Consider the following 56,382-nt stretch of genomic DNA (forward strand, 5'->3'; position numbering starts at 1 on the left):
GGGGATCCGCTGGAACGCGGATCCCCGGATACGCCTCGCGAGGACGCCGCTGGTTAGGACGCCGCTCCCCGCGCGGCGTCCCGCAGTCGGCTCCAGCGCGGGGCCGGGTCCCGAGGAGCGGGTCGCGCACGGCGACGCGGATCCGCTGGAACGCGGATCCCCGGATACGCCTCGCGATGACGCCGCTCCCCGCGCGGCGTCCCGCAGTCGGCTCCAGCGCGGGGCCGGGTCCCGAGGAGCGGGATGCGCACGGCGACGGGGATCCGCTGGAACGCGGATCCCCGGATACGCCTCGCGAGGACGCCGCTGGTTAGGACGTCGCTCCCCGCGCGGCGTCCCGCAGTCGGCCCGAGCGCGCGGCCGGGTCTCGAGGAGCGGGATGCGTACGGCGACGGGGATCCGCTGGAACGCGGATCCCCGGATACGCCTCGCGAGGACGCCGCTCCCCGCGCGGCGTCCCGCAGTCGGCTCCAGCGCGTGGCCGGGTCCCGAGGAGCGGGATGCGCACGGCGACGGGGATCCGCTGGAACGCGGATCCCCGGATACGCCTCGCGAGGACGCCGCTGGTTAGGACGCCGCTCCCCGCGCGGCGTCCCGCAGTCGGCTCCAGCGCGTGGCCGGGTCTCGAGGAGCGGGTCGCGCACGGCGACGGGGATCCGCTGGAACGCGGATCCCCGGATACGCCTCGCGAGGACGCCGCTCCCCGCGCGGCGTCCCGCAGTCGGCTCGAGCGCGCGGCCGGGTCCCGAGGAGAGGGACGCGCACGGCGACGCGGATCCGCTGGAACGCGGATCCCCGGACACGCCTCGCGACGGCGCCGCTGCCCTCGCGGCGTCCCGCAGTCGGCCCGAGCGCGCGGCCGGGTCCCGAGGAGAGGGACGCGCACGGCGACGCGGATCCGCTGGAACGCGGATCTCTGGATACGCCTCGCGAGGACGCCGCCGCCTTCGGAACGGAGTGCGGTCAGCCGCTGAAGGCGGTGAGGGCGTCGTCGAGGATGCCGAGGCCGCGGGCGACCTCGGCGGGGGTGATGACGGCCGGCGGGACCACGTGGATCCGGTTGTCGGCGGTGAAGGGCAGGAGACCGCGGGACAGCAGGTCGGCCTTGAGGCGGGCGACGGAGGCCGCCGGCAGCGGGGTGCGCGCGGCCCGGTCGGTGACCAGCTCCAGCGCCCAGAACACTCCGGAGCCCCGGACCTCGCCGATCAGGTCGTGCTTCGCCTCGAGCGCCGCCAGGCCGGGGGCCAGGTGCTCCGAGCCGATGGTGCGCGCGTTGTCGACGATTCCCTCCTCCTCCATCGCCTCGAGCGTCGCGACGACGCTGGAAGCGGCGAGCGGGTGGCCCGAGTAGGTGAGTCCGCCGGGGAAGACGCGCTCGTCGAAGTGGTGGGCGATCGGATCCGAGATGACGACGCCGCCGATCGGGACGTAGCCGGAGTTGACGCCCTTCGCGAAGGTGATCAGATCGGGGCGCACGTCGAAGGCGTCGAAGGCGAACCACTCCCCCGTGCGGCCGAAGCCCGCCATGACCTCGTCGAGGATCAGCTGGATGCCGTACCGGTCGGCGATCTCGCGCACACCCGCGAGGTAGCCGGGCGGCGGGGTGAGCACGCCGGCGGTGCCGGGGATGGTCTCGAGGAGGAACGCGGCGATCGACTCCGGCCCCTCCGCCTGCACGACGCGCTCGAGGTGGTGGAGGGCGCGCTCGCACTCCTGCTCGAGGCTCTCGGCCCAGAACTCGCTGCGGTACAGGTAGGGCCCGAAGGCGTGCACGTGCCCGCGGGAGTACTCGTTGGGGATGCGGCGCCAGTCGCCGGTCGAGACGATCGCCGCTCCCGTGTTGCCGTGGTACGAGCGGTACAGCGAGACGACCTTGTCGCGGCCGGTGAACAGCCGCGCCATGCGGATCGCGTTCTCGTTCGCATCCGCGCCGCCGTTGGTGAAGAAGACCTTCTCCATGCCCTCGGGCGCCCGCTCGGTGATCAGGCGGGCCGCCTCGGCGCGGGTCTCGTTCGCGTAGGCGGGGCCGACGGTGGTGAGGACGCCCGCCTGCTCCTGGATCGCGGCGACGACCTTCGGGTGCTGGTAGCCGATGGTGACGTTCACGAGCTGGCTCGAGAAGTCGAGGTAGCGGGTGCCGTCGACGTCCCAGACCTCGGCGCCGAGACCGCCCGCGATGGGCAGCGGGTTCAGCGCGCCCTGCGCCGACCAGGAGTGGAACACGCGGGACCGGTCGGCGGCGGTGACCGAGGCGTTGTCGCGGACGGTGGGGGCGGTCGAGGACGTCATGCTCCCCATCGTGCCGCGCGCGCCTCGGAAGCGGGCGTGCGGATCCGTCGATCCGCGGACCCTACGATGGACGGAACGTCGAAGGGAGCCGCGCATGCCCGCGACCGTCCGCGATCTGCTGGCCGAACCGGCCTTCCGCCTCCGCGTGCTCGCCGGGGTCCACGACGAGGCCGACCTCGACGCCCCTCTGGTGTGGGCGCACTCCTCGGACCTCGTCGATCCGACGCCCTGGCTCGAGTCGGGCCAGCTGCTGCTGACCGACGGCGTCCACTTCACCGGGCACGACAGCGCCGAGTTCTCGGAGGAGTACGTCGCCCGGCTGCGCGGCCGCGGCATCCGCGCGCTCGGCTTCGCCACCCGCATCGTGCACGACGAGGTGCCCGCCGCTCTCGTCACGGCGTGCGAGCGCCAGGGCCTGCCGCTGCTGGAGGTGGCGGACCTGACTCCGTTCATGGGGATCATCCGCTTCGTCGCCGACGTGATCTCGCGGGAGCAGCGCGAGCGGCTGGAGTGGTCACTCGAGGCGCAGCGGCGGGTCGCCCGCGCGGCGCTGCGGCCGGACGGGCTCGCGGCGATCCTCACCGAGCTGGAGCGGCAGCTGGACTGCTGGGTCGCCCTCTACGACGCGGCCGGGCAGAGGGTGCACCTGCCCACCCGGCTCGACGTGCCGGCGGAGGAGGCGGTCGCCGCGGCCGCGAGGCACGCCCTGACCCGCGGCAGCCGAGCGGGACTCCGACTCGACGACGGCGGCGGAGTGACGCTGCAGACGATCGGGCGCCGCGACCACCTGCGCGGGGTGCTCGCCGTGGGCACCGGCACGCCCCTGGACCCGGCGGGCAGCGACCTCGTCGCGAGCGTCATCGCCCTGGCGAGCATCGCGCTGGAGCAGCGGCGCGCGTTGGACTCCTCCCGCCGGCAGCTGCGCTCCGGACTGCTCGAGCTGCTGGCCGCGGGAGCCTTCGACGTCGCCGAGAGCACCGCACGGCGCCTGGGGAGCCCGCTGCCCGCCGAGCCCGTGCGGGTGGTCGTGCTGAGCGCGCCCGTGCACGGCGACTCGCTCCTCGACGAGCTGGAGGTCGTGGCGGAGGAGGACGGCGCATGCCTGTTCTTCGCCGAGAGGGACGGCTCGCTCGTCGCCGTGGCCGCCGCCGACGGACTCGAGCCGCTGACCGCCGTGCTGGAGCGGCACGGCGCGAGCGCCGGCGCCTCCGCCCCGATCGGCTGGTCGGACCTGGACCGGGGCCTCGAGGAGGCGCGGCGCGCCGCCGAGCGGACAGGAGACGGGCCGGTGGTCCGGTTCGAGGACGTCGCCGCCGAGGGGATGATCGGGCTCCTCGCCGCCGCCGGAGCCGCACCGCTCGCCCGCCGGATGCTCGCACCGCTGCTGACCCCGGAGGGAGCCGTGCTGCTCGAGAGCGCCCGCGTCTGGCTCCGCCGCAACGGCGCCTGGGAGCCCGCCGCCCGCGACCTCGGCGTGCACCGTCACACCCTCCGCAACCGCATCACCGCCGTCGAGCGCGCCCTCGGCCTCGACCTCGACGACGTCTCCGCCCGCACCGAGCTCTGGACGGCGCTGCGGCTGCACTCATAGCCGATCTCCTCCTGGCGTCGTCGATCGGCCGCGGTCGGCCGGGGAGGGTGGTCGCGCTGGGAAGAGCGGGTCGCGTACCGCGCACGACGATCCGCTCCCACGCGGATCGACGGTTGCGCGGTGCTCAAGAGCCTCTCTCCTCCTGCGTCGTCGATCGGCCGCGGTCGGCCGGGGAGGGTGGTCGCGTTCCGCAGAGCGGGTTGCGTACCGCGCACGACGATCCGCTCCCACGCGGATCGCCGGTTGCGCTCAGCCGTGCTGGTGAGCCTCTCCGGTCGACCCAGCGCCTCCCGCCGGCGCGGAGCGCAACCGGTGATCCGCGTCTCAGCGGATCGACGTGCGCGGAACGCAGGACGCTCTGCGAGACGCAACCACCCTCCCAGGCCGACTGCGGGCGATCGACGACGAAGGAGGAGAGAGCCTATGAATGCTGCGGGAACCCGAGGTTGATGCCGCCGTGGGAGGGGTCGAGCCAGCGGCTGGTGATGGCCTTCTGCTGGGTGAAGAAGCGGACGCCTTCTGCTCCGTGGGCCTTGGTGTCGCCGAAGAGGGACGCCTTCCATCCGCCGAAGGAGAACGTGGCGACGGGAACGGGGATGGGGACGTTGATGCCGATCATGCCGACCTCGACCTCGTTCTGGAAGCGGCGGGCCGCTCCTCCGTCGTTGGTGAAGATCGCGGTGCCGTTGCCGAACGCGCCGTTGTTGATCAGGGCGACGCCCTCCTCGTAGGAGGCGACGCGGACGATGGAGAGCACCGGTCCGAAGATCTCCTCCGTGTACGCGCGGGAGGTCGTGGGGACCTTGTCGAGCAGGGTCGGGCCGAGCCAGAACCCGTTCGCGTCGCCGTCCACCTCGATCCCGCGCCCGTCGATGACGACCTCCGCGCCGTCCTCCTCCGCGATCGCGATGTAGGAGGCGACCTTGTCGCGGTGCGCCTCGGTGATCAGCGGGCCCATGTCGCAGCCGCGGCGTCCGTCGCCGATGCGCAGGGTCGCGGCCCGCTCCTGGATCCTGGTGATGAGCTCGTCGGCGACGGGCTCCACCGCGACGACGACCGAGATCGCCATGCACCGCTCGCCCGCCGAGCCGAAGCCGGCGTTGATGGCGGAGTCGGCGACGAGGTCGAGGTCCGCGTCGGGGAGCACCAGCATGTGGTTCTTCGCCCCACCGAGGGCCTGGACGCGCTTGCCGTGGCGGGTGCCCGTCTCGTAGACGTACTGCGCGATCGGGGTGGAGCCGACGAACGAGATCGAGCGGACGTCGGGGTGCTCGAGCAGCCCGTCGACGGCCTGCTTGTCGCCGTTGACCACCGTGTAGACGCCGTCGGGGAGGCCGGCCTCCTTCCAGAGGGCGCCGAGCCAGATCGCCGGGGACGGGTCCTTCTCGGAGGGCTTCACCACGACGGTGTTGCCGGCGGCGATGGCGATGGGGAAGAACCACATCGGCACCATCGCGGGGAAGTTGAAGGGGGAGATGATCCCGACCACACCCAGCGGCTGCTTGGTCGAGTAGACGTCGACGCCGGTGGAGACCTGCTCGGAGTACTCGCCCTTGAGGTGGTGCGCGAGCCCGGTTGCGAACTCCACGACCTCCTGGCCGCGGGTGATCTCGCCGAGCGCGTCCGAGACGACCTTGCCGTGCTCCGACGTGATCAGCTCGGCGAGCTCCTGCTTCTTCGCCTCGAGGAGCTCGCGGAAGCGGAAGACGATCTGCTGCCGCTTCGCGAGCGACGTGTCGCGCCAGGCGGGGAAGGCGGCCTTCGCGGAGGCGACGGCGGCGTCCACCTCGGCGGAGTCGGCGAGCGCGACCTCCTTGGTCGCGACTCCCAGCGCCGGGTCGTAGACGGGAGCGGTGCGGCCGGACGAGGAGTCGGAGGGAGCCCCGTCGATCCAGTGGCCGACGACGGACAGGGCGGTGGCGGGCTCGGCGATGCTCATGGCGACGACTGTAGGGGCGTGACCACGGCCGCGGGGGTGCCGATCCGTCCAGCGGTGGAGGGGTGGTCTGGACGGATCGGCGCGCTCAGTCGATGGGACGGGAGGCGTCGGCGTCAGGCGAGGGGGTGGCCGCGTCGGGGCTCGAGGCGGCGGGGTCGGCCGCGCTCGGGCCCGCAGCGCCGGGATCCGCAGCGCCGAGGTCGGCGGCGCCGGCGTCGGCACCATCCTGCTCGGCTGTGCCGGTCTCCTCAGCGTGCACTTCGGCAGCGGACGCTGCAGCCGCTGCCTCCGCCGCACCCGCCGGGTCGAACCGCGCCAGCGCGGCCGTGATGTTGTCGTGCCCGCCGCGCTCGTTCGCCCAGGCGACCAGCGCCTCCGCGAGCGTGACCGGATCCGCGCCCACCCGCTCCTGCGCCTCGCGCAGCACGCGCGCGAGGTCCTCGGCGGCGGACGCGTAGTTCCACAGCCCGTCGGAGCAGACCAGAACCCAGCCCGGCTCGGTCAGCTCCTCGGAGGCGACCCGTGGCTCCTCGTCGTGCGCGTCGGCGCCGAGCCAGCGGGTGATGGCGTGAGCGTCGGGCGCCGTCTCGGCCTGCTCCCGCGGCACTCCCGAGGCGATCTGCTCCTGCGCCCACGAATCGTCGACCGTGAGCTGCCGCGGCTCGCCCGCGTCCGGCATCCAGTAGCTGCGGCTGTCGCCCACGTTGCCCGTGACGAGCAGCGCGCCGTCCAGCACCGCCGCGGTGAAGGTGCACGAGGGCGGATTCGACCGCTTCTCGGGCACGGCCGCGTCGATCGCTCCGGAGGCGCGCGCGGTGGCCATCTGCAGCAGCGCGCGCCAGCGGTCCGCTCCCGCGCTCTCCCCGCCGACCTCGGCCTGCAGCGCGCTGAGTGCCGCACGGGCCGCGGCGAGCGACGCCTTGTCGGAGTCGGGGGTCGAGGAGACCCCGTCGCAGACCACCAGCAGCGCCGTCCTCAGAGAGCCGTCGGCGCCAATGACCGCCCCGAGCGCCATCGCGTCCTCGTTGGCCGGGTGCCGGAGCCCGCGGTCGCAGACGCCGCCGACCAGCGGGTGCGGCGCTTCGGCCCAGTGCTCGCGCTCGGTCGGAGCGGGGCGTCCGCACTGCTCGCAGTAGCCGTCCTCGGCGACCGCTCCCCCGCAGTAGACGCAGGCGGCGGATCCTCCGACGGCGACGGGCGGAGCGGAGGGGGTGGCCGCGACGATCAGCGGCGTCCCGCAGGCCTCGCAGAACGCGTCGCCCGTCGTGACCGGCTCGCCGCAGTTCGGGCAGGGAGTCGACAGCGCGCCGCTCATGTCAGCGTCCAGCGTCGGACCTCGTTGGCCCGGTCGACGAGGCGCAGGCGCTCGTCGCGCTCGCGAGTGGAGGCGGCGAGCGCGCGGTAGGAGGCCTCGAGGCCGTCGCGGATGGCGGCCTCGTTCGCCTCGACTCCGCCGAGGGTCGCTCCCTCGGCCGGGCCGTCGCGCCGCACCAGCTCGAGGGCGGAGGCGAGGACCTGGGTCGTGAGCTCGAGGCGGGTCCGCTGGTCGATCGACACGGAGTCGACGCTCGCGAGGGCGGCCGAGAGCGCGGGCAGCCCGCGGCCCGACTCCGCCAGCAGCTCCGCCCGGCGGCGGCGCGCGTCGGAGTAGGAGGAGCGCGTGGGCGCGACGATGTCGAGCGCGTCGAGCGCCCCGTCGAGGTCGGAGCGCAGCTGCCGCACCCGGGCGAGACCGAAGGCGGCGGGTGCCGTGTAGTTCGCGTCGGCGCGGGCGCAGATCACGTAGAGGGACTCGGCGACCTCGGGCTCACCGCTCGCCTCGCACGCCGCGGCGAGCGCGAGCTTCGGGGCGAGCTCGCCGGGGACCTGCCCGTAGACGGTGTTGAAGGAGGCGCGGGCCCCGATGTCGTCGCCGCGCGCGAGCTGGGCGAGGCCGCTCATCCAGACCGCCCGCCACTCCCACGGGTCCTCCGTGAGGATCTCGCCCGTCGCGCGGGCCGCCTCCTCCCAGCGCTGCGCCTCGATCGCCGCCCGGGCGCGGGCGAGCCGCACCTCGACCGTCACGGTGGGCGCGAGCGCGAGAGCGCGCAGGCGCACGATCGGGTCGGCGACGTTCACGCCCGCGAGCCACGACCGGGCGGGATCGGACTCGTCGCGGCGGAGCGCCGGCAGCGCGTCCCACGGCGGGACGCGGTCGACCACGTCGGCCACGGGCGCCTCGAACAGGGCCGACTCCGTCGAGTGCAGCGCGGGGTGTCCGGGACCGCGGTCGGTCGCGACGACCTCGCGCAGCACTCCGAGCAGCTGGCCGCGCATCTCGTCCACCGTGGCGAAGCGGTCCTGCGGGTCGGGAGCGCATGCCTTCGCGATCAGGCGGTAGAAGGAGTCGTAGCGCTGGAACAGCGGCGTCTCCGACACGGGCGGCAGCGAGGCGACGAAGGTCGTCTGGTTGCCGCGGAAGTCGAGCACCAGCGAGGCCAGCGTTCGGCCGATCGTGTAGACGTCGGAGGCGACCGAGGGACCGAGGTCGGCGACCTCCGGAGCCTGGTAGCCGACGGTGCCGTAGATGGCGGAGTCCTCGTCGTCGATCCGGCGCACTCCGCCGAGGTCGATCAGCTTGACCTGGTCGCCCACCTGGATCATGTTGTCCGGCTTGAAGTCGCAGTAGAGCAGGCCGTGGTCGTGCAGGTAGGCGAAGGCGGGCATGACCTCGAGCACGAAGGCGAGCGCCTGGTCCACCGGCAGCGGATCCGCGGCGCCGCCGTTGGCGTCCAGCCGCTCCTTCAGGATCTGCTTGAGGCTCGGCCCGCCGACGTACTCCATCACGATGTAGCCGGCGCCGTCGTGCAGGACGAAGTTGTAGATCTCGACGATCAGCGGGTGCTCGACCTCGGCCAGGAACCGGCGCTCGGTGACGGCCGCGGCGTACGCGTCGGGGTCGCCGGAGTTGAGCAGGCCCTTGAGCACCACCCAGCGCCCCGAGACGTTCCGGTCGCGCGCGAGGTAGATCCAGCCGAGGCCGCCGTAGGCCAGGCAGCCGACGACCTCGTACTGGCCGCCGACGACATCGCCCTTCACCAGCTGCGGAGTGAACGAGAACGGCGTGCGGCAGTTGGGGCAGAACCCCTCGGTGCGGCCGGGCCGACCGTCGCGCCCGCGGCCGACGGCGGTGCCGCAGTGCGAGCAGAAGCGCTTGCGCTCGGGGAGGACCGCCTCGGTCATCAGGGCGGCCATCGGGTCGGCGGCCGGGCGGGACGGGACGGTGGTGAGCCCGGCGCCGAGCCTCGGGCCGCGCAGTCGGGTCGAGGTGGTGCCGACGCGGCGGGTGACCTTCGAGCCGGTCTGCGCCGTGCGGGCGGAGCCGAGGGCGGCGGTGGCGAGGCGGGCGGAGGAGGTGCGCGTGCTGCGCGCGGTGGCCGACTCCTCCGCGGGCCCGGGTGCCGTGGCGCCGGGGGTGCCCTCGACGAAGCCGGTGCCGAAGGCGGCGGAGGCGGTGGCCGGCGGGGAGGCCGGCGCGGCGCGGCGCGCGGTCGGCGCGGAGGCGGCGGCGCCCTCCTCGGGCGGCAGGCCGCAGACGTTGCAGTAGCCGTCCTCGATCGTCCCGGTGCAGCCGGGCGTCGCGGTGCAGGGGGCGCCGTTCATGGGGTGGCCTTCCGGTGGTGCGCGGGGTCGGGGTGCGGGAGGTCGCGGGTGACGACGTCGTACTGCTCGACCAGGTGGCGGGCGAGCGGGACGGAGCAGGGCACCGCGCCGAGGGCGGCGCGCACCTCCTCCTCGGCCGCGACGCCGACGGCGGTGGCAGCGCGGCCGTTGCCCTCGGCCCGCTCCCGCAGCGCCCGAAGGCGGAAGCCCAGGGCGGCCCGTTCACGCAGCGGCGAGGTGTAGGCGGCCTCGACCGCGTCGAACGCGCGGCCGACGGCGGTGAGCCGGGCGAGGTGCGCGTCGAGCGCCTCGCGGTCGGACGGAGGATCGCCCAGCCGGGAGACGTCGGGCACGGCCAGCCGCGGCGGGTCGGCGATCTCGCGGCGGCAACGGGCCACGAGCTCGCGCAGCGGCGCCTCGCGTCGCTCGGCCGCCTCCGCCAGCTCGCGCGCCCGACGGCGGTCGCGCTCGAGTCCGCGCCGCTCGGACGCGGCGATGATCAGGTCGCGCTCGAGCCGGGCGGAGTCGCTCTCGAGCTGGCCGAGCGGCCCCGACACGTCGGCTCCCCGGCCCGCCCGCTCGGCGAGCGCGTCGAGGCGGGACCGCAGCACGGCGACCCGCTCCGCCCGCTCGCGGTCGACCGTGCCGCCGCCGTCACGGGTGAGGTCGCGGCAGCGCTCGATCTCGGCGCGCACCCCCACGATCCGCCCGGCGACGTCGGTGCCGCTGGGGTCGAGCTCGAGCCGGGAGCGCAGCTGGCCGACGACCGCGTCGCAGAGGCGCACCGCCTCCACCAGCGAGACCGCGCCGCTCCCGGAGGCGTCGAGACGGCCCCAGATCAGCTGCGACATCCGCTCGCGCGCCACGACGTCGACGCGGCCGGAGTCCCAGACCGCCTCGAGCTCGGCGAGGCGCCTGGTGACGGACTCGCGGAGCGACTGGGCGAGCACCACGTCGGCTGTGTAGTTCTCGGCCTGCGGCGACGCCAGCGCGGCGGCGTCCAGCCGCGAGAGCTCGCGCGTGGTCCGCTGGAGCCAGCGAGTGAGAGCGGCGAGGTACTCGAAGAGCTCGCGCTGCGGCGCGGCCTCCCCCAGCCGGCCCGGAGCGACGGGGGTCCCCTCCGCGAGACCGGTGCTCATCGGCCGTACACCGGGGCCGGCGGCGAGGCCTCGCCGAGGACCCCGAGCCAGCGCTCGTAGATGCTCTGCCAGCGGCCGTCGCTGCGGATGCTCTCGAGCGAGGCGTTGACGAAGCGCACGAAGTCGGGGTCGTCGGCGGGCAGGCCGAGGCCGTAGGGCTCCGAGCTCAGGGCGTCGCCGACGACCTTCGCGTACGGGTCCTGCGCCACGAAGCCCGCGAGGATCGTGTCGTCGCCCGCGATGGCGTCCACCTCTCCTGCCTGGAAGAGGGCGAGGCACTGCGAGTGCGTGGCGGCCTCGACGGCCTCGACCTCCGGGTAGTCGTTCTGCAGGCGGCTGAGCGTCGTGGTGCCGCTGGGCGCGCAGACCCTCTCGCCGTCGAGGTCGCCGATGCCCGTGATCGGGACGCCGTCGGGGTCGTCGGAGACGAGCACCTTGAGGCCGGCGTCGTAGTACTCGGACGAGAAGGCGATCGAGCTCCAGCGATCGCAGGTCATCGTGAGGGTGCGGGCCACCATGTCGACCTGCGGGGCGCCGTCGCCGCCGGTCAGCGCGGGGAGGCGCTGAGCGGAGGTGATCACGACGTAGTCGATGGAGTCGCTGCCGAGGATCGCCCGGGCGACCTCGCGGGCGATGTCGACGTCGAAGCCCTCGATCGCCCCCGTGATCGGGTTGCGGGCGCTCATCAGGAGGGTGTCGGCCGAGACGCCGACGCGCAGGGTCCCGCGCCCGCGGATCTCCGCGAGCCTGGTGCTGTCGGTCACGCCGGTCGGCGCGTAGGAGGTGACCGCCGAGGGCGAGCAGTCCGCCGCGGCAGGAGCGGCGGGAGCGGACGCGCTCGCCGTCGGAGTCGGGGTCGCCGCGGCGAGGGGCGTGCCGAGGTCGTCCGCCCCCGTCGTGCAGCCGGTGAGGGCGAGAGCCGCGGCGGTGGCCAGGGCGAGGGCGGCGGCGCGCAGGCGGTTCATCGGTACTCCTCCAGTCGCTGGGCGATGCCGCGCCAGGCGAACACGGCTCCGGCGAGACCCGCCGCCAGCAGGATCCACGAGACGAGGGTCGCGAACTCCGCGCCTCGATCGAGCGTGGTGGCGGCGGCCAGTGCCTTCTCCTGCACCACGTCGCGGGCGTCGTCGGAGAAGGTGGTGAAGAGGTCGTTCGGCGTGCCGTTCCCGGTGATCGTGGCGACGCGGACGGCCTGGTCCCAGTTCCCGGCGTCGTCCGCCTCCCGGATCTCCTCGTGGAACGACTGCCACTGCCCGAACTCGTCGACGAGCCGTGTCCTCGCCAGCTCGTCCTGCAGGTCGCCCGACAGCTTCTCCCGGGCGGAGTCGACGGCCTGGGTGTAGCGCTCCTCGAGGGCGGCGCCGGAGCCGCGCTTGATCAGCGTGAAGCTCTCGAGCGACTTGGCGTCGCTCGCGGCGATGAGCGCGTTCGACACGGTGAGCGCCTCGCGGTAGGACTCGACCCGCGCCGTCCCCGCGTCCGCCGCGACCGATCCGTAGGCGAGCGCCCCGCCGACGCCGACGACCAGCAGGAGGGCGGTCCCCGTGGCGAGCGGGCGGTTGAGGTAGCGGTGCGTGCGGCGGGCGAGCCAGAGCTGCGCCGCCAGGAGGAGGACCAGCATCACGAGCGAGCCGATCATGAGCAGGACGCTCCAGCGGACGGCGTCGTAGGCGGCCGCGACCCGGTCGGCGCCGGAGTCGACGAGCCCGTCGAGGTCCTCGAGGATGCCGCCGTCTCCCGAGAGGGCCGTCGACGCCTGGTCGAGGTACGCCGAGGCGACGGGGAAGCCCTGCCGGTTGTTGGCTCGCGCCTGCTCGATCAGCCCGCTGTAGGTCGTGATGCTGCTGGCGACCCGGGCGAGGGCCCGGGTGTCCGCCGAGTCGGCGGCCGAGAGTCCGGCGATCGCGGAGGCGGCGCCGGTGAGGCTCGAGACGTACGACGCCCGCAGCTCGGTCGGCTCCAGTCCGCCGACGAGGAAGGTGTTGGCCGCGATCGCGTTGGCGTCCACCAGCAGCGTGCGGACGTTCTGCACGCCGAGGAGCTGCGCCGACTGCTCCCGGGCCGTCGTCGCGGCGCGCGCCTGCATCGCTCCTGCCTGCTGCGCGAACACGCCGAACAGCACGGCCGCCAGCGCCGTCAGGGCGAGCAGGAGGCGCAGGGTGGCCGGAGTGGTCGCGGTCGCGCGGGCCAGCAGCGACGGCTTCCGCTGCGCCGGCCGGTTGGCGACCTGGACGAGGGGCGGCTCGGGGATCCTCTGCGCGGGCGGCGCGGCGGGTGCGGTGCTCAACGGCTCTCCTCCTCGGGGTCGTCGGTGACGGGGACGGCCGTGCCGCTCGGGGCGGCGTCCGCCTGCCCGATTTCCTCCTCAGAGCCCGCGACCGAGCCCTCGTCGTCCTCGCCGTCCCCGTCCGGGCTGCTCGAGGCTTCGGGACTCTCCACCACGTCCTCGGGGAGCAGGATGCGCAGCTCGTCGAGCGTCGGCTCCTCCACGTCGCGGAGCCGCCAGGCGTGCCGGGCGATCGCCGCGTCGAGGACGTTGCGGACCCAGCGCCCGTTGCCGAACGCCTCCGTGCGCTGCTGCGCCGAGGCGAGGCCCGCGAACGCGGCGAGCGCCTCCTCGGTCGGCTCGAAGTCCGCGGAGGCGGCGAGGCGGCCGAAGATCGCCGAGAGCTCGTCGTCGGAGTAGTCGGCGAAGTCGATCGTGGTCGAGAAGCGGCTGGCGAGTCCCGGGTTCGTGTCGAGGAAGCCCTGCATCGGCCCGGAGTAGCCGGCGACGATCACGACGAGGTCGCCGCGGTGGTCCTCCATGTCCTTCACGAGGGTGGTGACCGCCTCCGCGCCGTACTGGTCGAGCGCGAGCGCGTAGGCCTCGTCGATGAAGAGGACGCCGCCGCGCGCGGAGGCGATCACCTCCGCGGTCTTCGTCGCGGTCTGCCCGAGGTAGCCGGCCACCAGCTCCGATCGGTCGACCTCGACGAGCACGCCCTTCGAGAGGATGCCGAGCGAGCGGTAGATCCGCGAGACCAGCCGCGCCACCGTCGTCTTGCCCGTGCCGGGGTTCCCCGTGAAGACGAGGTGGCGGGTGAGCGTGGGCGTGCTGAGTCCGGCGGCCTGGCGCAGGGTGTCGATCCGGAGCAGCTGCGTCTGCCGCTTGATCTCGCTCTTCACCCGGTCGAGGCCGATCAGCGCGTCGAGCTCGGCGAGCAGGTCGTCGATGGACTCCGGCGGGTCGAGCGGCTCCGGCTCGGAGGCGGGCTCCGCGGCGGGAGCGGCGGCGGGCGCCGGCTCGTCCTGCGGACCGTCGTGCTCGGTCCGGCGGAGGCGCTCGAGGATCTCGTCGACCCCGGGCACGCCGGCGGGCAGACCGGTCGGCAGGTCGGCGCTCGCGGCACCGTCCGGCGTCCGGCCGGTCGTGTGCGGTACTCCTCCGCTCGTCGTCGGAGCGGCGCCCCGGGCGCCCGGGACGGCGGAGAGCTGGGCCGCGGCGGTCGCGGAGGCGGAGGCGATGCCGCCGATGCCCGGGTCGCCGAGAGCGCTGGCCGCCGAGACGACCTCGGTCAGGGCGCGGGCGTAGGCGGAGGAGTGGTGAGAGCCCGCGCCGACCAGGGCGGCCAGCTGATCGGTCGGCCCCGACCGCCAGCGCCGGCCGCTCGAGGCGGCGGTGAAGAACGCCTCCAGACCGCCCGTCGCGCCGGTCGCGGCGAGCCAGTCCTGCCCGGCGCCGCGGATCGACTCGGCGACGGCGGCGGCCAGCCGCGCACCCTCGTCGCGGACGGCCGCGGCGTCGAGGCCGGCGGCCGTCCCCGCGAGCACGAGGGCGTCCAGCGCCGGGGCGAGCGCGGTCACGAGGCGCTCGGCGGGGTCAGCGAGCCGGATCCGGACGGCGCTCCCGGCTGTGGAGGCGCGTCGAGACCGCTCGGGGAGAGCGAGGACTCCGTGAACTTCTCGGCCAGGAACTGCCCGTGCGCGATCAGCGCCGAGGCGTCCTGCCGCGAGACGGCGTCCGAGATGCGGTCGAGCGTGCCTCCGAGGAGGTCGAGCTGGTCGCAGAGGATCATCAGCGAGGTCTTCCCCCTGTGCACGGCGCGACGGTCGGCGAAGTCCCTGGGGAGGCGGAGGTAGCCCTCCACCGCCTCGGGGAGGTAGCTGGTCGCGGTCGCGACGACGGTGTGGCCCTGACGGCTCATCCCGCCGAGGCGGTCGAGACGGGGCACCATCTCGCGGACCGTCTCGTCGATCCGCTGGATGCGCGCCGCGACGATGCCGGGCACCCGGCCCTCCGTCCGCGCGCCCACCCTGTCGAGCGCCGCGAGGATGTCCTCGCTCGTCGGGACGCTCGGCAGAGCGGGCGCGGTCTCCTCCGGCGCCGCGGGGGCACCCGTGAACAGTCGGGAGAACCAGCCCATCGGCTAGCGGCCGAGATCGAGCGAGGACGTCGCGTCGATGTCCGAGTTGCTGCGGCGGGCCCGCTCGACGTACTCGCCGGCCTTCGCCGTCTCGGTCTGGAGGACTCCGACGGTCTGGGCCATGCTGTCGAGCGCCTTGATCTTGAAGTCCGAGATCGAGTCCATCGTCTGGTAGATGTTCGCGAACGCGGCCTGCAGCTGCGGCAGCCCGACCGTGGCCGAGGCGGCCTGCGACTGGATCGAGGCCGACTGGTCGGCGAGCATGCGCGAGGTGGCCTCGATCATGTTGGACGTCGTGGTGTTCAGCGCCGTGATCTGATCGAGCACGAGGCGCTGGTTGGCGAGCGCCTGCGCCACGATGACCGCCGTGCGCAGCGCCGAGACGGTCGTGGTCGTCGCGCGGTCGACGCCCTTGATCAGCTCGACGTTGTTCTTGATGACGACGTCGATCGCGAGGTAGCCCTGGATCGACACGGCCAGCTGGGTCAGCAGGTCCTGGTGCTTCTGGCGCGCGTAGAAGAGGACGTCCTCGCGCAGCGCCTTCGCCCGCTCCGGGTCGGTCGCGTCGAGCTCGGCGATCTTCGCCGAGAGCTTCACGTCGAGCCGCTCGGCGACGTAGATGTACTCGTTGAGACGGGTCATCGTCTCCCAGAGGTTCTGCTTCTCGAGATTCAGGGCCGCGTTGTCCTTCCGCAGCTCGTCCTGCCCGTCGTACAGGGCCTGGATGATCGCGTTCAGGTGCGACTGGGCGCTCTCGTAGCGGCGGAAGTAGTCGGTGATCTTGTTGCCGAACGGGATGAAGCCCAGGATCTTCTTCTGCAGGTTGTCCTCGGACGGGTCCAGATCCTCCACCGTGCGGCGCAGCTCGAGCAGCGTCTTGCCGATGGTCGACCCCTCGGAGAGCCCGCCCTCCTGGAGGGCGCGCACCGGCGTGCTCAGCAGCCGGTTCGACGAGTCGGCGGCCGAGCGGATGTCGGCGTCGCCCATCGTGCGGATGTCGTTGGCCTGCGTCGCGAACTCGGGGCTGCGGGACTCCGTCGCCAGGAGCGTGTCGAGGTAGCCGTCGACCTTCGCCTCGAGGCCGGGCAGGGCGGCTTCCGGCACCTTCGGCGCGATCGACGGCGCCGAGGTGGTCGGCACCGCTGCCACCGGCTCCGGAGGCGTGAGCGAGAGGGCGTTCTGGACGGGCGGCTGCAGAGCCTCGGTCATCGGGATCCTCACCGTTCCTGGCGCTCGGCGCCGACTGGGATGAACGTCCGCCCAGCATATCCCGGGCCCTCCCGCGGGATCCCCGCGAGCCGCCTCGTCCGAGGACTCGACGCGATCGGGCGGCTGTGGAGGAGCGTCCGCCGCCGGTCAGACCGCCTTCGGGCGCCTCCGCAGCGTCGCCACCGCGACTCCGGCCAGGGCGAGCGCGCCTCCGAGCAGCGCGGCGAGCGGCGGGGTCTCGCCCAGGACGAGCCAGGACAGCAGCACCACCACCGCGGGCACCGCGTAGGTGGACGCCGCGGTGCGACCCGCGCTGGAGCGCGCGAGGACGTAGCCCCACGTCGTGAAGGCGACGGCCGTCGGGAAGATCCCGAGGTAGACCACGGCCAGGATCGAGGAGAGCGGAGCGGCGGCGAGCGCCTCGACGAGCTCCGGGGCGAAGGGCAGGCACGCGACCGTGCCGGCGAGGCAGCCGAGCCAGGTCATCGTCGGTGCGTCGATCCGTCCCAGCAGGCGCTTCTGAAGGGTCGCCGCGCTGCCGTAGACGACGGCGGCGACCAGGCCGAGGGCGACGCCGATCACGTCGAACTGCCCGGTGGAGGTGGAGAACGCGATCACCGCGACGCCGGTCAGCGCCACGAGCATCCCGGCGAGGAGACGGCGGGGGAACCCCTCCCCCAGCAGCAGCCCGGCGAGCACGGCGGTGATCATCGGCGCGATGTTCACCAGCAGCGCCGCCGTCCCCGCGTCGACGTGCCGCTCCGCAGCGTTCAACGCCAGGTTGTAGACCCCGAACCAGGCGACCCCCCAGCCCAGCACGAGCAGGAGGAGGCGCCCGCGCGGGACCGCCGTGCGCGGATCCGGAGCCGCCTCCGAGCGTCGCCTCCGGGCGGTGAGGACGACGCGCACCACCGTGAGCGCGAGCGACCCCACCACGATGCGGCCGAGGGTCAGCGCGCCCGGGCCGAAGTCCTCCGTCGTGGCGCGGATGCCGACGAAGGCCGACGCCCAGAGCAGGACGGTGACCGCGATCGCGCCCCACAGCAGGAGGGCGTCCCTCGTGGAGGGCGGGGCGGGGGAGGAGACGTCGGTCATGAGGCCATCGTGGCGCCGCGGGGGATTCAGCACCAGTTCCGTTCACTGTCGGATCGTTCAGCCGGACTGTACGGTCGTCTCATGCTCGACGTGCACCGGCTCCGCATCCTCCGCTCCGTCGTCGCCTCCGGCTCGATCGCGGGAGCCGCCTCCGGCCTCGGCTACACGCCGTCCGCCGTCAGCCAGCACCTCTCCGCTCTGCAGCGCGAGACCGGACTGACCCTGCTGGAGCGGGTGGGCCGCGGCGTCCGCCCGACCCCGGCCGGACGCGCCCTCGCCGCCCAGGCGGACCGCGTCCTCGAGCGCCTCGCCGAAGCGGAGGCCGTGGTGGAGGAGCTGCGCGAGGGCCGCTCCGGCCGCCTCTCGGTGACGTACTTCGCCTCCGTCGGCAGCGCCTGGATGCCGGAGGTCGCCCGCCGGCTGACCGCCGCGTTCCCCGGCCTCGCCCTCGATCTGCGCCTGGGAGAGGAGCTCGACGACGACCTCGGAGCGCGCCCCGACGTGCAGCTCCTCGTCGCCTCCTCCGAGCCGACCGCCCCCGGATTCACGGCGCACCACCTCCTCGACGACCCCTACCTCGTCGTCCTGCCCGACGGTCATCCGCTCGCCTCCCGGAGCGAGATCGACCTCGCCGAGCTCGCGAACGAGCGCTGGGTCGACAACGACCTGCCCACCGGCTGGTGCCGCCGGAACGTCGTGGAGGCCTGCGCCGCCGCCGGGTTCGCGCCGCCCTTCCACGTCCAGGCCAACGACCACATCACCGCCGCCGCGTTCGTCGCCGCGGGCATGGGCGTGACGGTCCTGCCGGAGCTCGCGGCCCACCGCCTGCCGGACGGCGTCCGCGCCGTGCCCGTCGTCCGTCCCCGGCCCGTCCGCTCCCTCGAGGCCGTCGTGCGGAACTCCGCCGCCTCCTCCGCACCGGTGGCCCTGGTGCTGGAGACACTGAAGGCCCTCGCCGCGCGCCGCTGAGCGCGCCTGCACGGGCGAGCTCGCAGCACATCGGAGCACGATGGGCGCGTGAGCTCCGTCGAACCCGTCACCCGTTCCGCGCCCGCGCTCGGCGGACCGCGCATCCTGAAGCAGCGCTGGACCGAGGCGACGTTCCTGCACTGGCGGGTCGACCCCGCCCTGGTGGCGCCCCACCTCCCGGCCGGGACGAGGCCCGACGAGCACGACGGTTCCTCCTGGGTGGGCCTGATCCCGTTCCGGCTCTCGCGGACGGCCTTCCTCGGCGGCCCGCGGGTGCCCTGGCTCGGCACCTTCCCCGAGGTGAACGTCCGGCTCTACTCCGTCGACGAGCAGGGACGACGCGGAGTCGTGTTCGTCTCGCTCGACGCCTCCCACCTCCTTCCCGTGCTCACCGCGCAGGCGGTGTTCGGGCTCCCCTACCGCTGGGCCCGGATGAGCATCGAGCACCGCCACGGCGCGGTGATCTACGACACGATCCGGCACTCGGACTCGGCCGCCCGCTCCCGGATCGTCGTCCGCCCGGGCGACCCGGTCGGCGAGGACCCGCTCGGCTCGTTCCTCACCGCACGCTGGGCCTACCACGAGCGCCACCTGGGCTCCACCTGGTACGGCCGCAACCTGCACCGGCCGTGGCCGCTGCGACGCGCGGAGCTGCTCGCGCTCGACGACGGGCTGCTCGACGCCGCGGGCTTCCCCGGGCTGGCGACGCGCGCGCCGGACTCGGTGCTGTACTCGGCCGGAGTGGAGACCGTGTTCACGGTGCCGCGGAAGGTGTGAGGGGGGCGACCCTCGTGGGGGGTGGCGCTGACCGACATTCATCGGAGAGCATTCGTCTGCATCGATGTCAGCTCAGCTTCACCGGGAGTCAACCGTGGAATTCACCGAACGTCTCATCGCCCTGGCCACCAAGGTCCATCAGCAGCGGGAGATCATCCAGACCGAGGAGGCGACCAAGAACGCCTTCATCATGCCCTTCATCTCGACGATCCTCGGATACGACGTCTTCAACCCGCTCGAGGTCGTCCCCGAGTTCATCGCCGACGTCGGGGTGAAGAAGGGCGAGAAGATCGACTACGCGATCGTCCACAACGGCGATGTGCAGATGCTGATCGAATGCAAGAAGTCCACCGAGCCTCTCCGCATCGAGCACGCTTCGCAGCTCTTCCGCTACTTCGCCGTCACGAACGCGAGGATCGCGATCCTCACGAACGGCGAGCAGTACCACTTCTACACGGACCTCGACGCGCCCAACCGCATGGACGCGAAGCCGTTCCTGGTACTCGACCTGACGGATATCGACGAGACTCTCATCCCTGAGCTGATGAAGCTCACGAAAGAGGTGTTCGACCTCGATTCGATCATCAACGCGGCCGGCGAGCTCAAGTACATCGGGCAGCTGAAGCGGGAGCTCGGCGCTCAATTCACCGCTCCGAGCGACGAGTGGATCAAGTTCTTCACCACGCGGGTCTACGACGGCGCTTACACGCAGAAGGTGCGGGAGCAGTTCTCCGCACTGGTATCGAAAGCCTCGAAGCAGTTCCTCAACGAACAGGTCAACGAGCGGCTGAAGACCGCCCTCGGCGCACCCAACTTCCCCCGCACGGAGGCGATTGCAGCGGAGCAGTCGCTGACCAGCCAGGTCGTCGTGGAGGAGGAGCTCGAGGAGCAGAGCGACATCGAGACGACGCTGGAAGAGCTCGAGGGCTACCAGATCATCAAGGCCATCGCCTGCAGCGAAGTGAAGGTGAACCGGATCGCGCAGCGAGACGCGAAGTCGTACTTCGCCGTCATCCTCGACGACAACAACCGCAGGCCGGTGGCTCGGCTCCACTTCAACCGGAAGCAGAAGTACCTCGGCACATTCGACGCCGAGAAGGTCGAGACCCGGCACCCGATCGCCTCGCTCGACGAGATCTACGAGCACGCCCAGACGATCCGGGAGACAGTGCGCGCCTACGCCTGAAGGCCAGGAAATAGTCGCTCCTCCACAGGCGGTCCACTCGACATTCTTCTCACAGAGCGAGCGGGGAGCCATCCGGGGAAGGCCTGCGATCGTTTCACTGGCGACATGCACATCACGAACGATCCGGAGGCCTCCGGGAGCGACCTGCTGACCTCGGTGGGGACGGTCTGCTCACGGCACGCCGAGCGCTCTGCCGTCGAGGCATCCCGGTACCGGGCAGTCGAGGAGGCACGCCGCCTCGCGATGGCGGCACCGGCGGCGCTCGTCGGCGAGCACGTCCAGGTGCAGGTGGATCGGGCGGAGGCGGCGCACCGGGCGCTGATCGCGGAGCTCGCGACGGGACTCCGGGTCTCGGAGGCGCACGCCTCTGCACTGGTCGACGAGGCACGCCTGCTGGTGAACGACCTCCCGGCGACGTTGCGCGCACTCGCGGACGGAGCGCTCTCCCCCGAGCACGCGCGACTCGTGGTGCGAGGAGCGCTCGACGTCCCCGCCGAGGTCCGTGGGCGCTTCGACGAGGAGGCCGCGACGATCGCGGTCGCCTGCACGCCGCCCCAGCTGCGACGCGCCCTCCGGTCGCTCCGGGAACGGCTGCACCCGCAGACGCTCAGCGAACGTCATCGGGACTGCGCCCGTCGTCGCGCGCTCTGGGTGGAGGGCCTCGACGACGGGATGGCGATCCTGCACCTCTACACCGCAGCTCCCGATGTGCTCGGCGCGATGGACAGGATCGACCGGGCCGCCCGCTCCCTCGCGGATCTGCCGGACGAGGAGCGGACGCTGGGCCAGCTCCGCGCGGACATCGCCGCTGCGCTGCTGGTCGACGGGGAGACATCGGCCGAGGGAGACGGCACGTCGATGCCGGCGGGAGTGCGCGCCGAAGTCGCGGTGACCGTGCCTGCACTGACCCTCCTCGGGCGCTCCGACCAGCCCGCCGTCCTCGACGGATACGGACCCGTCGATCCGGAGACCGCGCGGCGTCTCGCAGCAGGTGCTCCCTCGTTCACGCGGCTGCTCACCCATCCGGAGAGCGGAGCGGTCCTCTCCGTCGGACGCGACTCCTACCGAGTGCCGGCGGACCTGCGTCGCCACCTCCAGCACCGCGACGGGACCTGCCGGTTCCCGGGATGCACCCGCAGCACCCGCCACGCGGACGTTGACCACACGAACGACTGGCAGCACGGAGGCACCACGTCGGCCGACAACCTCGCGCACCTCTGCCGACACCACCACCGGCTCCGCCACACCACGGGATGGATGCACCGGCAGGAGCCGGACGGCACGCTGCGCTGGACGAGCCCGACGGGACGGCAGCATGTCACCCGGCCCGGGGAGCCGGGGGACAGGGCGGAGGGCGGACACGATCCGACCGGGACCGGCGGGCCGTGACAAGGGGCAGGTCGGGTGGCGTGGACCGGCAGGTCAAGGGGCGGGCCCGCTTCGGCGCGCCCGCGTAGCGTGGACGCACGGGCCGATCGGCGTGGAAGCGACAAGAGGGGCAGCGACATGGCAGGAACGAAGGACAGGAAAGACGCGACGACGGGGACCTCGGCGGTGCTCTTCGACATCGACGGGACCCTCGCCGACACGAACTTCCTCCACGTCGAGGCGTGGTCGCGCGCCTTCTGGCAGGCCGACCTCGTCGTCCCCGCCTGGCGCATCCAACGAGCGATCGGCGCAGACTCGTCGGAGCTGCTCGACATGCTCCTCGAGGACGACGTGAAGGAGGAGCAGCGCGCACTGGTGAAGTCGCTGCACACCAAGAACTACGCCGAGACGACAGCACGCATCGGTCCACTCCCGGGAGCTCGCGAGCTCGTCGCGACGCTCGTCGGTCGAGGCGTCCACGTCGTCCTCGCCACCTCGGCACCGCAGAACGAACTGGACGTGCTTCTCGACGTCCTCGACTTCGGCGGCTCCGTCCACGCTGTCACCAGCGGCGCAGACGTCTCGACCGCCAAGCCAGCACCCGACCTGATCTCGATCGCGCTCGACCGCGCGGGCGTCTCCGTCGACCGCGCCATCATGGTCGGCGACGCGACCTGGGACGTCCTGGCCGCCGAGCGCGCGGGCCTGGCAACGGTCGGAGTCCTCTCCGGCGGAACCTCGGAGCACGAACTCCGAGAGGCTGGGGCCGTCGCCGTCTACGAGGACGCGGCGGCCGTCCTCACCGGTCTCGGTGAAGGGCCCCTCGCGAGCCTCCTGAACTGACCGACCGCCACCCCAGGAGGGTCACGAGCCTCAGTCGCGGGGTCGCCGTCGCAGCACGAGGAGCGTCACTCCGATGGCGGCGGCGACCGCGGCGAGAGCGCCGCCGATCCACAGCACATCCCCGAGGAGCGCCGGGTCCGATCCGGACGTCGCCTGCGCCCCGTCAGCGGACTCGGCCTGTCCTCCTGAGACCGCGACGGTGCCGTTGCAGTCCGGGACCGAGTCCGACCCGTCGGCGAGCGCGGTCCCGTCGGCCGGCGCCCAGTCGAACGCGTACTGGCCCGACACGGGGTGCCCGTCGGTGGACACGATCTGCCAGGTCACCTCGTACTCCCCCGCCGCGCCGAGCTCGAGCGGCATCGACGCTTCCGGCCCGACGACGCTGACGCAGCCGTCGCCGTAGTAGAGCCCGTCCGGCCCGACGACGCGCAGAGCCGCCGCCGTCCCGTCCGTCCCGAGGACGAGCAGGTCGTCGTTCGTCGTCAGCACCAGCGTTCCCGGCTGCTCAGTCACGGTCGAGTCCGCAGCGGGAGTCGTCGAGACGAGGTAGTTGTGCGCGCTGGCGGGCGCCGCCACCGCGATCGAGCCGAGCAGCCCGATCGCGGTCGCGGCGACGAGGGCCTTCCGACGGGTCACGCCGACGCCCGGGGTCCGCGGCGGCGGGAGGCGAGCCCGACGGCCACGCCGACCGCGCCGACGACGAGCCCGCCGACTCCGAGGATGCGGGCGAGCACGTCGTCGCCGCTCGTGGCCGTCGTCGCCGAGGCGGTGGTCGCGACCGCGTCGTCACCGTCGCCGTCGTCGTCGTGTCCGCCCCCGTGGCCGGACCCCGCTTCCGCCGCGGTCACCGCGACGGTGGGAGCGGGCAGCTCGGGCTCGTCCTGGCCGTCGACGGTCGGCTGATCCCAGGCGGTGCTGCCGCTCTCGCACGTCTGCAGCACGGGGAACTCCAGCGTGGAGCCGGCTGCGTCCTCGGGGAGCTGAAGTTGGAGGGCGACGGTGTCGCGGTAGCCGTCGGCGAGGGGCGTCTTCGCCGTGTAGACCACGTCCGAGACCCGCTCGGTCGCGGTGTTCCCATGGGAGTCGGTGACCGGGTCGGCGATCGCGACCTCGTTCTTCACGACGTCCCAGTTCGGGTTGATCGTCGGGCTGACCGAGTTGATGCCGTCGGGCATCGTGATCGTGAGTCCCGTCGTCGGCGAGCCCTCGCAGCCGTGGGCCAGCGAGAACGTCACCACCGTGTACGAGCCGGCGGCGGTGCTGCTCGCCGCCGCGGTCACGTGGGCGCTGGCCGCCGTGGGCGCGGCGACAGCGAGCGCGATCGATCCGGCGGCGACGAGTGCGCCGCTGCCGACGAGGCGGAGCCGCGAGAAGGAAGAAGAAGAAGAAGAAGAACGGGTCATGACGGTCGTGTCCTCGGGGGAGATCCGGCGCGGGGCCGGGAGTTCTGGACGCAGCGCGGGTTCGCGGTGCGTGCGGGGCGCCGACCGGAGCCGCTCCCGCACGGGAGGGGCGTCAGGCGGCGCGGAGGACCCGCAGCGGCGGCCCGCGGTGCCGGAGGATCGAGAGGACCGCGTCGAGGGAACGGGGCGCCCGCGGCTCGGGGGTGCCCGTCATCGAGACGCAGGGTGCCGACGGGAGCGCGACCGCGGACGCGCGGGCGACGATCCTTACGACGACGCGCTGGAGGCCTGCTCCCAGCGTCCAGAAGAGGCGCTCGCCGTACCGGAACGCCGCGATCGTGAAGGCAGCCGCAGCGAGGTGGGCGACGAGCATCACCGGCGCGTGAGCCGCGTGTCCGCCTCCGCCGGCGATCAGCTCGATGGTCGACCCGTCGTGGAAGTGCGCGCCGGTGCCCGTCGTCCCGACCACGCTCACCTCCCCACCGCTGCCCGTGATGAGGAAGAGGCCGTGGTACGCGATCTGGCTGAGGAGCACGGAGAGCGTCAGCCGGGGAAGGGACGGACGGCGCCCCGAGAGGAGGACGCAGACGACAACGGCGAACGCCGCGGCGAGGGCGAGCACGGCAGGAGCGGGGGTCTCGGCGCCCGCGAGCGTGTGGGAGGCGGCGGCCGTGGCGGTCGCGGCGAGAGCGGCGGCGACGCCGCGAGCCACTCGTGCACCTCGGGTCTGCACTCGCCCGTCCTCTCGTCGTCGCGTCGACGCGTGCGCGCGACGTCTCCAGGGTAATCGACGCGGCGGAGCAGCTCCCCGCCGTCCCGGTTCCCTGCCGTTACGAAGCCGTTACCTAGATCACCGAAAGAAATCCAAACCCCCGCAGGGAGGGCTCCGAACACATGTCAACGGCCGCGAAACGGTCCACACAGAACAGGTCCTCCGCATCACGTGGGGGCCGTCTCACGAAGGAGTAATCCCATGCGATCCACCAAGCGTTCCGCCCTCGCCGCATTCGCCCTGCTGGGCACCGCCGCCCTCGGCCTCACCGCCTGCTCGAGCGGAAGCGGCTCGACCACCGCCGCCAGCGACGCGGCGACCGAGATGTCGACCCCGATGGCCACCTCGTCGGCCTCCGCCTCCTCGACCCCCATGGCGACCATGGACCCGGCCGCGAACCTCGTCGGCCCCGGCTGTGCCGCCTACGCCGAGCAGGTCCCGGACGGCGCCGGCTCGGTCGAGGGCATGTCGCTCGACCCCGTTGCGACCGCCGCGTCGAACAACCCGCTGCTCACCACCCTGACCGCTGCGGTCTCCGGTGGCCTCAACCCCGACGTCAACCTCGTCGACACGCTGAACAGCGGCGAGTTCACCGTCTTCGCCCCGGTCGACGACGCGTTCGCCAAGCTCGACGCCGCGACCGTCGACTCCCTCAAGACCCCCGAGGGCGCCGCCACGCTGTCCTCGATCCTGACCTACCACGTCGTCCCCGGCCAGATCGCCCCTGACGCGATCGCCGGCGACCACGCCACCGTCCAGGGTGGCAACCTCACCGTCACCGGTTCCGGCGACGACCTGAAGGTCAACGACGCGTCCGTCATCTGCGGTGGCGTCCAGACCGCCAACGCGACCGTCTACCTCATCGACACCGTGCTGACCCCCCCGGCCAGCTAATTCCCCTCACCGGCTCCGGCCGGTGAACACGCCGAAGGGCGGGCACCTCGCGGTGTCCGCCCTTCGGCGTTCGTGCGTGCAGAAGCCCTCCGCGAAGCCGGGCACTGCAGAGTCGTCCAGCACAGAGTGGTCCAGCACAGAGTCGCGCAACGCAGCGCCGCCCCACGGGAAGCCGCACAGCGAGGAGCCCTGCGCAGCGCGGAGTCGGAGGGTCACCATGACCCGGCACTCGCCGTCACTCCGCACCACAGCACCCACCACGAACGACACGAGGCGCGGACCCCGATGCAGGGGTCCGCGCCTCGTCGTCGTGCGGTCGGCGGCTACTCGGCCGGGGCGCTGATCTCGCGCAGGACGCGGTCGCCGGGGCGGGCCTCGATCATCTCGGCCTCGATCTCGGCACGGTCGAGCAGCTCCTCCATGCGGCGGCGGCGGTTGCGCGTGATGAGCGTCACGACCGTGCCCGTCTTGCCCGCGCGGCCGGTGCGGCCGGAGCGGTGAAGGTACGTCTTGTACTCGTCGGGAGCGTCGGCCTGGATCACCAGGTCGATGTCGTCGACGTGGATGCCGCGCGCGGCCACGTCGGTCGCGACCAGCACGTCCACGCGTCCGCTGGTGAGCAGTGCGAGGTTGCGGGTGCGGCGCGACTGGTTGAGGTCGCCGTGGAGGCTCGTCGCGGGGATGTCCGCGTGGTCGAGCTGCTCCGCGAGCTGCTCCGCGAACGCGCGGGTACGGGCGAAGATCAGCGTCTTGCCCTGGCGGGCGGCGAGCTGCTCGATGATCTCGGCCTTGTCGCGGTGCTCGATCAGGAGCACGCGGTGGTCGATGGTCGAGGACGCCTGGTCCTCGCCGGCGACCTCGTGGACGCTCGGCTCGACCAGGAACTCGTCCACGAGCGTCGCGACGCCCTTGTCGAGCGTGGCCGAGAACAGCAGCCGCTGGCCGCCGTCGGCGGTCTGGCGGAGGATGCGCTGCACCGGCTCGAGGAAGCCGAGGTCGCACATGTGGTCGGCCTCGTCGAGCACCGTGATGGTGATGTTCGAGAGGTCGAGGCGCCCCTGCTCGACGAGGTCCTCGAGGCGGCCCGGCGTCGCGATGACGATGTCGACTCCGCGCTGGAGGGCTCCGACCTGCTTGTACTGGGGGACGCCGCCGTAGATGGTCGTCGTGAACAGGCCGACGGAGCGGGCGATCGGCTGGATGGTCCGGTCGATCTGCATGGCGAGCTCGCGGGTCGGCGCGAGGATGAGCGCGCGCGGAGCGCGGCCCGGCTTGCGGCCCTTCGCTCCGTTGTTCTCCATCAGGCGCTCGACGACGGGGGCGCCGAAGGCGATGGTCTTGCCGGAGCCGGTCTTGCCGCGTCCGAGGACGTCCTTGCCGGCGAGCACCTCGGGGATGGTCGCGGCCTGGATCGGGAACGGCGCGGCCGCTCCGAGCTCGGTCAGCATCCGGACGATGTTCCCGCCCAGGCCGAGGTCGCCGAAGGTGACGCCCTCGACGTCGACGGCGAGAGTGGCCGTCGCCTCGAGGCGCTCGAGCACGACGTCGTCGGCCTGGTGCGGCGCACGGGCGTCGCGGCTGGGGTAGAAGTCCGAGCCGGAGTCGCGGCGCGAGGGCCGGGAGTCGCGGTCGAACGAGCGGGTCGGGCGGTCGCCGCGGTCGTGGCCGCGCGAGGGACGCGCATCCCGGTCGAAGGAGCGGGCCGGGCGGTCGCTGCGGTCGAACGAGCGGGCGGGACGCTCGGTGCGGTCGTAGCCGCGCGAGGGGCGCTCGTCGCGGTCGCCGGTGCGGACCGGTCGGTCGTCGCGTCCGTAGGAGCGGGCCGGACGGTCGTCGCGGTCGTTCGAGCGGGCCGGACGCGCGTCACGGTCGAAGGAACGCGCCGGACGCTCGTCGCGTCCGTAGGAGCGGGCCGGACGATCGTCGCGATCGTTCGAGCGGGCCGGACGCGCGTCACGGTCGAAGGAACGGGCCGGACGGTCGCTCCGGTCGAAGGAACGCGCAGGACGCTCATCGCGCCCGTAGGAACGCGCCGGACGATCGTCGCGATCGTTCGAGCGGGCCGGACGCGCATCGCGGTCGAAGGAACGGGCCGGACGGTCGCTGCGATCGAAGGAACGCGCCGGACGCTCGTCGCGATCGTTCGAGCGGGCCGGGCGTGCGTCGCGGTCGTACCCGCGGGCCGGACGCTCGTCACGGTCGTTCGAGCGCGCCGGACGTGCGTCGCGGTCGTAGCCGCGCGAGGGCCGCTCGTCGCGGTCGTACCCGCGGGCGGGCCGATCGGCGCGCTCGGTGGCCCGCTCGGCGCGCTCGTCGGCGTTCCAGCGCGCCTTCTTCGGGGCGTTCTCGTCGACGGCGCGGAAGCCGCGGTGGCCTTCGCTGCGCGAGCCCGGCTTGGCGCCGGGGAAGCGCGAGCGGCCGCCGAGCTGGGACTTGCCGCTCGAGGCGCCGAAGCGGTTGGGCTCGAAGTTCTTGGCCGGACGTCCGCCGGCGGGCTTCTTGTTCTTGGGCATGGCAGTTCTTCCTGGGTTCAGGTCGTGCGCGAGGAGGCGACGCCGGAGGAGCCCCGTCGTGAGGGGCGTCCGTGCGCTGGACTGCTGCGGGGCAGCAGGGGGAGAACCCGGGCGAGTCATTGACCGGGGCCGATTCACACATGTGATTCGTCTCACGACGACTGTCGGAGACTCGGCCCACTTGACTAACAAACCCATCCGCACGAGAACGCACGGTGTCAAGAGCCGACCGAGCGAGTCTACACGCGGCCCCGGAGCCTGGCTAGGGCGGGGAGACGTGCAGCCAGGAGCCGCTCAGGTCGGGAGCCGCGAAGCCCGGGAGTCGCGCACCTCCGCAACCGGTCCCCCGCGGAGTCGCCCCGCATACAGCCCCCCGGCCCCGAGCCGCAGCACCACCGACGCGCGAGCCCGCGCGCAACGACCGCCCGTCCGCTACTGCGACGCCCGCCGGGCCCGGTACGCGGCCACGTTCGCGCGATTGCCGCAGTTGCCCGTGTCGCAGTAGCGCTTCGAGCGGTTGCGGGAGAAGTCCACGAGCACCGCCTCGCAGTCCTCCGCCGCGCAGACGCGGATCCGCTCGCGCTCGTCGCCGCGGATCACGTCGACGAACGCCATGGCGGCCTCGACCAGGATGCGCGTGGCGAGCGGGCTCTCGTCGCGCGTCGCGTGGAGGTGCCAGCCGTAGGGTCCGTGCCGGACCAGCTGCGGGAGCGCGCGGCCGGAGTCGAGCATCCCGTTGACGACGGGGACGAGGTCCTCCTCGGCCCGCGTGAGCCAGAGGGTGCGGAGGGAGGAGCGGATCGCCCGCACGGCCTCCAGCTCCTCAGCCGATCCGTCGCGGCTGCCCGTGTACCGGTTCTCGAGGAGGAAGTCGTCCAGCTGCTCGATCGTCGCCATCTCGTCCTCGCCGGACGGCGACAGCTCGGGGAGCGTGTTGACGAGGGTGGCGGTGGAGGTGAGCGACGCCTCGACGTCATAGGCGAACACCATGTTGACTCCTGACAGTGCGGCTCAGTAGTGTGCGATCAGCTCGCTGTCACGAGTGTAATCCTTTTGACTCCTGAAGGAGCCGGCCATGACCGCCGAGAGCACCGCCGCCGTCACCCTCCCCGCCGCGAGCGCGCCCGCGCCTGCACGGCGCCTCGGCTCCGGCCTCGTCGCGGCGCTGGCCGCGTCGGCGGCGTTCGGTCTGGGCGGGCCGTTCGTGAAGCCGCTCCTCGAGGCGGGCTGGACGCCGGCGTCCGCGGTCCTCTGGCGGGCGGGCGGCGCGGCCCTGATCCTCGCGATCCCGGCGATCCTGTCCCTCCGCGGCCGCTGGCCCGTGCTCCGCCGCAACCTCGGCACGATCGCCCTCTACGGAGTCTTCGCCGTGATCGCCGCGCAGCTCTGCTTCTACAGCGCGATCGAGCACATGTCGGTCGGCGTCGCCCTGCTGATCGAGTACCTCGCGCCGGTGTTCCTCGTCCTCTTCGCCTGGGCGCGCACGCGCCGGCACCCCGGCCGCTTCACCCTCGCCGGCTCCGCGCTCGCGCTCGGCGGCCTGGTGCTCGTGCTCGACCTGTCCGGCGAGTCGACCCCCGAGCTGGTCGGCATCGCCTGGGCGCTGACCGCCTCGCTCGGCCTGTGCGTCTACTACGTCATCGCCGGCCGGGTGGATCCGGAGCTGCCGCCGATCGCGCTCACGGCGGGGGCGATGACGGTCGGCGCCGCGATCCTGCTGGCACTCGGGGCGCTCGGCGTCACACCGCTGCGCGCGACCTTCGGAGGGGTGGTGTTCGTCGGAGCGGAGGTCAGCTGGCTCCTTCCCGCGGGCGTGATCCTCGGCATGTCGACGGTGCTGGCGTATCTGCTCGGGATCGAGGGCGGACGCCGTCTCGGCACGCGGATCGCCTCCTTCGTCGGGCTGACGGAGGTGCTGTTCTCGATCGCGGCCGCGTGGCTGATCCTCGGCGAGCTGCCCGCGCCGATCCAGTTCGGCGGCGGCGCGCTGATCCTCGCGGGGGTCGTCCTGGTCCGGCTGCAGCGCGAGCCCGGCACCCCCTGATCGCGGGGGTGCCGCATCCGGGGCGCCGGGCACCCCGTACGCTGATCGCACTCATGCGCGAGCCCACCCGATCCCCGCGACGCGTCGCCGCGGTCCTGGCCGCCCTCGCACTCCTCCTCTCGGGCTGCGCGAGCACCACTCCCGTCTCGGAGCCGGTGGCGCAGGCGCTCGGAGCGGCACCCGCACCCGACTGGTCCGGCGTGAGCGTGACAGCCGACGTCGTCTACGACGCGAGCACCGGGCAGAGCGTCGACGTCTGCTCCTCCCCTGCCCCGTCGGCGGAGCCGCGGCCCGCCGTCCTCGTCGTGCACGGCGGCAGCTGGGCCCGTGGAGGCAAGGCCGACGCGAACTGGCGCCCGATCTGCCAGTGGCTCGGATCGGAGGGATTCGTCGCCGTCTCGGTCGACTACCGCCTCGCGCCCGCCGCCGTGTTCCCCGCGCAGCTCGACGATGTGACGGCCGCCCTCGACTGGCTGCTCGAGCCGGAGCAGACCGCGCGCTTCGGCATCGATCCGGAGCAGGTGGCGGCCTTCGGCGGCTCGGCCGGCGGCAACCTCGCCTCTCTGCTCGGCACGCTGCCGGCGACCTCGTCGCGCCTGGCCGCCGTGGTCGACCTGAGCGGCCCCTCCGATCTCAGCGCCGCCGGCCTCGCCGACGACGACCCGGTAGTCGGAGTCGCGGCCGCCGTGCGCAGCTACCTCGACTGCGCGGACCTCGCCTCCTGCCCGGCCGCCACCGCCGCCTCGCCCCTCGCGCAGGTGGACGGCTCCGAGCCGCCGTTCCTCATCGCGCACGCGGCGCACGAACGGGTCGCGCTCAGCCAGTCGACCCGCTTCGCGGAGGCGCTGCGCGGAGCGGGCTCGAGCGTCGACCTCCTCGTCCTCCCCGGCTCGCTGCACTCGATCGCGCTCCTCGACGACGCTCTGCGTGCTCGGGTCGTCGAGTTCCTCCGCGCCCACCTGGGCTCGTGAGCGGAGTCGTCGTCCGCCTCGAGGACGCAGCCGCAGCGGAGGGCCTCCTCGCCGCGGTCCCACCCCCGCACGCCCGCGTCCTGATCGCCCGGATCGACGGGGCGGCGGCCGGCGTGCTGGTGCTCGCTCCCGGCCCGGACGACTTCGCCGAGGTGCTGGAGCTCGTGGTCGCCTCCGTCCACCGGCGCACGGGAGTCGCCCGACGGCTCGTCGCGGCGGCGGAGTCGTGGGCGCGCGTGCAGCGGATCCGCACGCTGCGCCTGGCCGCCGCGCCGGAGCTCGCCCCTGCGGCCGGGGCGCTCGGCTTCACGGCGATCGACGGCTTCGGAGCCCACGTCGGCGACGACGCGGTGCTCTGCTTCGCGCGTCCGGTCTGAGCAGCGCCCGCTCCGAGGCGAGCCTGGTCCGAGGAGCCCGGTCCGAGGGCCCGTCCGGTCGGAGGCCGACACGGCAGGACGCCCGGCGCCATCCGTGTGCCGCTCCCGAGAGGCGGCCCCGCCCTCGTCCGGCGCGCACCCCCGCCGTCAGTCGATCGAGCAGCCCTGCTCGTCCGACAGCGCCCGCTCGATCCGGGCGCGGTGCTCGTCCGACATCGGCGGCAGCGCGTCGGGCGCGAACCAGCCGACCTCGGTCGACTCGTCGTCCGCGACGTGGGCCTCCCCCGAGATCCAGCGGCAGCGCACCACGTGGTCGAGGTACTGCGAGCGGTCCCCGTTGGGGTACTGCATCGGCGGGAGGGTGTGCACCTGCACGAGGCGCTCGACCTCGATCTCGACGCCCGCCTCCTCCTGCGCCTCGCGGCGGGCGGTCCCGGCGACGGTCTCGCCCGGGTCGATGATCCCGGTGACGGCCGTCCAGGCTCCGGTGTCGGCGCGCCGGACGAGCAGGACCTCGAGCGCCGGCTCCTCGCGGAGGATCACCGCGGTCACGCCGGTGAGCCAGAGCAGCTCGGTCCCGATCCGCTCGCGCAGTCGCAGCACGAAGTCGGGAGTCGCCATCAGTGCTCTTCGGGTCGGAAGTCGAACGCGACGATGCCGGCCGTGTCGACGAACGGCCCGACGAACTCCTTGAACGCGTCGTGCGCCGGATCCCAGTGCGAGGGGTCCTCGACGGCCGGCCGGCCGAGGTAGTAGTGCAGGTCGCCCTCGGAGGAGAAGGTCAGCAGGAACGCGCGGTCGAAGCCCTCGCCCGCGCCCTCGATGCTCAGCTGCGGCCCCGTCTCGATCGACTCGATGTAGGGCCGTCCGTCGCGGACGCACTCGTCGGCCAGGGCGAGGAAGCGGCGGGTGACCTCGTCCGCCTCGGCGACCAGCGCCGTCGGGCGGAAGCGGATCAGGACGAGGTGCCGGAGCGTGCCCGGGCGGAAGTCGCGGGCGACGAAGCGCTCCGGACCGATCTCGTCGAGGACCGCGGTGGCGCGCTCCGGGCCGCTGCGCCAGCGCGAGCCGACCGTCTCGGCCGCATCCCTGATGTCCGTCATGCCGACGCCTTCCCGGCGCGGGCGTCACGCCGCCGCTCACGATACCCCTCGACCAGGTTGTAGACGACGGGCAGGACCACGAGGGTCAGCACCGTCGAGGACACCAGGCCGCCGATCACGACGATCGCCAGCGGCTGCGAGATGAAGCCGCCGTGGCCCGTGATCCCCAGCGCCATCGGCAGCAGGGCGAAGATCGTCGCGAGGGCGGTCATCAGGATGGGCCGGAGCCGCCGCTCGGTGCCGTGCAGCAGCGCCTCCCGCACCGGCATCCCGCGATCGCGGTACTGGTTCACCAGGTCCACGAGCACGATCGCGTTCGTGACGACGATGCCGATCAGCATCAGCACGCCGATCAGGGACGGCACGCCCAGCGGCACGCCGGTGATCACCTGCAGGAGGATCGCGCCGGTCGCCGCGAACGGCACGGACACGAGCAGGAGCAGCGGCTGCAGGAGCGAGCGGAACGTCGCCACCATCACGACGTAGACGATCAGGATCGCGACCAGCAGCGCGATGCCCAGCTGCGAGAACGCGTCGGCCTGGTCGGCGGTCACTCCGCCGAGGGAGGCGTCGACACCGGCCGGAAGCGCCGTCGCGTCGATCGCGTTCTGCACGGCGACGTTGGCCGAGGCGAGGTCGTCGCCCTCCGGGGTGACGGTGATGGTCGCGGTGCGCTGCCCGCGCTCGGTGGTGATGCTCGCCGGACCGTCCGTCTGCTCGACCGCCGCGAGGGTGGAGAGCGCGACGGCGCCGGTGAGGGTCGGCACCTCGAGGTTCCGCAGCTCGTCCACGGTGGCCGGCGGCTGCCCGTCGGCCAGGTAGATCGAGAGGGTGCGGTCGTCGATCACGACGCTGCCGACCTGGCTGGGCTGGAGTGCCTGGCTGACGATCGTGCCCACGGCGACCTCGCTGAGACCCGTCCGGGCCGCGGCGTCGCGGTCGACCCGCACCGCGATGTAGGGCAGCGAGGAGGAGAGGTTGCTCTCGGCCTGGCTGATCCCGTCGGTCCCGCGCAGGGCCTCGAGGAGCTGGTCGCTCGCGCTCTGGAGGTCGCTCTGCGAGGCGGTCGAGAGGTCGACCTCGATGTCCGAGGAGGCGCCGAAGCCGGAGGAGGCGGCGACGCTGATGTCCTCGGCCGAGGCGACGCCCGACAGCGCGTCGCGGACGTCCGCCTGCACGGCCTCCTGGTCGGCCGACTCGTCGGTGGTGACGGAGTAGCGGATCGAGGTGCCGCCGCCTCCTCCCCCGCCGAACGCGCTCTGCAGACCGCCGGAGGAGCCGACGGTGAGCTGGACGGTCTCGACGCCGCCGACGCCGAGGATCGCCGTGCTCGCCTGCTGCGCCGTCGCGTCCTGCGCGTCGAGGCTCTGGCCGACGGGGACCGTCTGGGTGACGGTGAAGGTGTCCTGCCCGCTGGAGCCGAGGAAGTTCGTCTTCATCAGCGGGTACAGAGCACCGGTCCCGACGAGCACGAGCAGCGCCAGGAGGACGGTGACGACCGAGTGCTTCAGCGTCCAGTGGATGATCGGGCCGTAGACCGACTGCAGCCCGCGCGCCCGCCGGGGAGCGGCGTGGGCGCCGTGGTGCGGGACCTCCTCGACCGGCGCAGCGGTGTCGGCCGGGACGCCCGAGGCGGGTGCCCCTCCGGCCGCCGCGCGCTCCTCCGCGAGCGCCGCCTGCGCGGCCTGGCGCACCGCCGGCCGCTTCGAGGGGCGGAGGAACCAGTAGGCCAGCACCGGCACGATCGTCAGCGCTACCACGAGGGAGGCGAGCAGGGCGATCGACACGGTCAGCGCGAAGGGCCGGAACAGCTCGCCCGTGGTGCCGCCGACGAACGAGATCGGCAGGAACACCGCGACCGTGGTGATCGTGGAGGCGGTGATCGCGCCGGCGACCTCGCGGACGGCGACCGCGATGGTCCGGGCCCGGTCCTCACCCGCGTCGAGGTGCCGCTTGATGTTCTCGATCACGACGATGGAGTCGTCGACCACACGGCCGATCGCGATGGTGAGCGCGCCGAGGGTGAGGATGTTGAGGGTGTAGCCGGCCGTCTGCAGGCCGATGAAGGTGATCAGCACCGAGGTCGGGATCGAGATGGCCGTGACCAGGGTCGAGCGCACCGAGAGCAGGAACAGCAGGATCACCAGCACGGCGAAGACGAGGCCGAGCGCCCCCTCCTGCGCGAGCGACGCGATCGACTCCTGGATGTAGGGCGCCTGGTCGAAGACCGGGGTGAAGGCGGCGTTGTCGCCGATCGACTCCTCGAGGTCCGGGAGCAGCGCGGCCACGCCGGTCGACACGTCGACGGTGTTCGCGGCCGGGAGCTTCGTGATCGAGAGAGTCAGGGCGGGCTGGCCGTTGACGCGCGAGATCGAGGTGACGGGGGCGTCGGTGACGGCGACCGTCGCGACGGAGCCGAGGGTGGTGACGGTCGGCTCCGCGGTCGCGGCTGCGCTTCCCGCCGCCGCTCCGGCGTCGGAGCCGCCGGCTGAAGCGCCGGAGCCCGCGGAGGCACCCGCGCCCGCTGACGCACCGGCGCCGCCCGCACCCGCGGAGGCACCTGCGGACGGCAGCAGCGGCAGCGCCGCGATCGCGTCGGTCGAGTCGAGCTTGACGCCCGACTGCACCGAGAAGGTCGACCCGTCCTGGGTGATCTGTCCGCCCGCGACGAGCACGCCGTTCTGCTGCAGGGCCGAGCGGATGTCGCCGGTCGAGAGGCCGGCCGCGGCGAGCGCCGCGTCATCGGGAGTGATCGTGACGCGCTGGGCGGTCTCGCCGACGAGCGCCGCCTCGCGCACGCCCTCGACCTTCTCCAGGTCCGGGATGACCGTGGTGCGCAGGCGCTCGGCCAGCGCGTCCGCGTCGCCGTCGCTCGACACGGCGAGCTGCAGCACCGGCAGGTCGTCGAGGGAGCCGGTGACCACCTGCGGGTCGACGCCGTCCGGGAGCGTGCTCTTGATCCGGTTGATCGCCTGCAGGATCTTCTGCTCGGCGGTGGCGAGGTCGGTGCCGTAGGTGAAGGACGCCGAGATGAGGGAGGAGTCCGTGGAGGACGTCGCGCTGGTCGTCTCGAGCCCCGGCACCCCCTGGATGGCGGTCTCGATCGGCGTCGAGACGTCGTCGTTGACCACCTCCGGAGCGGCGCCCGGATAGGACGTGACGACGGCGAGCTGCGGGAAGGAGATCGACGGCGCGAGCTCCTGCTTGAGCCCGGTCAGGGCGACTCCGCCGAAGACGGCGATGACGACGGTGACGAGCGCGATGAGCGCCCGGTTCTTCATGCTGAGGACCGCGAGGAGATGCACCCTCCGAGTCTTCCATCAGCCGACTGAGTGTTGGGAGGGACGCGGCGTTCCGGGGCGCGCGACGGGGCGACCGGCGCCACCGGCCGGCCCCGGACGCCCTCAGCCCAGGCGGACCTCAGCCGTCGACGACCCGACGGGGAGGCTCACTGCAGCGCCCGCCCCCGCGCTCGAGAGCGCGAAGTCCCCGGCGAAGGCCCGCACGCCGACGCGCCCCTCGGCGTCCGTCCGGAGCACCGTCGGCTCGAGCCACCAGTCCCCGCGGATCCGCGAGCGCAGCGCCTCATAGGCCGGCTTCGGGCTCCCGTCGCGGCGGAGGAACCCGCCCGGCGCTCCGAGCCAGGCGCCGGCGTCGTCGAAGCCCCAGTAGGTGATCGCCTCGACCGCCGGATGCGCGACCAGCGTCTCGTAGTGCCGCACCATCTCGTCCGCCTGCCGCGCCTCCCCCTCCGGGGTGGTCGGCCAGTCCTCGACCACGTGGTCGTTGAGGTCCTCGATCTCGGCGGGCATCAGCTCGCCCGAGACGAGGGTGGTCTCGGTCCAGTGCAGCGGCAGGCCGAAGCGCGCGAACCTGTCGCAGATCGCCGTGATCTGCTCCTCCCCGCGGAACCCCTGGTGCATGTGCGACTGCAGGCCGATCGCGTCGGGCCGGATCCCGGCCTCGAGCACGTCCTCGATCAGCCGCTCGTACTCGGGCCCGAGGTCGAAGTCGTTCAGCACGAGCACCGATCCGGTGCCGAGGCTGCGCGCCTCCGAGAAGGCCAGCTCGACCATGCCGACGCGTCCCTTCTCGCGGGCGAGGCGGGTGACGGCGTTCGTCACGCCGTCCGGCTCGTTGGCGAAGCGCGGCATGATGACGACCTCGTTGATCGCGTCCCAGGTGTCGATCAGCCCGGCGAAGGCGCCCACCTCCCGGCGGATGCGCGCGCGGAGGAGCTGCTCGGCCTCGTCCAGCGGCAGCGCGTCGAGCCACTCCGGCTTCACGTAGTGCCAGACCAGCGGGTGCCCCTTGAGCCGGACGCCGTCCGCGGCGAGCGCGCGCGCCTCGGCGAGCACCTCCTCCGTCGCGGTGCGGCCGCGCTCCGGCTCGAAGCGTCCCCAGTAGACGGGGAGCGTCGCCGTGTCGAACAGGTCGAGCCAGAGCCGGCGCTCCTCGGCGCGGGCGGGGTCGGTGCTCGGAGGAGTGCAGCCGAAGGCGAAGGCGTGGCGGCGCTGCTCGACCGTCACGTCGGCGTGGGCGAGCGGAGCGCCGTCGGCACCGAGGACGGTGACGAGGGCGTCGGCGAGACGGGGGCTGAAGTCGGTCATGCGGGGCCTCTCAGGCGGGGTGGCGCTCGTCGAGCGCCGTGTACTCGGATCGGGTGAGCGGGAGGACCGCTCCGTGCTTGGTGTCCTCGGGCAGGTCGAACTCCTCCGCGAGCTCCCAGCGGCCCGAGGCCGGGTCGGTGCTCGTGTAGGCGCGGTAGCCGTAGGGGCGGAGGGCGTACTGGTCGACCCAGAGCGACCAGCGCTCCTCGCGGTGGTGCCGGAAGACCAGCGGGCCCTCGATGCTCGGGCCGAGCTCCTGCCCGATCCCCCGGGCGACGGTGGCGAAGTCGTCCGCGAGGAGGGAGGAGCCGACCTGCTGGAACACCTGCATCGTGTCGGGGGCCTCGTCGTGCTGCTTGGCGAAGCGGTGGACGGCCGTGCCCTCGATCAGCAGCGTCATGTCGATCACTCCGCCGGGCAGCCGCAGGTAGGTCTCGGGCTCGGTGAACGTGCGGAAGTCGCGCGTGCGGGACATCAGGATGCCGCTGTCGCCCGTCTCGCCGGTGGCGGGGTCGCCGTCCTCGGCCAGGCCGGAGGACCAGTGCACGAGGAAGTCGCCCGAGACCGGGTCGTAGACCGACTCCGGCGCCCAGGCCATGCCCGCGCCCTCGGGAGCGACGGCGACCGCGCGCGGCTCGGACCACTCGAGGAGGTCCGGAGAGTCCCAGACCACGAGGTCGCGGCTCCCCCGGTGTCGGTAGAGGTCCCAGTCCGGGCCCTCGGGCCGCCAGACGCGGAGATCGGTGGCGACGAGGTGGAAGCCCCGCGGACCGCGGACGATGTGGGGGTCGCGGACGCCGCCCGTGCCGCCGGTCCACTCCAGCACCGGCCCGAGCGCGCGCCAGCGCAGCGGATCGTCGCCCCGGCTGAGCGAGAGGAAGATCTTCTCGCTGTGGCCGGTCCGGTCCTCCACGAAGTGGACCAGCAGGTAGCCGTACCCGTCGCTCATGAGAGAACGATCTCACACGCCCGGCGGGCACTCCACCTCAGACCACGTCGGCGAGGTACCCCGGGTCGGCCGCCGGGTGCCGGGCTACCTGCGCCCACGCCGTCGCGAGCGCCTCCACGGCCCGGTCGGTCGCCTCGGGCGAGTAGCCGATCGGGATGCGGAGGAAGCGCTCGAAGGCGCCGTCGATCCCGAAGCGCGGGCCCGCGGTGATCAGCAGGCCCGCCGTCCGGGCGGCGAGCGCCAGCTGCGAGCTCGCCGGCCGGCCCAGGCCCACCCAGGTGGAGAGGCCGCCCGAGACCCGCGGCACGCTCCACTCCGGGATCGCGCGCGCCAGGGCCGCCTCGAGGTGGTCGCGGCCCGCGCGCAGCTGCGAGCGCCGCAGCTCGAGCACGCCGTCCATCCGGCCGAGCATGTCCGCGACCAGGAGCTGCTCCAGGATCGGCGTGCCGAGGTCGCTCGCCGAGCGCGCCAGCGCCAGCTTGCGGATCACCGCCCGCTCGGCGCGGATCCAGCCGATCCGGATGCCGCCCCACAGCGTCTTGCCGACGGAGCCGATCGAGAGCACCGTCCCCTCGGGCCCGTAGGCGGCGAACGGCAGCGGCGACATCCGCCGGTCGATGTCGAGCTCGGCCGTCGTCTCGTCGGCGATGATCAGGGTCCCCTGCCGGGCCGCGGCGGCGATCGCCCGCTCCCGCAGCTCGGGGGCCATGGAGCGGCCGGTCGGGTTGTGGAAGTCGGGCATCAGGTAGGCCAGGCTCGGGCTCGTGCCGCGCAGCGCGGCGATCAGGCCCTCTCCGTCCCAGCCGTCCGCCCCGTCGACGTTCACCGGCACGAGCCGCGCGCCGGCCAGCCGGAGGGCCTCGTAGGCGTGCGGGTAGGTCGGGGCCTCGATCAGCGCCCGGTCACCCCGCGCGAGCAGGGTGCGGGCGACGAGCGCGATCGCGTGCTGCGCGCCGATGGTCACCATGATCTGGCCGGGCTCGGTGCGCAGACCCCGCGCGGTGTAGCGCTCGGCGATCGCGCGGCGCAGCACCGGCAGGCCGACGGTGTCGTAGGAGCCGGAGTCGAAGTGCTCGGGGGCCGCCTGCGCCGCGCGGGTGTACGCCTCGGCCAGCTCGGGGACGGCGGGCAGGGCCGCCTTGGTGAAGTCGAGGAAGTCCGGCGCGAGCGAGGGCACCGCGTGCACGGCCGCTCCCGGCAGGCGGGTGACGCTGCCGGAGCCGCGCACGCTGACGAGGTAGCCGCTGTCGCGCAGCTCGCGGTACGCGGCGGCCACGGTCGTGCGGCTGACGCCGAGGCGGGCCGAGAGCTCGCGCTCGGCGGGCAGGCGGCTGCCCGCGGGAATGCGGCCGTCGATCCCGAGGAGGCGGATCCGATCGGCCAGCGCGAGGTAGGCGGGCCGGGTGCCGCGCTGCTCGCGCCAGTCGCCGAGGAGGGTCTGCAGGGCGCGCGCGCCGAAGTGGACATCAGCCATGCGTCCAAGGTAGCCGGATTGGACCGCGCGAAGAAGGCCAATGTCGCGCTGTGATGAGTCCATGACCCTCACCGCTCCCGTTGCCGCCGCCGCTCCCCCAGCGGGCCAGTGGCGCCTCCGACCCGTGCCGCGCCTGCTGGTGGGCCTGATCCTCTACGGATTCGCCGACGCGATGATGATCCGCGCGGCGATCGGCGTGGACCCGTGGACCGTCTTCGCCCAGGGGGTCGCGCACCAGACCGGGCTCGGGATCGGACTGCTCACGAACGTGATCGGCCTGCTCGTCCTGCTGCTGTGGATCCCCCTCCGACAGCGGCCCGGCCTCGGCACCGTGCTGAACGTGCTCGTGGTCGGCACGATGATCGATGTCGGGCTGCGCGTGCTGGCGACGCCGGAGGAGTGGTGGGCCCGCGGCCTGCTCTTCGCCGGAGGCCTCGTGCTTCTGGCGGTCGCGAGCGGGATCTACATCGGCGCCCACCTCGGTCCGGGGCCCCGCGACGGACTGATGCTGGGCCTGCACACCCGCACGGGCCTGCCGATCTGGGTGGCGCGCTCGGGCGTCGAGCTCACGGTGCTGCTCATCGGCTGGGCCCTCGGCGGCGACGCCGGCCTCGGCACCCTCCTCTTCGCGGTGCTGATCGGGCCGCTCTGCTCGGTGACCCTGCCTCTGCTCGGGGTGCGGAGGCACTGACCCGCGCACGACGGAGGCCCCGCCTCCCGGACCGGTTCCGGGAGGCGGGGCCTTCGCGATCGGATCGGCTAGCGCTTGGCCGCGATCTCCGCACGCATCCGCGACGCCTCGTCGGAGTCCTGGATCGAGGCGATCCCCTCGGTGATCGAGGTGCCCGACGCGGGGGCCTCGTGCTCGTCCGCTCCGAGCGTGGTCTCGTCGAAGGGCGAGCGCCCGCCGAGGACCTCGCGGACCTGCACCATGTCGATCTGCTTGGTCCAGGTGCCCACGAGAAGGGTGGCGACCGCGTTGCCGGTGAAGTTGGTGACCGCGCGGGCCTCGGACATGAAGCGGTCGATGCCGACGATCACGCCGACGCCGTTGACCAGGTCGGGGCGGAAGGACTGGAGGCCGCCGGCCAGCGTGGCCAGGCCCGCTCCGGTGACGCCCGCGGCGCCCTTCGAGGCGATCATCATGAAGAGGAGGAGGCCGATCTGCTCCGGGATCGACATCGGCGCTCCGGTGGCCGAGGCGATGAACAGCGACGCCATCGTGAGGTAGATCGCCGTGCCGTCGAGGTTGAAGGAGTAGCCGGTGGGCACGGTGATGCCGACGACGGGCTTGGAGACGCCGAGGTGCTCCATCTTCGCGATCAGGCGGGGCAGCGCCGCCTCCGAGGAGGAGGTGCCGACGATGAGCAGGTACTCGCGGGCCAGGTACTTCATCAGCGAGAAGATGCTGACGCCGGTCACCAGGCGCAGCAGCAGGCCGAGGACGACGACCACGAAGATCGCGCAGGTGATGTAGAAGCCGATCATCAGGGTGGCGAGAGCGACGACCGCTCCCCAGCCGGTCTTGCCGACGACCGCGGCGATGGCGCCGAACGCGCCGATCGGGGCGACCCAGAGCACCATCGAGAGGATGCGGAAGACCAGGACCTGGAGCTGCTTGATCGCTCCGAGGATCGGCTGGCCCTTGGCGCCCATCTTCTGCAGCGCGAAGCCGACGAGCAGCGCGACGAAGAGGGTCTGCAGGATGCTGCCGTCCACGAGCGAGGAGAACAGCGAGACGGGGATGATCCCGAGGACGAAGTCGCTGGTGCTCTCGGCCTTGAGGTCGCTGGTGTCGTAGGTGGCGCTCGAGATGTCGAGGCCCTCGCCCGGGTGCAGGATGTTGCCGACGACGAGGCCGATCGCAAGGGCGAAGGTCGACATCACGATGAAGTAGCCCAGCGCGAGTCCGCCGACCTTGCCGACCGTGGCGGCCTTCGCGATGGAGCCGATGCCGATGACGATGGTGCAGAAGATGATCGGCGCGATCATCATCTTGATCAGTCCGACGAAGGCCTTGCCGACGGGCTCGAGCGTCGCCGCGAAGGCGGGAGCGACGAGTCCGACCACGACGCCGGCGACCACGGCGATGATGACGGCGATGTAGAGCCAGTGGTTCCGGTCGATGCGCCGCCGGGTCTTCGGAGGGGTGACCGCGGGGATCAACCGGTCGGACGGCGTCTGAGGCGTCTTCGCCATGGGGGTGTCCTTCTCTTCGTCGAGGTGAGGGGGTAGGACGATGGTGGCCCCGCCTCCGGAGCCCGGCACGGTTGCGTTCATACTGTTCACGGCGGGGCGCCCCGAGCGCTCGCTCACGAGGGAGTGGCATGGTCAGGACGCCGAGCGCACGCGGACCGCGCGGCAGCATCGCCGCGCGCCTGTTCGCCGTGCAGCTGCTGAGCATCCTGCTGATCGCCGCGGCGGCCGTCGCGGTGCTGGCCCTCGACGCGCGGAGCCGGGCGGGCGACGAGGCCGCCCAGCGGAGCCTCGTCGTGGCGCGGACGGTGGCCGACAATCCGTTCGTCCTCGAGTCGACGGCCGGCGCGGATCCCTCCGCGAGCCTGCAGCCGTACGCCGAGGAGGTCATGCGGGACACCGGCGTCGACTTCCTCACGATCATGGCCCCCGACCGCACCCGGTACACCCACCGCGACCGCGACCGGATCGGCCTGCCGTTCCAGGGCACGATCGAGCCCGCGCTGGAGGGGCGGACCTTCACCGAGACGTACACCGGCACGCTCGGGCCCTCCGTCCGCGCCGTCGCACCGATCGAGGACGCCGACGGCGCGGTCGTCGCGCTCGTGTCGGCGGGCGTCACGCTCTCGGCCGTGGACGCCTCCTTCGCCGCCCGCGTGCAGGTCGTCGCGTGGGGCGCGCTCGGTGCGGTCGCGCTCGGCGCACTCGGCTCGTGGCTCCTCGCCCGCTACCTGAGGCGGGTCACGGGCGGGCGGGGCCCGGAGCAGATGAGCCAGGTCTTCGCCTACTACGAGTCCGTCCTGCACTCGGTGCGGGAGGGGCTGCTGCTGGTCGACGACCGCGGCCGACTGGTGCTCGCCAACGACCACGCGCTGGAGCTGCTCGGGCTCGAGGGCGTGCGGACGCCGGTGCCGGTCGCCGAGCTCGACCTCCCCGGCGCCCTGCGCGAGCTGCTGCAGGACGACGAGCCCGTCTCGGACCGCCTGGTCGTGGCCCGCGAGCGGATCCTCGTGGTGAACGAGCGGCCCGCCGCCTCCCCCGGCGCCCGCCCCCTGGGCACGGTCGTCACGCTCCGGGACCGCACCGAGCTGCAGCGGGTGAGCGGCGAGCTGGAGTCGCTGCGCACCCTCTCGGACGCGCTGCGCTCGCAGACCCACGAGTTCTCGAACCGCCTGCACACCATCGCGTCGCTGATCGAGCTCGGCCGGCCCGACGAGGCGCTCGCGTTCGCCGCCGGCGAGCTGAACCTCAGCCAGCGCCTGGCCGACCGGGTCCTCGGCTCCGTGCAGGAGCCGGTGATCGCCGCCCTGCTGCTGGGCAAGGCCGCGCAGGCCCGCGAGCGCGGCGTCGAGCTGCACTTCGAGACGCACCTCGAGCCCGGCACGCAGGGGCTGGAGCCCGGGGACCTCGTGACGGTGCTCGGCAATCTGATCGACAACGCCCTCGACGCGGCCGCCTCGTCCGCTCCGGACCGCGAGCCGTGGGTGGAGGTCTACCTCGGCCTCGCGGAGGGCGAGCTGGTGGTGCAGGTGTCGGACAGCGGCCCCGGAGTCGCGAGCGCCGCCGACGTCTTCGCGCGCGGCTACTCGACGAAGGAGTCGGACGGCTTCGGCCGCGGCATCGGCCTGGCGCTGGTGCAGCAGGTGGTGGAGCGCCTCGGCGGCTCGATCGAGGTCTCGCGCCACGTCGGCGCGGTGTTCACGGTGCAGCTGCCGCTGCCCGCGCGGGTGGCGTCGTGATCCGGGTGCTCGTCGTCGAGGACGAGCCGCTGACCGCGAGCGCCCACGCCGACTACGTCCGGCGGGTCGACGGCTTCGAGGTGGCCGCGGTCGCCGGCAGCGGGGCGGAGGCGATCCGGGCGCTTCGCGCGGACCCTGGCATCGCGCTGATCCTGCTCGACATGAACCTGCCGGACATGGGCGGCCTCGACCTCTGCCGGGCCGTCCGGGCGGCGGGCCTGGACGTCGACGTCATCGCGATCACCGCTGTCCGCGACGCCGCGAACGTGCGCGCCTCCGTCGCCGCCGGCATCGTGCAGTACCTGATCAAGCCGTTCGTCTTCAGCGCGTTCGCCGCCAAGCTCGCCAGCTACCGGTCGTACCGCGAGCGGATGCACGGCGCCGACGTCGCCAGCCAGCACGAGGTGGACGGGGCCTTCGCGGCGCTCCGCACCTCCAACGCCCCGGGTCTGGCCAAGGGGCTCTCGGCCCAGACCCTCGAGGCCGTCACCGCACTGCTGGGCCCCGTCGGCCTCTCGGCGGCCGAGCTCGCCACCCGCCTCGACATCTCGCGGGTGACGGCCCGCCGCTACCTCGAGCACCTCGCCGACTCCGGAGTGGCGGACCGCGCGCCCCGCTACGGCTCCCCCGGCCGCCCGGAGCTGGAGTACCGCCGCCGCTGAGCGCGCGTCAGGCGGCCCGCAGTGCGGCGGCGATCTCCTCCTCGATCAGGTCGTGGTTGATCGCCGCGCCCACGCGCAGCCCGTCGGCGGACGAGGCGACGACCTGCGCCATGGGCTCGACCAGCGAGCCCGCGGCGAAGACCCCGGCGACGCCGGTCCGGCCCATCGGATCGACGGCGAGGTGCCGCGCGACTCCCGACGGGTGGTCGGCGAGCTCGAGGCCGAGCCCCTCGGGGAGCCGCCCCTCGACCCGCGGGCCGACGACGAGCGCGTCGAGCTCGTGCCGCCGACCGTCGATCACCACGCCGACCAGGCGGTCGTCCTCGACGAGGACCTTCTCGACGCGACCCGGCACGAGAGCGATCCCGCGGGCGGCCAGCGCCGCCGCCTCGTCGCCGGCGGGCGCGGGTGCGCCGTGGAGCAGGATCGACGTCCGGTCGCTGAGCTGTCGGAACATCTGCGCCTGGTGCCCGGCGAACGAGCTGCCGAGCACGCCGATCCGCCGGCCGCGCACCTCGAAGCCGTGGCAGTAGGGGCAGTGCAGGACGTCCCGTCCCCAGCGGGCGCCGAGCCCGGGGATCTCCGGCAGCAGGTCGCGGACGCCGGTCGCGAGCAGGAGGCGGCGCGCGCGGAGGACCGTGCCGTCGGCGAGGGTCGCGGTCACGCCCTCGGCACCCGCGGAGGCGCGGACCGCCTCGCCCTCGACCACCCGGGCTCCGTAGCCCTCGGCCTCGGCGCGCGCCAGGCGCACCAGCTCCGTGGGCGGCACGCCGTCGCGGGTCAGCACGTTGTGGGCACCGGGCGAGGGTGCGTTGCGCGGAGGTCCGCCGTCGACGACGAGGACGTCGCGGAGACTGCGGCCGAGGGCGGTGGCGGCGGCGAGGCCGGCGAAGGAGGCGCCGAGGATCAGGACGTCGGCGGGCGCGGGGGCGGACGGGCCGGTGGGGGCGTCGGTGGAGGTCATGGGTCGATGCTCCGCCGCCCCGGGCTGGGCCGCGAGGATCCGTGCCGTTCCGGCATGCGGCGCGACCGCCCGTGCCAGGATGGCGTCGTGCCCGAGACCCCGCCCGCCCCCTCCGACGACGAGATCGTCGCCGCCGTCGGACCACGGCTCCGGCGCCTGCGCACCCGCCGCGACCGCACGCTCGCGTCCCTCGCGGCCGAGACCGGCATCTCGGCGAGCACCCTCTCGCGCCTCGAGAGCGGAGGCCGTCGCGCGACGCTGGAGCTGCTCCTCCCGATCGCCCGCGCCCTCGGGGCGCCGCTAGACGAGCTCGTCGGCGCTGCGCCGGAGGATCCCCGCGTGCACGGCCGGCCGGTGCGCCGGAACGGCATGCTCATCCAGCCGCTCAGCCGCGACGCGGGTGCGCTCCAGGCGTTCAAGCACACGCTCCCGGCCGGGCCGGTGACGGAGCCGGCGGGGCAGCGCGCGCACGAGGGCTTCGAGTGGCTCTACGTGCTGAGCGGGCGGCTCCGCCTGCGGCTCGGCGAGCACGATCTGGTGCTGCCGGCCGGCGAGGCCGCCGAGTTCGACACCCGGGTGCCGCACTGGTTCGGCCGCGCCGACGAGCAGCAGGTCGAGTTCCTCAGCCTCTTCGGCCGCCAGGGCGAGCGGATGCACGTGCGCGCGTCAACGCGCCGCTGAGCGCGGTCACGCCTCGCCGAGCACCTCGCGCGCGAAGCCCTCGGTGCGCGCCCGCAGAGTCGCGATCCGCTGCGCTCGCGCCGCCTCGAGGTCGAAGCCGATGTAGGCCACCGACGGGCGCCGCCGCACGTTCACCGAGCACTCGAAGCGGGAGCAGACGAGCGTGCCGAGCGAGTCCCCCGCCCGCCCGGCCGCTCCGGCCTTCCGCGCCCCGAAGAAGACGACGTCGTTCGGGAGCTGCACGTCGCGGCACCACGAGCACTGCGCCCGCGAGCGCGGCAGGGCGTCGGCCTGGGTGAGCAGGACCCCGACGAGGCGCTCCTCCAGCGGCACGACGACGTAGGCGCGGCGGCCCATCCTCCGGTCGCGCCAGCCGAGATGGTCGATGACCGACCAGTCCAGCGCGTCGAAGTCCTTCGGCAGCGCGAGGTCGGCGACCTCCTTGCGGGAGGCGTTGACGAAGGACTCGCGGATCTCGGTCTCGGTCAGTGGCTGCATGGCGCTTCCGAGCCTAGGCCGGGATCAGCCCAGGTGGGCGACGGCCTCCTTCGGAGCCTGGGCGAGGAACTCCTCCTTCTTCACCCGGATCATCGCGACGGCGACGACGGAGGCGACGACCAGCCCGATCGCGGCCGCGACGAAGACCGCGGAGTAGCCGTCGACGAAGGCGACCGGCGACTGCTGCTCGCCCGCGACTCCCGCGTAGAGGGTCGTGAAGATCGACAGCCCGATCGAGCCGCCGATCTGCATGGCGGCGTTCGCGGTCGCTCCGGCGGCACCGGCGTCGTGGGCCGCGACTCCGGTGAGCGCGAGGTTCTGCAGCGGCACGAAGACCATCGCCATGCCGACGCCCAGGAGGATCAGCGCGGGCAGCACCTCGAGGAGGTAGCCGCCGTCGGGGGTGATGCGGCTCAGATAGAGGAGCCCGGCCGCCGCGATCAGCGGGCCGACGATCATCAGCACGCGCGGGCCGGTGCGCGGCAGCAGCTTGGCGGCGACTCCCGCGACGATCATGATCGTCACCGTCATCGGCAGATTGGCCAGGCCCGCCTCGAGCGGCGGCAGGCCCAGGACCAGCTGCAGGTGCAGGGTCAGGTAGAGGGTGGAGCCGATCATCACGCTGCCGACGATCGCCTGGACCAGGAAGGCTCCGCCGCGGACGCGGTCGGCGACGATGCGCAGCGGCAGCGACGGGTGGTCGGAGCGGGCCTGGATCCGCACGAAGAGGGCCAGCAGCAGCACGCCGACGAGGAGGAAGCCGAGGGTGTCGACGCGGAGCCAGCCCTGCTCGGCGAGGGTGAAGCCGTAGACGACGCTCGCGAGCCCGAGCGCGACGGTGATCGTCCCGGCGACGTCGAAGCGGTTGCGCCCCTCCGCGCGGCTCTCGGTGACGAGCAGCTGGCCGGCGATCGCGCCGACCACGACGACGGGGACGTTGACGAGGAGGCACCAGCGCCAGTCGGCGAACTCGGTGAGCAGCCCGCCCAGCACGAGGCCGACGGCGGCGCCCGCTCCGGCGACCGCTCCGAAGACGGCGAAGGCCGTGCCCCGCTCTCGGCCGGAGGGGAAGGAGACGGTGAGGAGGGCCAGAGCGGCCGGGGCGAGCAGCGCGGCGAAGGCGCCCTGCAGCCCGCGGGCGGCGATCAGCTCGGTGCCCGAGGTGGCGAGGCCGCCCCAGGCGGAGGCGGCGCCGAAGCCGATCATGCCGATCAGGTAGGTGCGCTTGCGGCCGGTGTAGTCGGCGATGCGGCCGCCCAGGAGCAGGAGCGCGCCGAACGCGAGGGCGTAGGCGGTGACGACCCACTGGCGCTCGACGTCGGTGAGGCCGAGATCGGCCTGCGCGGCGGGGAGGGCGATCGTGACGATGGTGCCGTCGAGCACGACGACGAGCTGCGTGAGCGCGAGGATCACGAGCACCCACCAGCGGCGGGCGGAGGAGGGAGCGGACGGGGAGGGCATGGCGGCCTTTCACACGGAGCGGAGCGGGACCGGCGGGTCCGGATCCGAGCCGCGTCATCGGGGCCGAACCACCCCAACCAGTTGGTTGGGCGAAGAAGAGTGTATCGTTCGAGCGCCCGGAGGTGAACCATGGAGCCGACATCCGATGCGGCGCTGCCCGCGCGCGAGCGGATCCTCCGCGCGGCCTCCGTCGAGTTCGCCGCCCACGGCTTCGCGGGCGCCCGGGTCGACCGTGTGGCCGCGGCCGCGGGTCTGAACAAGGAGCGGCTCTACGCCTACTACGGCGGCAAGCGCGGCCTGTTCGTCGCGACCGTCGTCGAGGCGCTCGGCGCTCTCGACGAGACGCTCCTCGCCGAGGCGGCGGACCTCCCCGACCTCGCGGGCCGCATGTTCGACCACGTGTGGGAGCACCCGGAGTTCCTGCGCCTGCTCACCTGGGCGCGCCTGGAGGGAGCCGGCGTCTGGGAGGAGGCCGGCGAGCAGCTCGGCGGGGTCCCCGCCCCTGAGGCCCGGGTCCTCGAGTGGCAGCGCACCGGCGTCGTCGACGCGAGCTGGTCCGCCGACGACCTCTTCATCGCCCTCCTCGGCCTCTGCGAGATCTGGCACCTCACCCCCTTCGCCTCCCGGAGCGGAGAGGAGACGCGCGACCGCCGCCGCGCCTTCGTCGTGCACGTCGCGCAGCTGGTGGGCGCACCGCGCTGAGGCCGGCCCCTCCCCCTTCACGGGGAGCGACGTCGGCATCATCCGATCCGGACGCGGTGGACGGGGCGGCTCATCCCTCCGAGCCGGAACCCGACGGATCGGAGGGGAGTGGGAGGTCCCACGGATCCGGCTTCGGGACGACCCCTTCATCACCCGGAAGGACCGCACCCGCCGCGCGCTGAGCCTCGTCCTCGAGGAGGAGTGATTCGAAATCGCCGGGCGCGCACGGCATCTCCGCCCCGATCATGTACATCTCCTCGACAGCGCCGGTGACGAAGCTCGCCCGCAGCACCGGTCCGCCCTGCCCGTAGACCGTCGGGCGCGGAGTCGAATCGGTCACTCTCACCGTCATCCCCAGCGACTCCCAGTAGTCCGCGACCTTCCGCGCATCCCCCTCGACATCGGTGCCCGCCGGGGCCCACCAGTCGTAGCTGTAGCTCGCGCCGCTCACCCGGTCGCCGGGGCCGCACACATCGGGCCTGGCCGCGCCGCTCCGCGGCCACCACCCCTCCACATCGAGCCGCCCCGCGGAGTCCCGCACGAAATCCACCACCCGGTCCCGACCCTCCCGAGGACTCATCGTGCTCACCGGTCTCGTCTCCTTCTCCGTTGCACAAGCGGTCATCGACATCACGAGCAGAGCGGCGACGGTCAGCGCGACGCCCGTCCGCTGAGGAGAACCTCTACCCGCCATGGGAGGCTCCCACGACCGCCTTCTGGAAGGCGGTCGGTCCGAGCGGCCGGTTCTCGGTCAGCAGGTCGAGTCGCCGGGAGACGGCCCACGCCGCGTTCTGCAGGGACTCGGTGTTCTTGTCGAGATACCCCGCGAGATCGCCGTCGTCGCTCTTCAGCGCAGCGTGATCCGTCACGATCCTCCCGGCCTCGCCTCCGGTCTCCACACCGAAGACGCGCGCGCCGAAGTCCTCGTCAGCGGGATCCGTGTGGTGGTTCCAGCTGAAGGCGCGGCCCATCCACGCGGCCTCGTCGCCGCTCTCGGTCTCGCCGAGGTACTTGTCCCGCGCCTGCCCCGCGAAGACGGATTCCGCGTGCAGGTCGCTCGCCTCGTCGACGCTGTCCGGGAGGCCGGCCGAGCCCAGCGTCACGACGACCCCGAGCTCGACGTCCGAGCGCGAGGCGGCGACGGCCATGACGGTGCTGCCGTAGGAGTGTGCGACGACGTTCGGCTTCGGCAGGTCGTCGCCCCGGACCGCGGAGAGCCCCTGGACAGCCGAGGCGAGTGCGGCGCCGCCGGCGACCGCCTGGTTCGAGGTGAGGACGTCCATGCCGTTCCCGCCGAGCCGCGCCATCGGCGGGGTCTCGTAGCCGATCCAGGAGACGACGGCGCTGCCGGGCGGGAGGAGCGACTGCAGATTCTGCGACGCCTTCGTCCATCGGGTCATGCTCTCCGTCGTCTGTCCCATCCCGGGGACGGCGTAGGTGACGTTCGTGGCGGTGTCGGGATCGCCGATCGAGACGGCGGCGAGCGGAGGCTCGTCGGCGGTCAGGGAGATGAGGAAGCGCGGGTCCTGACCGAGACCGCGCCGGAGCGATGCCCGCACGTCCCTCAGCGCCACCAGCTGCGACTCCACCGCCGCGAGTCGCTCCCCGTCGCCCGCCTTCCCGCGCAGGCCCGCCGCCTCGCTCCTCAGCGCCGCGATCCGCGCCCTCAGCGCCCTCTCGTTCGCCCTCACCCGGGCGCGGTAGGGAACACCCTCCAGATTCCCGATCACCCCGGGCAGACCGGCGACCAGCGCCTCCTGCTGCGGCGAGAAGCGCGCGCCGTCCGTGGAGTCGAGGCTCCGCCACCAGTCGTTCACGAGGGTCGGAGCCAGTCGCCCGAGGCGGGCCGCGAGATCGGGCGACGCGGCGAGGAGTGTCGCGAGATCATCGGACGAGAGCGCCGCGAGGGAGTCGAGCAGGCTCCGGCCGCCCCGTGGCCGCGCCAGGGTGCCGACGGCGTCGAGGACGGGAACGGAGAGCGCCGCTCCCCCGGCGGCGGTGAAGGCCAGGGAGATCTGCTCGACCCAGGTCGCGTCGGCCGCACCGATCGACAGCAGCTCGCGGAAGCCCCGGAGCACCGAGAAGGACTCGACCGGCGCCCACGAGCAGCGGTTGCCGAAGGCTCCCCAGGCGGCCATCAGATCCTGGAGAAGGGAGCGCATCGCCTCGTCCGCCTGCCGGGTCTGCGAGACGAAGACGTCGAGGCGCTCGGGGTCGGCGGAGGTCGTGCCTCCCGCGGCGGGGCCGCCCGGGGACGTGCGGGGCACCGACCGGGGGGAGAACAGCGCACGGATCGGCGGAGGCACGACCGGCCGATCGGACGGCGGCCGGTCGACGACCTCCTCGACTCCCGCCGCGAGGGCCGCGACCGGATCGAGGCGGCGCTGCTGCTCGCGCTCGTCCGCCCGCCGCTTCCAGGCCGCGTACTCCTCCCGGCGCCGACGCTCCTCCTCGGCCTTCCGTGCCACGAGCCGAACCGTGTCGGCGAGCTCGTGCAGCTCGGCGCTCAGCCGACCGCGGTTCTCCCCGTCGCAGACGCAGACCCGGCGGAACAGCTCGGCGTACGCGCCGCGGAACTCGCCCAGCGCGTACTCGGCAGCGACGGACCTCAGCAGCCCCTGGGAGGCGAGCGCCTCCGCCGCCTCGTCCGAGGCGCGGACCAGCTCCGCCGCTGCTGCGTGGTCGAAAGAGAACAGGGTCATCGCCTCCTGAGTGAGAACATCTCAGGAAATGTAGAACGGCCACGACGCCGTCGGCACCGCGTGGCGCGAGACGGCGCGCGGTCAGCGCGCCCACGCTCCGTCCGGCGACCCGCACGCAGAAGTGGCGCGGACCGCATCGGTCCGCGCCACTCGTTCAGATCACGCGGCTCACTCCGCCGCGGTCAGCCGCTCCAGGTATCCCGCGAACGCACGCAGATCCTCCTCGGGCCAGGCGCTCAGCGCCTCCTGCATCCGCTGCCGCTGACGGCCGCCGAGGTCGCGCATCCGCTCGCATCCGGCCGCGCTGAGCGAGAGGAACCGCGCTCGGCCGTCGGCGGGATCGGTGGTCATCTCGACCAGGCCCAGCTCGGCGAGCTGGCGGGCCTGGCGGCTGATCGCGCTGCGGTCGACCCCGAGCCGCTCCGCCGCGGCGCCGGAGTGGACCGGACCGCAGCGCTCGAGGATCCGCAGCAGCCGCAGTCCGAAGGGCGGCAGCGCCGGGTCGATCGACGCCGCCGCGTCCCGGACGGCGAGGCGCACCTGGACGGCGAGCACGGTGATCTGCTCCTCGACCTCGTGCAGCGCCTCGGCCGAGGGCGCGGCGGCGGGCATCAGGAGCGCTCGATCACGTCGACCGAGCCGGTGGGAGCGGCGTGCCGGGCGTGCCCGACCGACTCCTCCTGCCGCTCCTCGTCGGCGTGGCGGCCGTGTCCGACGGGAGTGGCCCCGCGACCCTCCCGGGCGTGCGTCGCGTCGTCCGTCCGCCGGGCCTGGCCGACGGGGCGGAGCGCCGCCTGGCCGTCCGAGGCGGCGATGAGGGCGTCCTCCGCGGCCTGCAGCGGAGTGGTCGGCTCCGCCTTGAGCTGCACCGCGTTCTTCGAGCCGAGGCTCACGTTGGGCAGGAGGACGACGGCGATCAGCGTGACCACGGCGAGCGGGATGCTGTAGAGGAACACGTCGCCCACGCCGATCCCGTAGGCGCTCTCGACCACGACGCGCACGGCGTCGGGCAGAGTCGCCGGCTGCGGGATCGTGCCGCTGCCCAGCGCCTGCGCGGCGAGAGCCTGGTCGGCGGGAGCGAGACCCGCGATGCCGGTCTTGATGCGGTCGGCGATCACGGTGCCGAGCATCGAGCCCAGGACCGAGACTCCGACGGTGCCGCCGAGGCTGCGGAAGAACGTGACCGCGCTGGTCGCGACGCCGAGGTTCTTCACCTCGATCGAGTTCTGCACCACCAGGACGAGGTTCTGCATCAGCATGCCCAGGCCGGCGCCGAGGACGGCCATGTAGATCCCGACGAGGACCAGGTCCGTGTCGTAGCGGAGGGTGCTGAGGAGGGAGGTTCCGATCACGGCGAGCACGCCGCCGCTGATCATGATCGCCTTCCACTTGCCGGTGCGGGAGATGATCCCGCCGAAGATCGTCGACGCGATCAGCAGGCCGGCCATCATCGGGATGGTGAGCAGGCCCGACTGGGTCGGCGTGGCTCCGCGGGCCAGCTGCATGTACTGCGCGAGGAAGACGGCGACGCCGAACATCGAGACGCCGACCGAGATGCTCGCCACGACGGCGAGGCTGAAGGTGCGGTTCTTGAACATCCCCATCGGGATGATCGGCTCGGCCACGGTGAGCTCGGTGATCACGGCGGCGATCAGCAGCACGACCGCACCGCCGACCATGACCGCGGTCTCCCACGAGGCCCAGTCGAAGTTCTTGCCGGCGAGGGAGACCCAGATCAGCAGGAGCGAGACTCCGCCCGCGATGAGCACGGCGCCGAGGTAGTCGATCCGCACCTTGCGCTTCGGGTGCGCGGGGAGGCGGAGGGTCATCTGGAGGAGGACGATCGCGACGATCGCGACGGGCATCGCGATGAAGAAGTTCCAGCGCCAGCCGAACGCGTCGGTCACGACGCCGCCCAGGAGCGGGCCGCCGACGGTGCCGATCGCCATCACGCCGCCGAAGAGGCCGGCGTACTTGCCGCGCTCACGGGGGCTGATGATGTCGGCCATGATGATCTGGCTCAGCGCGGCGAGTCCGCCGGCGCCCAGGCCCTGGAACACGCGGAAGACGATCAGCATGTTCGTGTCCTGCGAGAAGCCGGCCAGAGCGGAGCCGATGACGAACAGCCCGAGGGCGAGCTGGATCAGCAGCTTGCGGTTGAACAGGTCGGCGAACTTGCCCCAGAGCGGAGTGGAGACCGTGGTCGCGAGCAGGGTCGCGGTGACGACCCAGGTGTAGGCGTTCTGGTCGCCCTTGAGGTCGGAGATGATCCGGGGCAGCGAGGTCGACACGACCGTGCCCGCGAGGATCGAGACGAACATGCCCAGCAGCAGGCCGCTGAGCGATTCGAGCACCTGGCGGTGCGACATGGCGCCGTCCGGCCCGGCGGGGGCGTGCGGCGCGGCGGTTCCGCGCGATGCGGCGCGGTGTTCGGGGTGTGACATGGGCTCCTCTTCAGCACGGCGGCGGTTCTAGTTGACCGCGATCAACTATTGACCGAGAGCAACTATATAGCCGGGCGTCACGAATCTCCAGTGGCACTCTGCTGCCGCCCAGGCGCCGCTCCGGCCGCGCCTATCCTCGGAGCATGGACAACATCGATCGGAAGATCCTCGATCTGCTGCGCCAGAACTCCCGCGCGGGCTACGGCGACATCGGCGGCGTGGTCGGGCTCTCCGCCTCCGCGGTGAAGCGCCGCGTCGACCGCCTCGTGGCCGACGGCGTGATCCGCGGCTTCACGATCAAGGTCGACCCCGCGGTCGACGGCATGGCCACCGAGGCCTACGTCGAGCTCTTCTGCCGCGGCACCGTCGCTCCGGACGAGCTCCGCCGCATCCTCTCCGCGGTCCCCGAGGTCGTCGACGCGGGCACGGTCACCGGCTCCGCCGACGCGATCGTCCACATCCGCTCGCGCGACATCCCCAGCCTCGAGCTCGCCCTCGAGAAGGTCCGCATCGCGCCCAACGTCGACCACACGCGCTCCGCGATCGTCCTCTCCCGCCTCATCCAGCGCAGCGAGGCCTGACGGATCGCGCCACCTCCTCGACGCGCGTCGCGACCGCCTGGTACTCCATACCTGTATGGTGAATCCAGGAGGGCGAGCATGAGCGACAGGGAACAGGCCGGTACGGCGGCACGACGGAGACGGCGCATCTGGCTGATGCTGCCGGCACTGTTCGTCGGCGTCCTGGCCGGGCACCTCGTCGCGACCGCGGTGGGCGCCGAGGATCCGTGGGACGTCGTGGTCACCGCCGCCGTCGCGGCAGCGGTGGCGTCCGTCGTCCTCGCCCTCGTCGACCGGCGGCGCTGAGCCCTCCCTCCTGGATCGGAATCCGAGGGAGGGAACGACGATGGAACGACAGAGGACGAGCACGGCACTGGTCGCGGCGGCGGCCGCTCTGCTGGCGGTGCCGCTGTTCACAGCGCAGGCCGCGCACGCCGAGCCGGCGAGGCAGGAGACGAGCAGCCGGGTGCACCTCGAGGCGCGGGGCGGATCGGCGTCGACGGTGACCTTCGACGTCACCGACGGCACGCGGATCGTCGAGCTGGCGGGCGGCGGGGTCGGCTTCACGGACGGCGCCGAGACGTCCGACGCACTCCCGGAGAGGATCGACGTCGGACGCGGCCGCACCGTGTCGGGCCACTGGTCGATCGACGACTCCGACACGCTCACCTTCCACTTCGCCCCGGACTCGGCGTCCCGCTCGGCGGCGGGCGGCCTGCACCTGAACAGCGACTGGAGCTCGCCCGAGTGGGGCCACTGCGTCGCCGGGAGCGGCGTCAGCGGTGCCGCGACCGGCGGGGTGATCGGCGCGATCTCCGGTCCCGGCGCGATCGCCTCCGCGACCGGCGGGCTGCTCGCGGGGATCATCGGCGGAGCGATCACCTGCTGAGCGCCGCCTCCTGAACGACCCGGATCAGGCGGGCGCGTCCGCTGCGGTGTGGACGCGCTCGCCGCCGATCCAGGTGCCCAGCACCCGGGTGTCCCCGATCGCCCGGGGGTCGCCGGCGAAGGGGTCCCGGTCCAGCAGGGCGAAGTCCGCCGCGAGTCCCACGGCGATCGAGCCCGACTCGCCCTCCAGGCCGTTCACCCACGCCGAGCCGGCCGTGGAGGCGGAGAGGGCGGTGGCGAGGTCGAGGCGCTGCTCCGGGAGGAACACCTCCTCGCTCCACCCCGGCTCGCGCTCGGACGGCGCCGAGAGCCGGTTCACCGCGACGTGGATCGCGGCGAGCGGGTCGGGCGTCGACACCGGCCAGTCGCTCCCCGCGGCGAGCACCGCGCCCGAGCGGAGCAGGTCGCCGAACGGGTACTGCCACGAGCCGCGCCGCTCACCGAGGAACGGCAGCGTCAGCTCCACCATCTGCGGCTCCAGCGAGGCCCACAGCATCTGCAGGTTGGCCGCGACGTCGAGCGCACGGAAGCGCGGCAGGTCGTCCGGATGCACGACCTGCAGGTGGGCGAGGTGGTGGCGGTTGCCGCGGCGCCCGTTCGCCTGGATCGCCCGCTCGACCGCGTCCAGGCACTCGCGTACGGCCCGATCGCCGATCGCGTGGAAGTGCACCTGGAACCCGGCCGCGTCCAGGAGCGGCACGGCCTCGTTCAGGAGGCGCGGGTGGACCATCGAGAGGCCGTCGCCGTGACCGTGGCCGCCGTGCCCGTCGAGGTAGGGCTCGAGCATCGCCGCCGTGAAGTTCTCGGCGACCCCGTCCTGCATGATCTTGACGGTGGTCGGCGCGAAGCGGTCGGCGGCGAGCGCCGCGCGCCGCTCGACGAGCTCCGGGATCTGCTCGACGCCGCGGCCCCGATCCCACCACAGCGCACCGCGGACGCGCCCGGTCAGCTCGCCGCTCAGCGCCGCGCGGCGGTACACCGGACCGGGGTCGCCCACATCGCCGTAGGAGCCGATGATCGCGTCCTGCCACGCCGTCACTCCGAACGAGTGCAGGGTCTCCTGCCCGAGGAGCAGCGCGCGGTGGAGCTCGTCCGCGCTCGCGGGCGGGAGGTGGCGGCGGACCGCGTCCATCGCCCCCTCGTGCAGGGTGCCGGAGGGGGTGCCGTCGGCCAGGCGCTCGATGCGGCCGTCGGCGGGGTCCGGCGTCGTGCGGTCGATCCCCGCGAGGCGCAGTGCGGCGGAGTTGACCCAGGCGCCGTGCCCGTCGGCGTTGGTGAGGAAGGCGGGCCGGTCAGGGACGACCGTGTCGAGCTCGCGGGCG

General features: G+C 73.2%; 49 protein-coding genes (1 of these 49 only partly in view). 18 read left to right on the forward strand and 31 right to left on the reverse strand.

The window, feature by feature from the left end; all coding sequences use genetic code 11:
* Positions 1-963: 963 nt before the first annotated feature.
* Entirely contained in the window at positions 964-2,289 is a 1,326-nt protein-coding gene (locus C5C39_RS04910) for an aspartate aminotransferase family protein (protein WP_104352800.1), read from the reverse strand.
* Between the two features lie 94 nt (positions 2,290-2,383).
* Here C5C39_RS04910 and C5C39_RS04915 point away from each other — a divergent pair, with 94 nt between their 5' ends.
* Positions 2,384-3,880 (forward strand): PucR family transcriptional regulator, encoded by a 1,497-nt coding sequence (locus C5C39_RS04915; RefSeq protein WP_181136320.1) that lies wholly within the window; start codon positions 2,384-2,386, stop codon positions 3,878-3,880.
* Between the two features lie 421 nt (positions 3,881-4,301).
* On the opposite strand, the gene C5C39_RS04920 is transcribed toward C5C39_RS04915, so the two are convergent.
* The 10 genes from C5C39_RS04920 to C5C39_RS04965 form a co-directional block, all read right to left on the reverse strand.
* Positions 4,302-5,819: a CoA-acylating methylmalonate-semialdehyde dehydrogenase gene (locus tag C5C39_RS04920; protein ID WP_104352802.1), complete on the reverse strand. Its 1,518-nt coding sequence runs from the start codon at positions 5,817-5,819 to the stop codon at positions 4,302-4,304.
* Positions 5,820-5,904: 85 nt separating this feature from the next.
* Positions 5,905-7,134: a PP2C family serine/threonine-protein phosphatase gene (locus C5C39_RS04925; RefSeq protein WP_219813317.1), complete on the reverse strand. Its 1,230-nt coding sequence runs from the start codon at positions 7,132-7,134 to the stop codon at positions 5,905-5,907.
* Complete coding sequence (locus C5C39_RS04930) at positions 7,131-9,461, reverse strand: serine/threonine-protein kinase (RefSeq protein ID WP_104349237.1); 2,331 nt, start codon at positions 9,459-9,461, stop codon at positions 7,131-7,133. Before C5C39_RS04930 ends, C5C39_RS04925 begins: the two co-directional genes overlap by 4 nt.
* Positions 9,458-10,600 carry a hypothetical protein gene (locus tag C5C39_RS04935; protein ID WP_104239642.1) on the reverse strand — a complete coding sequence of 381 codons (1,143 nt, stop codon included), beginning with the start codon at positions 10,598-10,600 and terminating at the stop codon, positions 9,458-9,460. Before C5C39_RS04935 ends, C5C39_RS04930 begins: the two co-directional genes overlap by 4 nt.
* Entirely contained in the window at positions 10,597-11,565 is a 969-nt protein-coding gene (locus C5C39_RS04940; protein ID WP_104233136.1) for a glutamate ABC transporter substrate-binding protein, read from the reverse strand. The genes C5C39_RS04935 and C5C39_RS04940 overlap by 4 nt, the downstream gene beginning before the upstream one ends.
* Positions 11,562-12,887: a hypothetical protein gene (locus C5C39_RS04945; RefSeq protein WP_104226187.1), complete on the reverse strand. Its 1,326-nt coding sequence runs from the start codon at positions 12,885-12,887 to the stop codon at positions 11,562-11,564. Before C5C39_RS04945 ends, C5C39_RS04940 begins: the two co-directional genes overlap by 4 nt.
* The gene (locus C5C39_RS04950; RefSeq protein WP_104352803.1) at positions 12,884-14,446 is read right to left on the reverse strand and encodes an AAA family ATPase; all 1,563 of its coding nucleotides are present in this window, start codon (positions 14,444-14,446) and stop codon (positions 12,884-12,886) included. The genes C5C39_RS04945 and C5C39_RS04950 overlap by 4 nt, the downstream gene beginning before the upstream one ends.
* Complete coding sequence (locus C5C39_RS04955; RefSeq protein ID WP_104249860.1) at positions 14,443-15,006, reverse strand: hypothetical protein; 564 nt, start codon at positions 15,004-15,006, stop codon at positions 14,443-14,445. The genes C5C39_RS04950 and C5C39_RS04955 overlap by 4 nt, the downstream gene beginning before the upstream one ends.
* Before the next feature lie 3 nt (positions 15,007-15,009).
* On the reverse strand, positions 15,010-16,215 hold the full coding sequence (locus C5C39_RS04960) for a toxic anion resistance protein (RefSeq protein WP_104352804.1): 1,206 nt from the start codon (positions 16,213-16,215) through the stop codon (positions 15,010-15,012).
* A 147-nt stretch (positions 16,216-16,362) separates the two neighbouring features.
* Complete coding sequence (locus C5C39_RS04965; protein ID WP_104352805.1) at positions 16,363-17,310, reverse strand: DMT family transporter; 948 nt, start codon at positions 17,308-17,310, stop codon at positions 16,363-16,365.
* Positions 17,311-17,391: 81 nt separating this feature from the next.
* Between C5C39_RS04965 and C5C39_RS04970 the strand changes: the two genes are divergently transcribed.
* The 5 genes from C5C39_RS04970 to C5C39_RS04990 all read left to right on the forward strand — a co-directional run bounded on the left by C5C39_RS04970 (position 17,392) and on the right by C5C39_RS04990 (position 22,453).
* A complete protein-coding gene (locus C5C39_RS04970; RefSeq protein ID WP_104335515.1) occupies positions 17,392-18,279 on the forward strand; it encodes a LysR family transcriptional regulator in 888 nt (295 codons plus the stop codon).
* Positions 18,280-18,327: 48 nt separating this feature from the next.
* Positions 18,328-19,056: a YqjF family protein gene (locus C5C39_RS04975; RefSeq protein ID WP_104352806.1), complete on the forward strand. Its 729-nt coding sequence runs from the start codon at positions 18,328-18,330 to the stop codon at positions 19,054-19,056.
* A gap of 94 nt (positions 19,057-19,150) precedes the next feature.
* Entirely contained in the window at positions 19,151-20,242 is a 1,092-nt protein-coding gene (locus C5C39_RS04980) for a type I restriction endonuclease (RefSeq protein ID WP_374953668.1), read from the forward strand.
* Between the two features lie 105 nt (positions 20,243-20,347).
* Positions 20,348-21,631, forward strand: coding sequence for an HNH endonuclease signature motif containing protein (locus C5C39_RS04985; RefSeq protein WP_104352808.1), 1,284 nt, complete (start codon positions 20,348-20,350; stop codon positions 21,629-21,631).
* A gap of 117 nt (positions 21,632-21,748) precedes the next feature.
* Positions 21,749-22,453, forward strand: coding sequence for an HAD family hydrolase (locus C5C39_RS04990; RefSeq protein WP_104352809.1), 705 nt, complete (start codon positions 21,749-21,751; stop codon positions 22,451-22,453).
* 30 nt (positions 22,454-22,483) lie between these two features.
* Here the strand turns inward: C5C39_RS04990 and C5C39_RS04995 are convergent, their stop codons facing one another.
* The 3 genes from C5C39_RS04995 to C5C39_RS05005 all read right to left on the reverse strand — a co-directional run bounded on the left by C5C39_RS04995 (position 22,484) and on the right by C5C39_RS05005 (position 24,568).
* Positions 22,484-23,089, reverse strand: coding sequence for a copper resistance CopC family protein (locus C5C39_RS04995; RefSeq protein WP_104352810.1), 606 nt, complete (start codon positions 23,087-23,089; stop codon positions 22,484-22,486).
* Positions 23,086-23,856 (reverse strand): YcnI family protein, encoded by a 771-nt coding sequence (locus tag C5C39_RS05000; RefSeq protein WP_104352811.1) that lies wholly within the window; start codon positions 23,854-23,856, stop codon positions 23,086-23,088. Before C5C39_RS05000 ends, C5C39_RS04995 begins: the two co-directional genes overlap by 4 nt.
* Positions 23,857-23,968: 112 nt before the next feature.
* Positions 23,969-24,568 carry a hypothetical protein gene (locus tag C5C39_RS05005; RefSeq protein ID WP_104352812.1) on the reverse strand — a complete coding sequence of 200 codons (600 nt, stop codon included), beginning with the start codon at positions 24,566-24,568 and terminating at the stop codon, positions 23,969-23,971.
* A 261-nt stretch (positions 24,569-24,829) separates the two neighbouring features.
* On the opposite strand from C5C39_RS05005, the gene C5C39_RS05010 reads away from it, so the two are divergent.
* Positions 24,830-25,522 carry a fasciclin domain-containing protein gene (locus C5C39_RS05010; RefSeq protein WP_104223824.1) on the forward strand — a complete coding sequence of 231 codons (693 nt, stop codon included), beginning with the start codon at positions 24,830-24,832 and terminating at the stop codon, positions 25,520-25,522.
* 323 nt (positions 25,523-25,845) lie between these two features.
* Here C5C39_RS05010 and C5C39_RS05020 read toward each other — a convergent pair whose 3' ends face one another.
* Positions 25,846-28,035 carry a DEAD/DEAH box helicase gene (locus tag C5C39_RS05020; protein ID WP_104352814.1) on the reverse strand — a complete coding sequence of 730 codons (2,190 nt, stop codon included), beginning with the start codon at positions 28,033-28,035 and terminating at the stop codon, positions 25,846-25,848.
* Positions 28,036-28,467: 432 nt separating this feature from the next.
* A complete protein-coding gene (locus C5C39_RS05025) occupies positions 28,468-29,025 on the reverse strand; it encodes a CGNR zinc finger domain-containing protein (RefSeq protein WP_104226176.1) in 558 nt (185 codons plus the stop codon).
* 85 nt (positions 29,026-29,110) lie between these two features.
* Between C5C39_RS05025 and C5C39_RS05030 the strand changes: the two genes are divergently transcribed.
* From C5C39_RS05030 to C5C39_RS05040, 3 genes are read left to right on the forward strand one after another with little or no spacing between them, the layout of a single operon-like run.
* Positions 29,111-30,079: a DMT family transporter gene (locus C5C39_RS05030; protein WP_104352815.1), complete on the forward strand. Its 969-nt coding sequence runs from the start codon at positions 29,111-29,113 to the stop codon at positions 30,077-30,079.
* Positions 30,080-30,132: 53 nt separating this feature from the next.
* Complete coding sequence (locus C5C39_RS05035) at positions 30,133-31,050, forward strand: alpha/beta hydrolase (protein WP_104352816.1); 918 nt, start codon at positions 30,133-30,135, stop codon at positions 31,048-31,050.
* Positions 31,047-31,427 carry a GNAT family N-acetyltransferase gene (locus C5C39_RS05040; RefSeq protein WP_104255316.1) on the forward strand — a complete coding sequence of 127 codons (381 nt, stop codon included), beginning with the start codon at positions 31,047-31,049 and terminating at the stop codon, positions 31,425-31,427. Before C5C39_RS05035 ends, C5C39_RS05040 begins: the two co-directional genes overlap by 4 nt.
* Positions 31,428-31,574: 147 nt before the next feature.
* On the opposite strand, the gene C5C39_RS05045 is transcribed toward C5C39_RS05040, so the two are convergent.
* The 6 genes from C5C39_RS05045 to C5C39_RS05070 all read right to left on the reverse strand — a co-directional run bounded on the left by C5C39_RS05045 (position 31,575) and on the right by C5C39_RS05070 (position 39,563).
* The gene (locus C5C39_RS05045) at positions 31,575-32,048 is read right to left on the reverse strand and encodes an NUDIX domain-containing protein (RefSeq protein ID WP_104325960.1); all 474 of its coding nucleotides are present in this window, start codon (positions 32,046-32,048) and stop codon (positions 31,575-31,577) included.
* Positions 32,048-32,530, reverse strand: a complete 483-nt coding sequence (locus C5C39_RS05050) for a Dabb family protein (protein ID WP_104352817.1) — start codon at positions 32,528-32,530, stop codon at positions 32,048-32,050. The genes C5C39_RS05045 and C5C39_RS05050 overlap by 1 nt, the downstream gene beginning before the upstream one ends.
* A complete protein-coding gene (locus C5C39_RS05055; RefSeq protein ID WP_104352818.1) occupies positions 32,527-35,835 on the reverse strand; it encodes an efflux RND transporter permease subunit in 3,309 nt (1,102 codons plus the stop codon). The genes C5C39_RS05050 and C5C39_RS05055 overlap by 4 nt, the downstream gene beginning before the upstream one ends.
* Before the next feature lie 99 nt (positions 35,836-35,934).
* Positions 35,935-37,140, reverse strand: a complete 1,206-nt coding sequence (locus C5C39_RS05060; RefSeq protein WP_104352819.1) for an endo-1,4-beta-xylanase — start codon at positions 37,138-37,140, stop codon at positions 35,935-35,937.
* A 10-nt stretch (positions 37,141-37,150) separates the two neighbouring features.
* Positions 37,151-38,089 (reverse strand): glycoside hydrolase family 43 protein, encoded by a 939-nt coding sequence (locus C5C39_RS05065; protein WP_104352820.1) that lies wholly within the window; start codon positions 38,087-38,089, stop codon positions 37,151-37,153.
* Positions 38,090-38,126: 37 nt separating this feature from the next.
* Complete coding sequence (locus tag C5C39_RS05070) at positions 38,127-39,563, reverse strand: PLP-dependent aminotransferase family protein (RefSeq protein WP_104237649.1); 1,437 nt, start codon at positions 39,561-39,563, stop codon at positions 38,127-38,129.
* A 61-nt stretch (positions 39,564-39,624) separates the two neighbouring features.
* On the opposite strand from C5C39_RS05070, the gene C5C39_RS05075 reads away from it, so the two are divergent.
* Positions 39,625-40,254, forward strand: coding sequence for a YitT family protein (locus tag C5C39_RS05075; protein ID WP_374953113.1), 630 nt, complete (start codon positions 39,625-39,627; stop codon positions 40,252-40,254).
* A gap of 68 nt (positions 40,255-40,322) precedes the next feature.
* Here the strand turns inward: C5C39_RS05075 and C5C39_RS05080 are convergent, their stop codons facing one another.
* Positions 40,323-41,762 (reverse strand): cation:dicarboxylate symporter family transporter, encoded by a 1,440-nt coding sequence (locus tag C5C39_RS05080; protein WP_104223811.1) that lies wholly within the window; start codon positions 41,760-41,762, stop codon positions 40,323-40,325.
* A gap of 128 nt (positions 41,763-41,890) precedes the next feature.
* Here C5C39_RS05080 and C5C39_RS05085 point away from each other — a divergent pair, with 128 nt between their 5' ends.
* Both C5C39_RS05085 and C5C39_RS05090 read left to right on the forward strand, forming a co-directional pair.
* Entirely contained in the window at positions 41,891-43,498 is a 1,608-nt protein-coding gene (locus tag C5C39_RS05085; protein WP_104246900.1) for a sensor histidine kinase, read from the forward strand.
* A complete protein-coding gene (locus C5C39_RS05090; protein ID WP_104223809.1) occupies positions 43,495-44,160 on the forward strand; it encodes a response regulator in 666 nt (221 codons plus the stop codon). The genes C5C39_RS05085 and C5C39_RS05090 overlap by 4 nt, the downstream gene beginning before the upstream one ends.
* Positions 44,161-44,167: 7 nt before the next feature.
* Here C5C39_RS05090 and C5C39_RS05095 read toward each other — a convergent pair whose 3' ends face one another.
* Entirely contained in the window at positions 44,168-45,124 is a 957-nt protein-coding gene (locus tag C5C39_RS05095; protein WP_104352821.1) for an NAD(P)/FAD-dependent oxidoreductase, read from the reverse strand.
* A gap of 87 nt (positions 45,125-45,211) precedes the next feature.
* On the opposite strand from C5C39_RS05095, the gene C5C39_RS05100 reads away from it, so the two are divergent.
* A complete protein-coding gene (locus tag C5C39_RS05100) occupies positions 45,212-45,805 on the forward strand; it encodes a helix-turn-helix domain-containing protein (protein ID WP_258075776.1) in 594 nt (197 codons plus the stop codon).
* Between the two features lie 6 nt (positions 45,806-45,811).
* Here the strand turns inward: C5C39_RS05100 and C5C39_RS05105 are convergent, their stop codons facing one another.
* Together C5C39_RS05105 and C5C39_RS05110 are read right to left on the reverse strand one after the other, a co-directional pair.
* A complete protein-coding gene (locus C5C39_RS05105) occupies positions 45,812-46,303 on the reverse strand; it encodes an FBP domain-containing protein (RefSeq protein WP_104222848.1) in 492 nt (163 codons plus the stop codon).
* Between the two features lie 24 nt (positions 46,304-46,327).
* The gene (locus tag C5C39_RS05110; protein ID WP_104246903.1) at positions 46,328-47,764 is read right to left on the reverse strand and encodes an MFS transporter; all 1,437 of its coding nucleotides are present in this window, start codon (positions 47,762-47,764) and stop codon (positions 46,328-46,330) included.
* Between the two features lie 129 nt (positions 47,765-47,893).
* Between C5C39_RS05110 and C5C39_RS05115 the strand changes: the two genes are divergently transcribed.
* Complete coding sequence (locus tag C5C39_RS05115) at positions 47,894-48,466, forward strand: TetR family transcriptional regulator (RefSeq protein WP_104352823.1); 573 nt, start codon at positions 47,894-47,896, stop codon at positions 48,464-48,466.
* Between the two features lie 70 nt (positions 48,467-48,536).
* Here C5C39_RS05115 and C5C39_RS05120 read toward each other — a convergent pair whose 3' ends face one another.
* The 4 genes from C5C39_RS05120 to C5C39_RS05135 all read right to left on the reverse strand — a co-directional run bounded on the left by C5C39_RS05120 (position 48,537) and on the right by C5C39_RS05135 (position 53,537).
* Positions 48,537-49,100 carry a hypothetical protein gene (locus C5C39_RS05120; RefSeq protein WP_146083875.1) on the reverse strand — a complete coding sequence of 188 codons (564 nt, stop codon included), beginning with the start codon at positions 49,098-49,100 and terminating at the stop codon, positions 48,537-48,539.
* A gap of 49 nt (positions 49,101-49,149) precedes the next feature.
* Positions 49,150-51,168, reverse strand: coding sequence for an alpha/beta hydrolase (locus C5C39_RS05125; RefSeq protein WP_104352825.1), 2,019 nt, complete (start codon positions 51,166-51,168; stop codon positions 49,150-49,152).
* Positions 51,169-51,336: 168 nt separating this feature from the next.
* A complete protein-coding gene (locus tag C5C39_RS05130; RefSeq protein WP_104335501.1) occupies positions 51,337-51,780 on the reverse strand; it encodes a MarR family winged helix-turn-helix transcriptional regulator in 444 nt (147 codons plus the stop codon).
* Complete coding sequence (locus C5C39_RS05135; RefSeq protein ID WP_104352826.1) at positions 51,780-53,537, reverse strand: MDR family MFS transporter; 1,758 nt, start codon at positions 53,535-53,537, stop codon at positions 51,780-51,782. Before C5C39_RS05135 ends, C5C39_RS05130 begins: the two co-directional genes overlap by 1 nt.
* A gap of 218 nt (positions 53,538-53,755) precedes the next feature.
* Here C5C39_RS05135 and C5C39_RS05140 point away from each other — a divergent pair, with 218 nt between their 5' ends.
* The 3 genes from C5C39_RS05140 (at position 53,756) to C5C39_RS05145 (ending at position 55,061) form a co-directional block, all read left to right on the forward strand.
* Entirely contained in the window at positions 53,756-54,193 is a 438-nt protein-coding gene (locus C5C39_RS05140) for an Lrp/AsnC family transcriptional regulator (RefSeq protein WP_104222855.1), read from the forward strand.
* A gap of 78 nt (positions 54,194-54,271) precedes the next feature.
* Positions 54,272-54,478, forward strand: a complete 207-nt coding sequence (locus C5C39_RS17170) for a hypothetical protein (RefSeq protein WP_146076614.1) — start codon at positions 54,272-54,274, stop codon at positions 54,476-54,478.
* A gap of 40 nt (positions 54,479-54,518) precedes the next feature.
* A complete protein-coding gene (locus C5C39_RS05145) occupies positions 54,519-55,061 on the forward strand; it encodes a hypothetical protein (RefSeq protein WP_104222856.1) in 543 nt (180 codons plus the stop codon).
* 24 nt (positions 55,062-55,085) lie between these two features.
* Here C5C39_RS05145 and C5C39_RS05150 read toward each other — a convergent pair whose 3' ends face one another.
* Positions 55,086-56,382 carry the 3' portion of an amidohydrolase gene (locus C5C39_RS05150; protein ID WP_104352827.1) on the reverse strand. It continues 368 nt past the right edge of the window, so the window shows 1,297 of its 1,665 coding nt (coding positions 369-1,665); its start codon lies off the right edge, out of view — the gene reads right to left on this strand; the stop codon is at positions 55,086-55,088.

The organism is Rathayibacter sp. AY1F3, from assembly GCF_002931975.1.
In the GTDB taxonomy this organism is placed as follows: Bacteria; Actinomycetota; Actinomycetes; order Actinomycetales; family Microbacteriaceae; genus Rathayibacter.

Bases quoted from the DNA above. Each gene is read 5' to 3' on its own strand.
- C5C39_RS04910 (WP_104352800.1), bottom strand. From the start codon at position 2,289: ATGACGTCCTCGACCGCCCCCACCGTCCGCGACAACGCCTCGGTCACC.
- C5C39_RS04915 (WP_181136320.1), top strand. From the start codon at position 2,384: ATGCCCGCGACCGTCCGCGATCTGCTGGCCGAACCGGCCTTCCGCCTC.
- C5C39_RS04920 (WP_104352802.1), bottom strand. From the start codon at position 5,819: ATGAGCATCGCCGAGCCCGCCACCGCCCTGTCCGTCGTCGGCCACTGG.
- C5C39_RS04925 (WP_219813317.1), bottom strand. From the start codon at position 7,134: ATGAGCGGCGCGCTGTCGACTCCCTGCCCGAACTGCGGCGAGCCGGTC.
- C5C39_RS04930 (WP_104349237.1), bottom strand. From the start codon at position 9,461: ATGAACGGCGCCCCCTGCACCGCGACGCCCGGCTGCACCGGGACGATC.
- C5C39_RS04935 (WP_104239642.1), bottom strand. From the start codon at position 10,600: ATGAGCACCGGTCTCGCGGAGGGGACCCCCGTCGCTCCGGGCCGGCTG.
- C5C39_RS04940 (WP_104233136.1), bottom strand. From the start codon at position 11,565: ATGAACCGCCTGCGCGCCGCCGCCCTCGCCCTGGCCACCGCCGCGGCT.
- C5C39_RS04955 (WP_104249860.1), bottom strand. From the start codon at position 15,006: ATGGGCTGGTTCTCCCGACTGTTCACGGGTGCCCCCGCGGCGCCGGAG.
- C5C39_RS04960 (WP_104352804.1), bottom strand. From the start codon at position 16,215: ATGACCGAGGCTCTGCAGCCGCCCGTCCAGAACGCCCTCTCGCTCACG.
- C5C39_RS04965 (WP_104352805.1), bottom strand. From the start codon at position 17,310: ATGACCGACGTCTCCTCCCCCGCCCCGCCCTCCACGAGGGACGCCCTC.
- C5C39_RS04970 (WP_104335515.1), top strand. From the start codon at position 17,392: ATGCTCGACGTGCACCGGCTCCGCATCCTCCGCTCCGTCGTCGCCTCC.
- C5C39_RS04985 (WP_104352808.1), top strand. From the start codon at position 20,348: ATGCACATCACGAACGATCCGGAGGCCTCCGGGAGCGACCTGCTGACC.
- C5C39_RS04990 (WP_104352809.1), top strand. From the start codon at position 21,749: ATGGCAGGAACGAAGGACAGGAAAGACGCGACGACGGGGACCTCGGCG.
- C5C39_RS05000 (WP_104352811.1), bottom strand. From the start codon at position 23,856: ATGACCCGTTCTTCTTCTTCTTCTTCTTCCTTCTCGCGGCTCCGCCTC.
- C5C39_RS05010 (WP_104223824.1), top strand. From the start codon at position 24,830: ATGCGATCCACCAAGCGTTCCGCCCTCGCCGCATTCGCCCTGCTGGGC.
- C5C39_RS05020 (WP_104352814.1), bottom strand. From the start codon at position 28,035: ATGCCCAAGAACAAGAAGCCCGCCGGCGGACGTCCGGCCAAGAACTTC.
- C5C39_RS05025 (WP_104226176.1), bottom strand. From the start codon at position 29,025: ATGGTGTTCGCCTATGACGTCGAGGCGTCGCTCACCTCCACCGCCACC.
- C5C39_RS05030 (WP_104352815.1), top strand. From the start codon at position 29,111: ATGACCGCCGAGAGCACCGCCGCCGTCACCCTCCCCGCCGCGAGCGCG.
- C5C39_RS05035 (WP_104352816.1), top strand. From the start codon at position 30,133: ATGCGCGAGCCCACCCGATCCCCGCGACGCGTCGCCGCGGTCCTGGCC.
- C5C39_RS05045 (WP_104325960.1), bottom strand. From the start codon at position 32,048: ATGGCGACTCCCGACTTCGTGCTGCGACTGCGCGAGCGGATCGGGACC.
- C5C39_RS05050 (WP_104352817.1), bottom strand. From the start codon at position 32,530: ATGACGGACATCAGGGATGCGGCCGAGACGGTCGGCTCGCGCTGGCGC.
- C5C39_RS05060 (WP_104352819.1), bottom strand. From the start codon at position 37,140: ATGACCGACTTCAGCCCCCGTCTCGCCGACGCCCTCGTCACCGTCCTC.
- C5C39_RS05065 (WP_104352820.1), bottom strand. From the start codon at position 38,089: ATGAGCGACGGGTACGGCTACCTGCTGGTCCACTTCGTGGAGGACCGG.
- C5C39_RS05070 (WP_104237649.1), bottom strand. From the start codon at position 39,563: ATGGCTGATGTCCACTTCGGCGCGCGCGCCCTGCAGACCCTCCTCGGC.
- C5C39_RS05075 (WP_374953113.1), top strand. From the start codon at position 39,625: ATGACCCTCACCGCTCCCGTTGCCGCCGCCGCTCCCCCAGCGGGCCAG.
- C5C39_RS05080 (WP_104223811.1), bottom strand. From the start codon at position 41,762: ATGGCGAAGACGCCTCAGACGCCGTCCGACCGGTTGATCCCCGCGGTC.
- C5C39_RS05085 (WP_104246900.1), top strand. From the start codon at position 41,891: ATGGTCAGGACGCCGAGCGCACGCGGACCGCGCGGCAGCATCGCCGCG.
- C5C39_RS05095 (WP_104352821.1), bottom strand. From the start codon at position 45,124: ATGACCTCCACCGACGCCCCCACCGGCCCGTCCGCCCCCGCGCCCGCC.
- C5C39_RS05105 (WP_104222848.1), bottom strand. From the start codon at position 46,303: ATGCAGCCACTGACCGAGACCGAGATCCGCGAGTCCTTCGTCAACGCC.
- C5C39_RS05110 (WP_104246903.1), bottom strand. From the start codon at position 47,764: ATGCCCTCCCCGTCCGCTCCCTCCTCCGCCCGCCGCTGGTGGGTGCTC.
- C5C39_RS05115 (WP_104352823.1), top strand. From the start codon at position 47,894: ATGGAGCCGACATCCGATGCGGCGCTGCCCGCGCGCGAGCGGATCCTC.
- C5C39_RS05125 (WP_104352825.1), bottom strand. From the start codon at position 51,168: ATGACCCTGTTCTCTTTCGACCACGCAGCAGCGGCGGAGCTGGTCCGC.
- C5C39_RS05130 (WP_104335501.1), bottom strand. From the start codon at position 51,780: ATGCCCGCCGCCGCGCCCTCGGCCGAGGCGCTGCACGAGGTCGAGGAG.
- C5C39_RS05135 (WP_104352826.1), bottom strand. From the start codon at position 53,537: ATGTCGCACCGCCAGGTGCTCGAATCGCTCAGCGGCCTGCTGCTGGGC.
- C5C39_RS05140 (WP_104222855.1), top strand. From the start codon at position 53,756: ATGGACAACATCGATCGGAAGATCCTCGATCTGCTGCGCCAGAACTCC.
- C5C39_RS17170 (WP_146076614.1), top strand. From the start codon at position 54,272: ATGAGCGACAGGGAACAGGCCGGTACGGCGGCACGACGGAGACGGCGC.
- C5C39_RS05145 (WP_104222856.1), top strand. From the start codon at position 54,519: ATGGAACGACAGAGGACGAGCACGGCACTGGTCGCGGCGGCGGCCGCT.